Source organism: Salinibacterium sp. dk2585, assembly GCF_008001035.1.
Lineage (GTDB): Bacteria > Actinomycetota > Actinomycetes > Actinomycetales > Microbacteriaceae > Homoserinimonas.
In genome coordinates this window covers 1871889-1928288 of record NZ_CP042856.1, presented here as the reverse complement: position 1 = coordinate 1928288, position 56400 = coordinate 1871889, and the positions used below count along the sequence as shown (strand labels likewise).

Below are 56400 nucleotides of genomic sequence, written 5' to 3'. Positions count from 1 at the left end.
CAAGCTCGACAAGGGCCGTGGTGCTGTCGCGACCGTGCTCATCCAGTCGGGAACGCTCCGTGTGGGAGACCCCATCGTGGCGGGCACGGCCTACGGCCGCGTTCGTGCGATGTTCGACGAGAACGGCGAGACCGTGACGGAGGCCACTCCGGCCCGCCCCGTCGCAGTGCTCGGACTCACGTCGGTGCCCCGCGCCGGTGACACCTTCCTCGTGACGGACGATGACCGCACGGCTCGCCAGATCGCTGAGAAGCGTGAGGCGGTCGAGCGCAACGCGACGCTGGCTCGCAGCCGCAAGCGCCTCAGCCTTGAGGACTTCACGAAGGCCCTCGAGGACGGCAAGGTCGAGTCGCTCAACCTCATCATCAAGGGTGACGTCTCCGGTGCCGTCGAGGCGCTCGAGGAGTCGCTCATGGACATCGAGGTCGACGATTCGGTGCAGTTGCGCATCATCCACCGCGGTGTGGGTGCTGTCACGGAGAGCGACGTCAACCTGGCGACGATCGACAACGCGATCATCATCGGCTTCAACGTGCGCCCCGACCCGAAGGCGCGCGAGCGCGCCGCTCGCGAGGGTGTCGATGTGCGGTTCTACAACGTCATCTACAACGCCCTCGAGGATGTCGAGAGCTCGCTCAAGGGCATGCTCAAGCCTGAGTACGAAGAGGTCCAGTCGGGTGTCGCGGAGATCCGCGAGATCTTCCGCTCCTCGAAGTTCGGCAACATCGCCGGTGTCATCGTGCGGTCGGGAACGATCACGCGAAACGCCAAGGCACGCGTCATCCGCGAGGGTGTCGTCGTGGGCGACAACCTGGCGATCGAGTCGCTGCGTCGTTTCAAGGACGACGTCACCGAGGTCAAGACGGACTTCGAGGCCGGTATCGGTCTCGGCAAGTTCAACGACATCCAGATCGGTGACGAGATCGAGACGATCGAGATGAAGGAGAAGCCGCGGGCATAGGGCCCAGCGGCACGGTGGGTGCCGTCGACGAAGGTCGGCGGCACCCACTCACAGTCTTAGGAGAAGGCAATGGCTGACCCGACACGGGCCGCCCGCATGGCGGACCACATCAAGCAGATCGTGGCTCGACGTCTCGAGCGCGGCCTCCGCGACCCGCGGCTCGGCTTCGTGACGATCACGGATGTGCGTGTGACGGGCGACCTGCAGCACGCGAGCATCTTCTACACGGTCTATGGCTCCGATGAGGAGCGGTCTGATTCGGCCGCCGCCCTCAAGTCGGCGACGGGAATGCTGCGCAGCGAGGTCGGCAAGAACCTGACGTCGCGCCTCACCCCGACGATCGAGTTCATCGCGGATGCCCTCCCTGAGAACGCCAAGCACCTGGATGACCTCCTCGCGGAGGCTCGCCGACGCGATGAGGAGATCGAGCGTCAGAAGGCGACGGCGAAGTATGCGGGTGACGAGGATCCCTACGTCAAGCCGCGCGTCATCAGCGACGACGAGGACGACGACGGGCGGTAGCGTTCACGGCAGCTCGTAGCCGCCGTTGACTTGCACGAGCAGGCCGTCGCGCAGGAGCCCTGCGAGCGCCCGCTCACGCTGCCCGGCATCCGACCACAGCCCAGCGATCTCTGCGGGCGTGACTGGAACGTCTGCCGCGCGCACCTCACGCATGATGAGTCCGCGCACCTGCCGGTCGCTGCCCTCGAATCGTGCCTGCGATCGCCCCTTGGGGCCGTCGTACTCGGGGTAGCCTGCGGCACGCCACGCGCAGTGCGACGCGATCGGGCACGCTTCACAGAGCGGGCGTCGCGCGGTGCAGACGATCGCCCCGAGTTCCATGACGGCCGCATTGGTGGTGCGGGCGGCCGCGTCGTCCTCCGGCAGGAGCGCGTCCATCGCGGCGAGGTCCCTGCGTGTCGAGGGCGGGCCTGCCTGCGCTTGGCCCGCGACGGCGCGGGCGATGACCCTCCGCACGTTGGTGTCGACGACCGGATGCCGGTGGCCGTAGGCGAAGACGGCGACCGCCCGTGCCGTGTAGTCGCCGACGCCTGGCAGGGCGAGGAGTTCATCGACATCCTGGGGCACGACGCCGCCGTGTCGTTCGCTGATTGCGGTGGCGGCGGCGTGGAGGGCGAGCGCGCGGCGCGGGTAGCCGAGCCGGTCCCAGGCGCGCACGGCGTCTCCGGGCGGGGATGCGGCGAGGTGGGCGGGCGTCGGCCAGCGCTCGAGCCATTGGGTGAGGCGGGCAATGACCCGCGCGACCTGGGTCTGCTGCAGCATGATCTCGCTGACGAGGGTTCCCCACGGGGTGAAGCCGGCTTCGCGCCACGGGAGGTCGCGGCCGTGCTCCTCGAACCATTCGTTCACGGCCCGGCTGATCGTCACCGCACAAGCCTAGGCCGCTCGCGACATCCGGTGCTTGACTGGGTGCATGACCAACGCGCTCGCTCGTGCCGCCGCCCGCTACGACCTGGGGGCGCTGCACCGCGAGCTCATGGAGGAGCACGGGGGCGAGGTCGACGACAGTGTGCCGCAGCTGGCCGAGGCCGATCCGAGTGCCTTCGGCATCGCCCTTGCCTTCCCTGACGGCGATGTGCGCTCGGTCGGCAACGCCCGCGACGAGTTCTCGATGCAGTCGGCGGTCAAGCCCTTCGTCTACGCGCTCGCGCTGCGGGACAACTACGACGCGGTGCACGAGGAGGTGGGCACGGAGCCGACGGGGGAGTCCTTCGACGCCGTGCTGCTGGAGGAGGACACCGGTCGGCCTCCGAACCCCATGGTGAACGCGGGGGCGATCTACACGGCAAACCTTGTCGAGGGTTCGGATGCCCGTGCCAAGCGTGACCGCATCCTGGCGGGCCTCTCGGCGTTCGCGGGACGCGAGCTCCGCGTCGACGACGGCGTCGCCGAGGCAGAGCAGGAGAAGGGCGATCGCAACCGGGCGCTCGCATACCTCATGCGCTCGATGGGCACGCTCGACCTCGGGGTGGACGAGGCACTCGAGGTGTACGCCGCGGCCTGCGCCGTCTTGGTCGACACGGAGGTGCTCGCCGTCATGGGGGCAACGCTCGCGTTCGGCGGTCGCAACCCGCGCACGGGTGAGCAGGTCGTCTCCCGACGGGTCGTGACGGATGTGCTGAGTGTCATGGCGACCTGCGGCATGTATGACGGCTCGGGTCGCTGGCTGCGCAAGGTGGGCCTGCCCGCGAAGTCGGGGGTTGCGGGCGGCCTTGTGGCCGCGGTGCAGGGGGTCGCGGGCATCGGCGTCTACAGTCCGCCGCTCGACGACGTCGGCAACAGTGTGCGAGGGGTGCGTGTGTGCGAGCGCCTCTCGGCCGAGCTCGGCCTCCACGTCTTCGACCGGGAGTTCGACCCGTCCTGATCAGACGGCGACCGCGCTGAGGGTCTCCTCCACCGTGAGGAAGCGTCCGCTCGCCTCGACCTCGTGCACGAGCTCGGTCAGCCGTGCATTGATTCGCGCTTCCTCCCCGGTGCGGTGCGCCTCGGCAACGACGGCCCCGTTGAGGTAGTCGATCTCGCTCAGCTGCCCTCGGCGGATGCTCTGCAGCGTCGAGCCGGGGTTCGGCACCTCGCCCAGGTAGTCGGCGATGAAGCGCGGGAGTGCTTCGGATGCTGCCGGCTCGGCATCCGCGATGCCCTCGAGCATCTGGTGCGTGACCCCGTTGACCTCCTCGAAGCGCACGCCGTCGGCGAGGGCGATGCGCACGGCCTCCCGCATGCTGAGCGCCATGATCCGGCGCAGCCCGTCGTGCGCGACGACCTCCTGCACGCTGAGATTCGTGATGGCGGGCAGCGCGTTGACCTGGTTGATCACGAGCTTGGTCCAGCGTGCGCCCGCGAATCCTTCGACAACCGTCACGGGCAGTGCCTCTCCAAGCACGGCGGCCGCGACGTGGGCCGGCGCGGGCTCGCCCTCGAGCATCCCCAGCCAGGTGCCCGCTGGCGCCGTGACGACGACGTCGCCGGGGGAGCGGTAGGTTGCGGCGATGAGGGAGAGGGCGCCGATCACGGGTGAGCTCGGCAGCAGTTGTTGCACGGCTTCGATGCCGCCGAGCCCGTTCTGCCAGACGACGACGGGCACCCCGCGCAGGAGGCCTGCGTTGGCGGCGACGGCGGCCGCGGCATCCATCGCCTTCGTGGCTACGATCGCCAAGTCGGGAACCCGCGTGAGTGCCTCGCCCGCCGCGACTCGGGCGGTGTGCTCGCCCCAGGCGCCACTGAGCCGGATGCCGTGCTCGCGGATCGCGTCGAGCCCGGCGCCGCGGGCGGTCACCTCGAGGTCGTGGCCCGCACGGTCGAGCAGGGCGGCGATGGTTCCCCCCATGGCGCCGGCCCCGAGCACCGCGATCTGCATGCGCCCAAGCCTATTGCCGCCCGGGCCCCGGTGCCGCCGGGTAGCGTGGTCTCCCGTGATGAGCAACGCCCCCGATACTCCGCGCTCCGGAATCCTCCTCGTCGACAAGCCCCAGGGCATCACGAGCCACGACGCGGTCTCGCGCACCCGGCGCCTTGCTGGCACCAAGAAGGTGGGCCACGCGGGCACCCTCGACCCCATGGCGACGGGCCTGCTCATGCTCGGCATCGGCAGCTCGACGCGCCTCCTGACCTACCTTGTTGGTCTCGACAAGGAGTACATCGCGACCATCCGGCTCGGCGTCTCGACAACGACGGACGACGCCGAGGGCGAGACGACCGCGACGGCGGATGCCACGGGGCTCGACCAGGCCGGCATTGCGGAGGGCATCGCCAGGCTCACGGGCCCGATCGCGCAGGTGCCGAGCACGGTCAGCGCGATCAAGGTCAACGGCAAGCGCGCCTACGCGCTCGCTCGGGCCGGCGAGGAGGTTGAGCTCAAGGCGAGGAGCGTCACGATCTCCGCCTTCGAAGTGCTCGGCGAACCCCGCTCGGCGGGCCAGGCGCTCGACCTCGACGTGCGCGTCGTGTGTTCCTCCGGCACGTACATCCGTGCCCTCGCCCGCGACCTGGGCGGCGACCTCGGCGTTGGTGGGCACCTCACGGCCCTGCGTCGCACGCGGGTCGGTCCTTTCTCGGTCGGTGACGCCCTCGTGCTGCCTGAGCGCGGCGTCGAACTCGACATCGCGCCTTTCCTGCGCGAAGCAGCGGATGTCGCGGCCACCCTCTTCCCGACGATCGACGCCGATGCCGACACCGTGCGCGCGCTCGAGAACGGGCAACGGGTCGAGCTGCCGGGCGCCGAGGCATCCGCTGATCCCGTCGCGGTCATCGCGCCCGACGGCCATCTCGTCGGGCTCGTCACGATCAAGGCGGGCCGGGCGCGCGTGCTCGTGAATTTTCCGACGGGTGCCTGACGCCCGGCGTGAGCGCTCGCATCTGCAAGGATTGACGCATGGTTGAGTGGTTCACGGTCGTGCAGGTGGCAGTTGCGGTCGCCGCGGGACTCTTCTGCCTCGTCGCAGGCCTCATGGGCCGGCTGCCGAACGACTTCACGCTCGGCGCGACCGCGGTCGTTCTCGTGTTCCTGCTCGGCCAGGTCGTCGTGGCGCTCATCGCGCCGGTCGTCGGCAATGTGGCATCCGGCAGCCTCCTCGAGTTCTGGACCTACCTCGTCTCCGCCGTGCTGCTGCCCCCACTCGCGGGATTCTGGGCCCTCATCGAGCGCAACCGGTGGAGCAACGTGATTCTCGGTGTCGTGTGCCTCGCCGTGGCGGTCATGGTGTGGCGCATGAACGAGATCTGGTTCGTGCAGGGTGCCTGATTCCATCGCCTAAAGTTGGAGGGATGCCTCCTCACTCCTCTTCGCGCGCGGTCGGCGTCGGCCGCGTCCTCATTGCCGTGTACGGCATCCTCGCCCTCGCGGCGACGGCGCGATCGGCAGTGCAGATCATTGAGCGCTTCGACGAGGCGCCGCTCGCCTACGTGCTCTCCGCCGTCTCCGCCGTCGTCTACATCGCGGCGACCGCCGCGCTACTCGGGCGCGGGCGCACCTGGTATCTCGTGGCCCTCGTCGCCATCATCTTCGAGCTCGTGGGCGTGCTCGCGGTCGGCACCCTGAGCCTCACGATGCCGGAACTCTTCGCGCACCCCTCGGTCTGGTCGTGGTTCGGCGCTGGCTACCTGTTCATCCCTCTCCTGCTGCCGATCCTGGGCCTCGTCTGGCTGGCAAAGCGCCGCGGTGACATCGAGACCTCCGATACCGTCGCGGTGGGCGACACGGTGGGAGGTCGCTGAGGATGGAATGCTTCCGTTCCCTCGATGAGGTGCCGAGCGACTTCGGTCCGAGCGCCGTGACGATCGGCAAGTTCGATGGCGTGCACGCGGGCCACCGCGCCGTCATCGGCGAGTTGCTGACGATGGCGCAGGCGCAGAAGCTCGTGCCGACGGTGGTGACCTTCGATCGGCATCCGCTCGCGCACCTCGACCCGCCGCGCGCTCCCGAAGCGCTCATCAGCACAGAACAGAAGCTCGAGCGGCTCGCAGGTGCTGGCGTGCAGGCCACGCTGATCGTGACCTTCGACGAGGCCTTCGCGGCGCAGACGCCCGAAGAGTTTGTCGAGAACATCCTTGTGGGCGCGCTCGCGGCTCGCCTCGTCTTCGTCGGCAGCGACTTCCGCTACGGCCACCGCGGCGAGGGAACCGTCGAGACGCTCAGGCGGGCAGGCGAGGCGCACGGCTTCGAGGTTCGACTCGTCGACGACGTGCGCGCGGCCGAGGGGCGCCGGGCCTCCTCGACGTGGATCAGAGAGGCACTTGCCGCGGGCAACGTGCGCGAGGCGACCGAGGTGCTCGGCATGCCGCCCACGGTGCGCTCGGTCGTCGTCCCCGGCGAGAAGCGCGGGCGAGAGCTCGGCTTCCCCACGGCAAACCTGCGGCCGCGGCCCGAGGGCTTCATCCCGGCCGATGGTGTCTACGCCGGCTGGCTCACGGTCGACGGCACGACCTACCCGGCGGCGATCTCGATCGGCAACAACCCGACCTTCGAGGGCGTGCCGGAGAGGCAGGTTGAGGCCTACGTGCTCGACGAGGACATGGATCTCTACGGACGCACGGTCGAGCTCACCTTCACGGAACGACTGCGCGGCATGGTGAAGTACACGACGGTCGAGGCGCTCATCGAACAGTTGCGCCATGACGTGGCTGACACACGACGGGTGCTGGGCCTCCCGCGCTCGTGACGGCGCATCCGGCCACACCGCTGCCGCTCTGGGCGGGGCGCACGGCGGCACTCATTGGCATCCTCCTTGTCGCATTCAACGTGCGCACGGCGGTCTCGGCAATCGCTCCCGTCGCGGTCGACATCGCGAAGGATGTGACCCTCGGCTCCATCCAGCTGGGCATCATCGGCACCGTGCCGCCCATCGCCTTCGCGGCGTCGGCCCTCTTCGGTGCCGCGATTGCCCGCCGCTTCGGGGTGGAGCAGCTGCTCGCGGTGGCCATCATCGCGATGGTGCTCGGCCACGTGTTCCGTGCCGTCGCGCCATCGTTCTTGGTCCTGCTCGTCGGCACGATCGTCGCGCTCGCGGGCGCCGGCATCGGCAACGTGCTGCTGCCGCCCCTCGTCAAGCGCTACTTCCCCGACCGCATCGGGCTCGTCACCGCGGTCTACGTGGGCATCGTGTCGGTCAGCGCCGCCGTGCCGTCGTCCATCGCTGCGCCCGTGACGGATGCTGCGGGCTGGCGCACCTCGCTCGCCGTCTGGGGGATCTCGGCGCTCGTGTGCCTGCTGCCGTGGCTCGTAATCCTGCTCCGTCACCGGCGCGCTTCGGCCGCCCAGCGCGATGCACCTGTGCCGCCGGCTCCTCGGATCCCTGCGGGTATCTGGCGTTCCCGGGTCGCCTGGGCCGTCGCCCTCACCTTCTCGCTGTCGTCGGCACACGTCTACTCGGCGTTCGCCTGGTTGCCGCTGCTGCTCGTCGAGAAGGCGGGAGTGGGGGAGGCCGAGGCAGGTGCCATGCTCGGCCTGTATGCGCTCATCGGCCTGCCAGCGGCCCTCGTGATCCCACCCCTCGCAAGTCGCCTGCGCAACGTCGGCGTGCTGCTCTACTGCGGCATCGTGCTCTTCCTGATCGGCTACTCCGGCCTGATCTTCGCGCCTTCCGCTTCACCGTGGCTATGGGTGGTGCTCGCAGGCGCGGGCACCATCACGTTCCCCTTGGCGCTGACTCTCGTGAACCTGCGCACCCGCACGCAGGCCGGCTCGGTCGCCCTGAGCGGCTTCGCGCAGGGGGTCGGTTATGCCGTCGCAGCCCTGGGGCCCTTCCTCTTCGCCCTGCTTCATGATGTGAGCGGGGGATGGGACCTGCCGCTGTATTACCTCATGGCGACGGCACTGCTGACCGCTGTGGTCGGTCGGCAGCTGGGGCGTCCGACCATGCTCGAGGACGAGCTTGAGGCTCGTGCGCCGGGAGGGCCAGCCTCAGGAACAGTGGATGAGCGCCGCGGCACCGATGGGGCCCCTCGCCTGAGAGCGCGGAGGGCGTCACGCGCACCTTCTCGACAAAGCTCCATCCGGCTCGCGGCTGCATCGCTGCCCTGATGTGAGTGAAGAGCTCGGGGGCGACGTGGCTGAAACCGCCGCCGATCGCGACGGCCTCGAGGTCGCAGAGGGCGGTGGCTGAGGCGATCGCGCGGCCGAGTGCCGTGCCGGCACGCTCAACGGCGGCAAGGGCGAGGGGGTCCCCGGCCGCGTGGGCTGCCGCGAGGTCTTCTCCCGTGGCGCCCGCCCAGCCCTGGCGTCGGGCCCACTCGACCGTGTGCGGTCCGGATGCGATGGCCTCGAGGCATCCGGTGCCCCCACAGGCGCATGGCTCGTCGAAGCCGCCGACCTCGAGGTGTCCGATGTGTCCCGCGTTGCCACTCGGGCCCTGGAAGGGTGCGCCGTCGATGATGAGTCCGCCGCCGACGCCGGTGGAGACGATCATGCCCATGCTGGTGCGGGTGCCGCGGGTGGCGCCGATCCAGTTCTCGGCGAGGGCGATGCACAATCCGTCGATTGCAATTCGCACGGGGGTGTCAGGGACGAGGGCCTCGAGCTGTGCGCGGAGGGGGTAGTCGCGCCACGCGGGCACGTTGAGCGGGCTCACGAGGCCGGCAGCTGCGTCGATGGGGCCAGCGCTTCCGATCCCCACCCCGATGATCCCGGCGTCGGCGGCAGTAGCGAGCGCTCGCGCACTCACTGACTCGACCGCATCGACGAGGGCGGCGGAGGTCGCCTCGCGACCGGTTGCGGCCCGGTACCGGCTGCCTGCCAGCACCGTGCCGCGCTCATCGACGAGCGCAGCCTCGACCTTGGTTCCTCCGAAATCGACCGCGAGCGCGAGGGGCATGTGCCAAGGGTAGTGGCCGAGTGCCGCGAGGCGTCTCCGCTCATATGAGCAGCATTGGCTACGGATGTTGCCAAGCGCCCTAGCCGCACCTAGCCTTGGTAGCACCCCAGGTTGAGAGAGGTGGTGCCGCGTGTCCGACGAACTCCTCATGGTGCGCGCCGCCGAGCTCTACTACGAAGACGGCAAGACCCAGGATGAGATCGGCGCACTTCTGCGCACCACCCGCTGGAAGGTTGGTCGCCTACTCGCCAAGGCGCGCGATCGCGGCATCGTGCGCATCGAGATCGTGCACCCGCGAGCCCGTCGTCTCAGCCTCGAGCGCCTTTTGCGCGAGCAGTACGGCCTCGCTGACGCGATCGTCGTGCCGGCTGCCGACGATGCCGATGTGCAGGCGAGCGTGTCGCGCGCTGCGGCCGACTACCTCGCGGCCCTCCGTCCCATCCCGCGCGTGCTCGGCATCAGCTGGGGTCGCACGCTGAGCGCCGTCGCCGACCGTCTCGCGCCCGGGTGGGCCAACGAGGTGCGCGTCGTGCAGATCAACGGCGGCATCTCCCTGAGCAGTGCTCCCAGGGCGGGGGCCGGCAGTGCTGCCTCGACTGCCGCCCTCATCGCGCACAAGGCGGGCGGCCAGGCGATCCTTCTGCCGAGCCCCGCCATCCTCGAACACGCCGCCACGAAGGCGGCGATCGAGTCCGACCGCACGGTTGCGGGAGTGCTCGACCTCGCGAAGACGGCCACCGCGTTCCTCTTCAGCGCGGGCGTGGCCGATGGCAGCAGCGTGCTCGTCGAGAGCGGCTACCTGAGCGCAGCGGATGTCGACGAGCTCGTGCAGAAGGGTGCCGTCGGCGATGTCGTGGGCAGATTCATCAACGCCGACGGCGAAATCGTCGACCCGGCCCTCGACGCACGCACGGTCGGCGTGGGGCACCAGGTGCTTCGCGAAGCCTCGACCTCGGTGCTCGTAATCGCAGGCAGCTCGAAGCATCCCGTGGCCAAGGCCGTCGTCTCAAGCGGCCTGTGCTCCGTCATCGTCACCGACGAGGAGACGGCCAGGGCGCTCACGCAGGATTCGGCGCACGGCGCCTCCCACGGCACAGAACAAGGAGCATCCCATGTCGCCTGACAACACCTCGGTCGCACTCGCGCCCGCCGAGAGGGCCTTGCGTCTCATCGGCTCAGACCTCACGGAGTCGAGCCTCACGCGCTATCTCGACGGCATCCCCGGCATCGACGCGGTGGGCCTCGAAGCGAGGGCTGCCTCGCTCGGCTCGCGCTCGATCAAGACCACCTCAAAGGCCTGGGCGATCGACAAGATCATCTCCCTCATCGACCTGACGACCCTCGAGGGTGCTGACACCCCCGGCAAGGTGAGTTCCCTCGTCGCGAAGGCAATCACGCCCGACCCCGCCGAGCCGAGCACGCCGCGCGTCGCCGCCGTTTGCGTCTACGGCGACATGGTGGCGGATGCCGTCTCTGCGCTCGGCGTCCACCACGGTGACCCCGAGGACGGCGGCATCGCGGTCGCCGCCGTTGCGACGGCGTTCCCCAGCGGTCGCTCCTCGCTCGCGATCAAGCTCGCAGACACGGCGGACGCGGTCGCGGCGGGTGCCGACGAGATCGACATGGTTATCGACCGCGGGGCGTTCCTCTCCGGCCGTTACGGCCTCGTGTTCGACCAGATCGTTGCCGTCAAGGAGGCGTGCCGCAAGCCCGATGGCTCCTACGCCTCGCTCAAGGTGATCCTCGAGACGGGCGAACTCAATACCTACGACAACGTGCGCCGGGCATCCTGGCTCTCGATCCTCGCGGGCGGTGACTTCATCAAGACCAGCACGGGCAAGGTGCAGCCAGCCGCTACGCTGCCCGTCACCGTCAGCATGCTCGAGGTCGTGCGCGACTGGCACCACCTCACGGGCGAGAAGGTCGGTGTCAAGCCGGCCGGCGGCATCAGCACCTCGAAGGACGCCATCAAGTACCTCGTGGCCGTTGCCGAGGTCGTGGGGGAGGAGTGGCTGCAGCCACACCTGTTCCGCTTCGGGGCATCCAGCCTGCTCAACGACGTGCTCATGCAGCGCCAGAAGCTTTCCACCGGCCGCTACTCGGGCCCCGACTACGTCACCGTCGCCTAAGACCCCCCGTGGGTTGAGAGGGCCCGCCAGGGCCGTATCGAGACCCAGGACGAAGGAAAAAACATGTCATTCCTCGAATACGCACCGGCTCCCGAGTCGAAGGCGATCCTCAACCTGCGCGAGTCCTACGGGCTCTTCATCGACGGCGAGTTCGTCGACGGCCGCGGCGAGGGCTTCACCACCATCTCTCCCGCGACGGAGGAGCACATTGCGGCTGTCTCCAACGCCAACGCGGCGGACGTCGACCTCGCGGTCGCTGCGGCACGTCGCGCCTACGAGACGAGCTGGTCGCGCATGAGCGGCTCCGACCGCGGCAAGTACCTCTTCCGCATCGCGCGCCTCGTTCAGGAGCGTGCGCGCGAACTCGCGGTGGCCGAGAGCCTCGACAATGGCAAGCCGATCAAGGAGAGCCGCGACGTCGACGTGCCCCTCGTTGCCGCCTGGTTCTTCTACTACGCGGGCTGGGCCGACAAGCTCGACCACGCGGGCATGGGCCCGAACCCGCGCTCGCTCGGTGTCGCGGCCCAGGTCATCCCGTGGAACTTCCCGCTGCTCATGCTCGCGTGGAAGATCGCCCCCGCGCTCGCTGCGGGCAACACGGTCGTGATCAAGCCGGCCGAGACCACGCCGCTCTCGGCGCTCATCTTTGCCGAGATCCTCCAGCAGGCAGACCTGCCGAAGGGGGTCGTCAACATCATCACCGGTGCGGGGGACACGGGCGCGGCCCTCGTCAACCACCCCGATGTCAACAAGGTGGCCTTCACGGGGTCAACCGCCGTGGGGAGGGCGATTGCTCGTTCGACTGCCGGCACCGGCAAGAAGCTCACGCTCGAACTCGGCGGCAAGGCGGCCAACATCGTCTTCGACGATGCCCCCATCGACGCCGCGATCGAGGGCATCGTCAACGGCATCTTCTTCAACCAGGGCCACGTGTGCTGCGCGGGCTCGCGCCTGCTGGTGCAGGAGAACATCCACGACGACGTCATCGAGCGTCTCAAGCAGCGCCTCTCAACCCTTCGAGTGGGCGACCCGCTCGACAAGAACACGGATGTCGGCGCCATCAACTCCCGCGAGCAGCTCGAGCGCATCCGGGAACTCAGCGCGATCGGCGAGCAGGAGGGCGCCGAGCGCTGGTCGCCCGCGTGCGAGTTGCCGCAGAAGGGCTTCTGGTTTGCTCCGACGATCTTCACGGGCGTCTCGCAGAGCCATCGCATCGCCCGTGACGAGATCTTCGGTCCGGTGCTGTCGGTGCTGACCTTCCGCACGCCCGCAGAGGCGATCGCGAAGGCCAACAACACGCCCTACGGCCTCTCCGCCGGTATCTGGAGCGAGAAGGGCAGCCGCATCCTCGCTGTTGCCGACAAGCTGCGCGCGGGCGTGGTCTGGGCGAACACCTTCAACCGCTTCGACCCCGCGAGCCCCTTCGGTGGCTACAAGGAGTCCGGTTACGGCCGCGAGGGCGGCCGTCACGGCCTCGCCGCATACCTCGAGTCCTCGGGATGGGACGCCTCCGTCGCGTCGCCCGAGCAGGCCCTGTCCGCCACCACGACCAAGAAGGGCGCCAAGTGATGTCTCACCTCACGATCCCCAAGACCTACAAGCTCTACATCGGCGGCAAGTTCCCCCGCAGCGAGTCGGGTCGCACCTATGAGGTCGCCACGGCGAAGGGTGAGTTCCTCGCCAATGCCGCCAAGGCCTCGCGCAAGGATGCCCGTGACGCGGTTGTCGCTGCACGCAAGGCGCTCGATGGCTGGGCCGGCGCATCCGGCTACAACCGTGGCCAGGTGCTCTACCGCATCGCGGAGCTCCTCGAGGGGCGCAGGGCGCAGTTCGTCGACGAGGTCCGCCGCTCCGAGGGCGTGTCGGAGCCGGAGGCGGGCCGCCAGGTCGACGCCGCGATCGACACCTGGGTCCGGTATGCGGGCTGGGCTGACAAGTACGTGCAGGTCGCCGGAAACGGCAACCCCGTCAGCGGCCCCTACTTCAACCTCTCGACACCCGAGCCAACCGGCGTCGTCGCGATCATCGCGCCACAGGAATCCTCGCTCCTGGGGCTCGCCAGCGTCGTCGCCCCCGCGCTCGTAGCTGGGAACACGGTCGTCGTGGTCGCGAGCGAGAAGCATCCGCTCAGTGCCATCACGCTTTCGGAGGTGCTTGCGACGAGTGACGTGCCCGGTGGCGTCGTCAACGTGCTCACGGGCTCCGCGGGCGAGATCGCCCCCTGGCTGGCGGGTCACTCCGACGTCAACGCGATCGACCTCGCAGGCGCGGGCGACCTCGACTGGGTGGACCTCGAGATCGCGGCGGCGGAGACGCTCATGCGCGTGCGTCGCCCCGAAGTCGGCGTGCCCGGCCCGTCGCTCGAGCGCGTCGTGTTCTTCACCGAGACAAAGACGGTCTGGCACACCAAGTCACTCATCTGAGGTCAGGCTCTTTTCGGGTGCCACACAGGGCCTTTGCATGAGCCCCGCGTAGCGTGCTCCCTTGTTTTCGTCTCCGGGGGTACGAGCAGTGGAACTCGCGAATGTCAGCGCGCGCCAGAGTGCCGTAGGGCGCTCGCTCTGGGTGGCCGTCGCGGCGCTCTTCGCGACAGTCTCGGTGCTCGCTGGCTCAAGCCCGGCCACCGCGGCTGATGAGGGAACCATCCACGCCCTCGCCAACCAGAGTCGCGCATCCGCTGGCCTTGGCCCGCTCACGCTCAACGGTTCGCTCAGCCAGGTGGCCCTCGGGTGGGCACAGCACATGGCGGCCACGGGAACGCTCGCGCACAATCCGTCCTACGCTTCGCAGATTCCGCCGGACTGGCGGGCCGCAGGCGAGAACGTGGCGCAGGGCTATCCCAACGCTGCCGCCGTGCACTCGGGGTGGATGAACTCCCCCGGGCACAGGGCAAACATCCTTGGCGACTACACGGACATTGGCATTGCCCACATCGCCGCGGGTGGAACCACCTGGTCGGTGCAGGTGTTCGCGAAGTATCAGGGAGCCGCGTCGGCCGCGCCTGCTCCCGCGCCGGCACCAGCACCCGCTCCCGCTCCCGCGCCAGCGCCGGCACCCGCTCCGGCTCCCGCGCCAGCGCCGGCCCCTGCACCCGCCGAGCCGGACCCAGCTCCTGTCGAGGAGGCGCCCGCCGAGGATGCGCCCGCAACCGAGGCGGACGCCGAGTCGGGGGAGGAGGCCGCGAGCACGGCGGAAAAGGATGAACCGCGCGCGGGGAGCGACGATCGCGCAGGCGGCTCCTCGAACAGTGAGGAGGGCACGGCAGGGAACTCGCCCATGCTCATCACGGGCGGCGTGCTGCTCGCCCTCGTGGTGGCGGGTGCGGTCGGGTGGCTGCGCATCCGTCCCCCGAAGTGGGGTCGGGCCCAAAAGTAACAAAACGGTAACGGACGCGTATATGGTGGGGTCACGCCCCGCAGCCCGCGGGGTCACCCGACCTCAGGAGATCGTCGATGGCGACAGTCCTCCTGCTCGCCCGGAGCAGGCGCGCACTCACCGCATCTGGCATGACGCTGGCCCTCGTGCTGGTGCTCGTGCTCGGCCCTGCGGCCACCAAGACCCAGGCGGCAAGCATGTTCGGCTCCCTGCGTGCGCCGGGAGATCCTGCCTTCATCGCGGGTCACCGTGGCGACCGCGCTGAAGCTCCCGAGAACACCCTTCCTGCCGTGCAGCGCGCCCTTGAGGGGAACATGGTCTTCGTCGAGGTCGACGTGCGGCTCAGCGCTGACGGCGTCCCAGTGCTCATCCACGACGCGACGGTCGACCGCACGACGAACGGCACGGGTCGCGTCGACTCGCTCACGCTGGCCGAACTCCGTCGGCTGGATGCCGGCTCCTGGTACTCGAGCGGGTACGCGGGCGTCACAATCCCGACGCTCGATGACTTTCTCGCGCTGCTCGCGACATCCCGCACCAAGGCGATGATCGAGCTCAAGGGGGTGTGGCCAGCTGAGGGGATCGCGACGGTTGCGGCGCTCATCTCCGAGCACGGCGTCGGCAATCGCACGGTCGCGGCAAGCTTCGAGCCCGAGACGCTCCAGCAACTCCTCAAGGGCGCGCCGGACATCCCGCGGCTCGTCCTCGCGAAGGAACTCCCGAAGGATCCCGTCGCCGAGGTGCACGCGCACCACGCGATCGCCCTCGTGACCAACCGCAAGGCCCTTGCCGTCGCGCCCGAGACGGTGCACCTGTTGCATGACGCGGGGCTCGGCATCCTGCTCTACACGCTCAACGAGCAGGATAGCTGGGCTGAGGCGCTCGCGATGGGCGTCGACGGCATCATCACAGACACGCCCTCCTCGCTCGACGGCTGGCTCGCTGACACCGCACCGGGAACCTAGGGCATCACAGCGCTACGGGCGTCTGGCGTTCTCCCAGCGAGCAGTTGCAAGATGTTCGGGCAGCGGTGAGAGGACAGGTTCATGGGCGAACAGCAGGACCCAAAACGGAGGATCGCCTTCGTCGGCGACAGCATCACCGCGAACGGCGATTGGGATGCATGGTTCCCCGACGTCGAGTCGGTCAACTTTGCGGTCCCCGGCTACACGAGCGATGACGTGCTCGCCCAGATCGATGACATCGTGGCCACGCAGCCCGACGAGATCCTCATGCTGGTGGGCACGAATGACCTGGGCATGCGCCGTTCGGTCGAGCACCTCGTGCGCAATGTCGAGGTGGCGCTCGTGCACCTGCGGAGGGAGCTGCCCGGCGTGCGGCTGCTCCACCAGTCGATCATGCCGAGGACGGCCGAGTTCGCGGCCGCGATCCAGGAGGCCAACATCCACCTGCGGCAGTTCTGCTCGACCGTGCGCGCCCATCACCTCGATCTCTGGCCGAGCATGGCCACGGATGGAGGCGCCTTGCGTTCGGAACTCACGGACGACGGCCTGCACCTCAGCCCGACGGGCTACGAGGTGTGGCTCGATGAACTTCTCCCCGCGGTGGAGCGTCTCCGCGACCTGCCGCCAATGAGCCGGCCGATCCAGGCCATCAGGCTCAACGAGCCCTCATAGCACGTCACAGGCGGGCGACGAGGCGCCGGTAGAACTCGATTCCCCGCAGGAAGGTGTCGACGCGCATCCGCTCGTTCTTAGCGTGCAGGGTGCCCCGCTCCTCCTTCGACATCTCGAAGGGGCTGAAGCGGTAGACATGGTCGCTGATGCGCGTGAAATGCCTGCTGTCGCTCGCGCCGAGCATGACGTAGGGCGTCACGATCGTGCCGGGGTAGGTCTCCTCGATCGAATCCTTGACCGCCAGCCAGGCGGTGCCGCTCGTCGGCGAGACGGGCGACGGTTCGGATGGACCGTGCACCTCGAGGCGCACGAGCGGATCGTTAATGGCGCGCCGTGCGTGCTCCACGGCCTCAGCGACCGAGGAGCCGATCGCGATGCGGACGTTGACGGTCGCCGTGGCGCGCTCCGCGAGCGCATTGGCCGCCATGGCGCCATCGAGTTGTGTGACGACCTGCGTCGTGCGCACGATCGCGGCAGTCTCGTCACTCAGACGCTTGAAGAGCAGCAGGAGCAGGGGCTTCGTGAGCCAGAGCTTGGTGAAGGCGAAGCGGAGGGGATTGCGCGCGTGTGCCCCGAGGGTGCGGATCATCTCAAGGTTCGTGGGCGTGAAGCCCGCGCGGAAAGGTCGCTTGTTGAGTGCGACGATGGCACGCGCCAGGCGAGCTGTCGCGGCGAGACGCGGGGGAATCGAGGCGTGGCCCCCCTGCTGCTCGACCGTCAGCATGAGCGACATGATGCCCTTCTCGGCGACGCCCACGACAGCGATGGGGGCGTCCACTCCCGGAAAGATGCCCTCGACGACGGCGCCGCCCTCGTCGCTCACGAGCCGTGGGCGCACACCGCGGGATTCGAGCAGGTCCACGACCCGCGCGGCACCGTCCCCGGCCGTCTCCTCGTTGTGCCCGAAGCACAGGTAGATGTCGTGGAGCGGCCGGAAGCCCTCGGCGAGTGCCCCCTCGACCGCCTCCAGGATGGCGACCATGCTGCCCTTGTCATCGAGGGTTCCGCGGCCCCAGATGAGCCGCTCGCCACCCTCCTCGACAATCTCTCCAGAGAACGGCGGATGCCGCCACCCCTCGTCGCTCGCGGCGACGACGTCGTAGTGGGCCATGAGCACGGATGGAGCGCCGTCCCCGCGCCCGGCCCAGCGGTACAGCATCGAGTGGCCTGCGACCAGCTCGCGCTCGAGGTGCTCGTGCACGAGCGGGTACATCCCCGGAAGGGCATCGATCAGGCGGCGGAACTGTGCCCAATCGACCTCCGCCTCATCGAGGCGCGACACGGTGGGGATGCGGATGAGTGACTGCAGGCGGGAGACGGCGGCCGCGGCATCCGGTGCGGTGTAGGTGCTCACGAGCCGACTCTATTGGGGCCGCCAGCAGTCCCAGTGAAGGCGGAGCGTGTCGTGCTAAGCCTGCAAGAGACGGCAGAGGCGCACGGTTCGAGGAGGCAGCATGCGATCGATTTGGATGGACGAGACCCGGTCGACCACGTCACCCCACACGACGCCGCTCCCCGACGGGGCGCACTATGACGTCGCCGTCATCGGGGCGGGCCTCACGGGGCTCACGACCGCACTCCTGCTCGCCCGCGCCGGCCTCGCGGTCGGCGTGCTCGAGGCGCGTCACGTGGGCGCAGTGACGACGGGCAACACGACCGCCAAGCTCTCCCTCCTGCAGGGCAGCCGGCTCTCGACCGTGCTGAAGCACCGCACGAGGCAGCAGGCGGAGGCCTATGTCGCAGCGAACCGTGAGGGGCGCGAATGGCTCCTGCGCTACTGCGAGGCACACGACGTGCCGGTGCAGGTCAGGGACGCCGTGACCTATGCGACGACCGCGAAGGGCGCCAGGAAGGTGCGCGAGGAGTTCAGGGCGGCGCTTAGCCTCGGCCTGCCGGTGACTCCAGACGGGGGAGAGGAGCTGCCGTTCGACACGACCGCCGTCATGCGGCTCGCCGACCAGGTGCAGTTCGACCCCATGGACGTGCTCGACGAACTCGCGGCCGACACGGTCGCCCACGGCGGCGTCATTCACGAGGGCGTGCGCGTGACCTCGATGTCGGCGGACACCTCCGTGCGCTTGAGCACTTCGGCGGGGGAGGTCACGGCGGGGCGCATCGTCGTCGCGACCGGATTCCCGATCTTCGACCGCGGCCTCCACTTCGCCAAGCTCAAGCCGCAGCGCTCCTATGCCCTCGCCTACCGCGTGCCCGGTGACACCCCCAAGGCCATGTATCTCTCGCTCGACAGCTCGACCCGCTCGCTGCGCACGACCCCGGTCGGAGGAGAGGAGCGCCTCCTCGTGGGAGGCAACGGCCATGCGGTGGGTCGCACTCGCTCGGAGCAGGCGGCTGTCGACGGGCTTGAGGAGTGGACGCAGCGCTACTTTCCGGGGGCTGAGCGCACCCACACGTGGGCGGCGCAGGACTACGAGCCTGTGAGCGGCGTTCCCTACGTGGGCCCCATGCCGGGCGGCCACGGCCGTGTGTCTTCGTCGCGACCGGCTACGACAAGTGCATGACGAATGCCGTCGGCGCTGTCCCCTCGCGCTCTCTCCTGCTGGGTGGCAACATGCCCTGGGCGCAGCAGCTCTATCGTCACGGGGTCAGCCTCGCCGATGTCGGCTCCGTCATCGGTGCCGGTGCGGCGGAAGGTGTCTACGCCATCAAGGGCTGGGCGCAGGCACTCCTGCAGCGACCCGGGAGCCGGCGAAGGGCAGGGCGTGGTCGGGCGTGGGCCGAGGCTCGCGCCCGTGGGAACGTGTCGAGTCGCGGGAGAGCTCACACGGGTGGGCGTCGTCTGCCCGCACATGGGCGGCGTGCTCAAGTGGAACGATGCCGAGTTGAGCTGGGACTGCCCCCTCCACGGCTCACGATTCGCCGCCGATGGCACCCGACTTGAAGGTCCAGCGGTGCGCGATCTGCGTCGCGTGCACTAAACTGAAGAGTGCGCTGACGATTCCGTTCACCGTCTCGACCGTGTTCTCACGTTGCTCGAGTCTGGAATCGCTGCCCCGAGGGCGACGCTGATCCCGCTTCGCAGCGACTCGAAGGGCGCACCACACGGTGCGGTGCAGCCGGGTTCGACCTTTCTCGGCGTGAATACCTCGGCATCCGCCGATTCAGGAGGAACATGGCCCGCTCCGGCCGTTCGGAAGGCAACACCATCAACGGAAAGTCACGCACCCCCTCCAAGGGAGGCCGCCGCACGGCCCAGCGTCGCGTGCGCCCGGGCGACGACGCCGGCATCATCCCCGTGCTGGCCCGTGCCGTACGCGAAATCGAGAACGCGGCAGAGCGGGGCAAGGTCTCGCCCGCCAACCGCACCAAGTTCCAGGTCATCGCCCTCCTGATGCGCGAGGAACGCGCGCGGGCCAAGAGCGACACCGAGGTCTCGGATGCCGACCGCGCCGAACTGCTCAAGCGCCTCGACGGGGTCGCGACGATCCTCGCCAAGGCTGCGGCACGCGACACCTCCCTCATCGCCCTCCTCGCGGAGGACGCGCCCATCTCGGATGCCGCGCGCAAGCTGCGTCGCGACATGCTCATGGCGTCCGGAGCCGAGCTCAGCCCAGATGAGCTGATCATCGCGGCGGAAGCAACCGCGCCCGCCCCCGAGGCGGAGAAGCAGGTCGTGCCGCGCTCCGTCATCTCCCGCCAGCTCAGCAACCCCTTCCTCGCACCCGACTTCTCGGCAGTGCCGAAGGCGGTGCCGCAGACGCGTCGCCTCGCCAACTGGGAGCTCCTCGACCCCCTCTTCAGGGCGTTCGAGTATGGTTCCGGCGGCAACGTGGCCAGCATGGAGCTTCCCGAACCCACGCCTGCCGACCGGCGCGTGCCAGGCGGGCTCGAACTCTTCCACCACCAGGCCGAGTTCGTCGCGAGTGCGCGGGAGGGGCACCGCACCTACCTGCTCGCCGACGAGCCGGGCCTCGGCAAGACGGCGCAGGCGCTGCTCGCGGCATCCGCCACCAATTCCTACCCACTGCTCGTCGTCGTGCCCAATGTCGTAAAGATGAACTGGGCGCGAGAGGTCGAGCGCTGGACCCCCAACCGCAGGGCGACCGTCATCCACGGTGACGGCGACGACCTGGATGCCTACGCCGACGTCGTGATCGTCAACTATGACGTGCTCGACAGGCATGTGGGGTGGCTGCGCACGCTCGGCTTCCGGGGCATGGTCGTCGATGAGGCGCACTTCATCAAGAACAGGGAGTCCCAGCGCTCCCGCCACGTGCTCTCGCTCGCCGAGAGCATCCGCTCGCTGCGGCCGCGCGCCCTCATGATCGCCCTCACGGGCACGCCGCTCATCAACACGATCGAGGACTTCAGGGCTATCTGGCAGTTCCTCGGCTGGATCGACGGCGAGAAGCCGACGCTCGAGCTCATGGCGAAGCTGGAGGAGACTGGGCTCACGCCGGCGGACTTCGGATTCTTCGCGCAGGCGAGGCAGGCCGTCATCGACATGGGCATCGTGCGGCGCAAGAAGCTCGACGTTGCCTCCAACCTTCCATCGAAGCGCATCGCCGACCTCCCGGTCGAGCTGGATGACGACCTCGGCCGAGGTATCAAGGAGGCGGAGCGCGAGCTCGGCCAACGGCTCAAGAACCGGTACCTCTCGCTCGTCTCCTCTCGCGACGGCAGCGACACCCCGAGCCACGAGCTCATGCGCATGGTCGCGCGTGCCGAGCTCGAGGAGTCGAAGTCGTCCGCGACGGGTGAAAACGTCTTCAGCATGGTTCGTCGCATCGGCCAGGCGAAGGCCGTGCTCGCTGCCGACTACACGGCACAGCTCGCACGCTCCGTCGGCAAGGTCGTGTTCTTCGCTAAGCACATCGACGTCATGGATGCCGCCGAGGAGACCCTCGCGCGCCGCGGGCTCAAGACGGTGTCGATCCGTGGCGACCAGACTGCGACGCAGCGCCAGGCGGAGGTCGACGCCTTCAACAACGATCCAGAGGTCTCGGTCGTCGTCGCGTCGCTCACAGCGGCCGGCGTGGGGCTCAACCTGCAGGCCGCCTCCAACGTCGTGTTGGCAGAACTCAGCTGGACCTCGGCGGAGCAGACCCAGGCCATTGACCGTGTGCACCGCATCGGCCAGGAGGAGCCCGTCACGGCGTGGCGAGTCATCGCGGCCCAGACGATCGACTCCAAGATCGCCGAGCTGATCGACAGCAAGGCGGGCCTCGCGGCCCGTGCCCTCGACGGCAGCGACGAGGAGGTCGTCGACGCCTCGGAGATCCAGGTCGAGGCGCTCGTGGCACTCCTCCGGGCGGCGATCGGGGAGTGACGTCGAGGCGACCGTGACCGCGAAACCCCCGGTCAGCGTGTCCTCCTTAATGCGGACACCCATCAGGGGGCACCCCGAAATGGGGGCATACCACGTGGTCGGATTCTTCTAGTGTTGCAGCAACGCAACACGGGGCAACCCGGATAGCGGGGCCGGTGTCGGCCGGTCGCGGAATACGGGGGTATTGACCGCGACTGTCAGGCCGACACCAACGAGGCCCCCTATCCGGCCCTCGTGAGCAGTGCAGTAGGGAAAGAGGCCCGAAATCCCTCAGGGATTCTGCACGGGGGATTGCGAATTCGTCGAGCGGTGATCGCGTGGTGTCTGCACCACGTGCTCACCGCTTACGGGTATGTCCGCGTCGCCCTCCCGCTCAGGTGAACTTGCGCTTCCTCCGCGAGGGGGAGATGTTCTTGCGCGGCCGTGTCGCCGCCGGTACCCAGAAGGGGCCGCATCCCTGTGGATGCGGCCCCTTCTGGCGGTGTGGGTGCAGACTAGCCGAGTGCGCCCGACTTCCAGATCTGCGAGTCGACGCGCCAGTCGATCCAGCCGTTGCTGCGCTGGAGGCTGACGGCGATCTCGACCTGGTTTCCGGTCTCGGTCGTGCCGACACAGGTGAACTGCACGCCGATCTGCACAGCCGGGTTCGGGCACTCGACGTCGAGGGTCGTGCCGACGATCGCCGCATCGTTCGCGATGGACTGCTCGACCTCGGCCTTGAAGACCTCGGGCAGGGCCGAGATAACGATGCCTGGAACCGCGAGCACGGAGAGCATCTGGATGACGAGGAGCGAGCTCCAGACGACGATCGGCGTCATGCCCTTGCCGAACTCCCTGTTGGTTGCGACGGAGCGTGCCACCAGATAGACGGGCGCGGTCATGATTGCGAGTGCCCAGTGGGCGGGCGCACGGTGGCCGGCTGCGAGGAGCGAGCGGCGGTCGAAGAACGCCAGCACGATTGCCGCCGCGTAGGCCGCGCCGTAGATCGCGAGGGTCACGACGGGCGGCACCGCCTGGGCGCCGGACGACACCACGAGCAGGATCACGACCATGACCATGAGCGGCAGCATCGCGAGGGCCCAGACGGAAGGTGTGTAGATGACCTGCGAGCGGTCGAGGCGTCGCTGCGCCGAACGGGAGTAGGCGTAGGGGTCCTCGGGCCGCGCGTACTGCGCCTGCGCTGCCGGGTCAACGTAGGGCTGGCCCGGACCATGCGGCTGCGGGAAGCTCGGCGCGTCGCTGTAGTTCACCGAGGAGCGCGCGGACCGCGGTTCCTCGGGTGCCTGCACGAAGTCGGCGAAGGGATCGCCGACGGGTGCTGACTGGTACGCCTGCTGGCCGAAGCCCGGCTGCTGCGGGTAGCCCTGCTGTGGGAACCCCGGCTGCTGCGGGAACCCCGGCTGCTGCGGGTGGCCCGGCTGCTGCTGTCCGAATCCGGGCTGCTGGAAGGCCTGCTGCTGCTCGTATGCCTGCTGCTGTTCGTACGCCTGCTGGGCGGCGCGCTGCTGTGCTGCCTGCTGCTCGGCGGCCCGGCGCTGGGCGGCCTCCTGCTCGGCGGCGCGCTGCTGCGCTTCGCGCTGTTCTGCCTCGCGGCGTGCAGCATCTTCGGCCGCCTGGTCGTCGGAGAAGTTGGGGGCCGGTTGGTTGCGTTCGATCTGCTGCGGCTTGGGCGGCTCGAGTTCCTTGAGCGTCGACATGAGTTCGGCCTTGGACATCGGCTGCTGCCGGGCGCCATCGGCCGCCGTGCGCTGCTCGCGCTGGGAGCGCCGCGAGGGAAGGTCGTCGTCGGCATAGGCGAGCCGCGGCTCGTCCTGCACGATCAGCGGAGTGCGCGCGGCAGACGTGAACTCGGTCCACGAGTGGTTGTCCCACCAGCGAAGTTGTGGGAGTCCCATCGGGTCCGGGTACCACCCGGCGGGTACGGTCACAACGTCATCATCTAGCAAGGCGTTAACCCTCTCTATGCAGCTCGCTCCGATTGGAGCGGGCCCTGTCCCCCAGGAAAACTGCTGTCGTGCATTGGATTCCCGCTCCCCAGGCTCGCTAGAGAGTGAGAAAGACTAATCAATTGGTGCGTTCCGAGAATAGTAGCGGCAAGGATGCCCCCTGCGACATGGCCAATTTCGGGCTACTTCCCCGTCGTTCCGGGCATCCGTGGCCCCCGGACGGGGCAAATGCGGCCGCGTTGGGCCGCGGATGCGCGCCCGTGACCCCGGCGCGGCACGGACCGCCAAGTCGCCCTTGCTGCCCGGATTGCTAGGCTTTCAAGCGCCATGTGGCCATCCCAACCGGGCGTGAGAGAGAAGACGATGACGATTCCTTCAGACGGCACTGAAAAGCCCACGGTGACGGCACCTGTCACCATTATTGGGGGCGACGTCGAAGACGAGATCGCGGGCCCCACGCGCATTGATCGGGATTCGCTCGGCACGCGCGACATCCCGGCTGACGTCTACTGGGGCATCCACACCGCCCGCGCACTCGAGAACTTTCCCATCACGAGGCGCCCCATCTACGTGTACCCCGATCTCGTCACTGCCCTCGCGCGCGTCAAGCAGGCAGCGGCGCGGGCCAACCGGGAGATCGGTGCCCTCGAGCGGGAGAAGGCCGACATCATCGAGCGCGTCTGCGAGGAGATCGTCGGGGGAGCGCTGCACGACCAGTTCGTCGTGGGCGTCATCCAGGGTGGCGCGGGAACCTCGACGAACATGAACGCGAACGAGGTCATCGCCAACCGCGGCCTCGAACTCATGGGCTATGAGCGCGGCGACTACCAGCACCTGCACCCCCTCGACGACGTCAACCGCAGCCAGAGCACCAATGACGTCTACCCGACCGCCGTCAAGCTCTCGCTCGTCTTCGGCATCCGGAGGCTGCTCGAGGAACACCGGATGCTCGCCGACTCCTTCGCGCGCAAGGGCGCGGAGTTTGCGGGCATCGTCAAGGTGGGCCGCACCCAGCTGCAGGACGCCGTCCCCATGACCCTCGGCCAGGAGTTCACGGGCTTCTCTCACACCCTGGTGGAAGACCACGACAGGCTGCGCGAGACGATCCCGCTGCTGAGCGAGATCAATATGGGCGCGACAGCGATCGGCACGGGCATCACCTCGCCGCCCCACTACACCGAGGCGGTCTGCCGCCACCTGGCCGAGGTCTCGGGGATCGACACCGTGACGGCGATGGACCTCATCGAGGCCACGAGCGACACGGGTGTCTTCATGACGGTCAGCGGCACGCTCAAGCGTGCGGCGGTCAAGCTCTCCAAGATCTGCAACGACCTGCGGCTCCTCAGCTCGGGCCCGCAGTCCGGGCTCGGCGAGATCTTCCTTCCCGCCAAGCAGGCCGGGTCGTCGATCATGCCCGGCAAGGTCAACCCGGTCATCCCCGAGGTCGTCAACCAGATCGCCTTCAGCATCATCGGCGCCGACGCGACCGTCACGGCGGCGGCCGAGGCCGGCCAGCTGCAGCTCAATGCCTTCGAGCCGGTCATCGCCCACAGCATCCTGCAGTCCCTTGCCTGGTTGACCAACGGATGCCGCACCCTCCGCATCAACTGCATCGATGGCATCACGCCCAATGTGCAGCGCCTCGCCTCCGAGGTCGAGACCTCGGTCAGCGTCGTGACGGCCCTCACTCCGTACATCGGGTACGCGGCATCCGCGACCCTGGCCCACGCGGCGCTGACGACCAATGCGTCGATTGCGGACCTCGTGGTGCAGAACGGCTACATGTCGGAGGAGGAGGTGCGGCGCGTACTGAGCCCCGAGCGGCTGAGTGGCATCGTGCCGACCACGTCGGCGATCCCGATCATTCCCCGCGCTGACCTCGACGGCCAGGCAGGGCAAACCAGAGGATGACGACGACGGCGACGCCCACGAGGGTCGCCTTGACGAGACGGTCCGCCCACTGTGCCACGCGCAGTTCCTGCAACAACTCCGACCAGTTGCGATCGAGCCATATGCGCGCAGTCGCATGTGTGGTGCCGACAATCGGCCGGGCCGGTGTGCCCGCTCGACTTGCCCGCGCGCAGCGGGTAGTTTCGACGAAATGAACTTCTGGTGGGATGCCACGCTCTGGCTGCTCGTGCTGTGGCTCAGCGCCCTCGTGTTCCAGGTCGCTGATGTCGGCACGGCCTGGTACGACGTGCGTTCCGCACGCACGCGCAATGTGCAGTTCGCGCGGCGTCGGGCCCATGAGATCTTCTGGGTCGTTCCCGCTGCCGCACTCTCGGCGCTCATCCCGGCCTTCGGCATCGCGGTCGGCGCCGGACTCGTGCTCGACCAGGAATGGCAGCTGGCCGCAGGGGTGCTCCTCGCGCTCGCCGTCATCCTCGTCGTCGCCGTCGGCCTGGTCTTCGGGCTCGTGCGCCTGCTCACCCGCGATGCGCAGGGCTACGGCGTGCTGCGGATGCGCGTCAAGGATGCGAAGGCCCGCAAGGTCACAAAGGATGACATCGCGCGCTGGCGTGCCGAGCTCGAGGTGATCGACGCGCGCGAGTCGGTGCGTCACGAGGACATCGCCAGGTGGCTGAGGCTCATCCCCATCGTCTTCGGCGTGCTGTCGCTCGCCGCCGTGTGGGTCGCGATCGGGCAGGACCTTCGGGCCGACGGCAGCTCCGTCACGGCATGGCCCCTCCTGGGCCTCGCCGCACTCATTCCACCCGCCGTGAGCGCTGTGCTCGCGGCACGCGGCGCGCGTCTCTCGCTCAGGGCCCGCGCTGCCTGGGGCGTCGTGAACGGGCGACAGCGCGAGCAACTCGTCCAGGCCATTGAGGTGCTCGAGCGTCGCGCAAACCGCGGCGTCGCAGGGCTCAGCGATCGCGTGAATCGCGCCCTCAGCATCCTGCGCGAGCAACAGCTGTGACCTTCGGCTCGCAGGCGAGCGAGCACCCTGCCGCCAATCCTGAGCCGGTGCTGCACTCGACGCGGCCCGTGCTCGCTGGCCGTCCGCGCGGCGACAACACCGTGCTTGTCTGGGCGATCGTCGGCTACGCGGTGCTCTCGCTCATCGCGCTGATGGTCACGGTCTACCTGCTTGCGTTCCTGGGGGCGACCGCGTTCGTCGTAGCGGGCATCCTGGCGCTCATCCCCCTCGCGATCGTGCTGATGGGCATCTCGTGGATCGACCGCTGGGAGCCCGAGCCGCGCGGAGCACTCACCTTCGCCTTCCTTTGGGGTGCCGCAGCCTCGGTCGCAATCGCCCTCCTCTTCGACCTCGGCGTGCAACTCGTGGCGGCGGTCGTGGGCATCGGCGACGGGTTCTGGTCGCTCTTCCTGGGCCTCGTTGTGCAGGCGCCCATCGTCGAAGAGGTGGGCAAGGCGCTCGGCCTGCTCATCCTCTTCTGGGTCGTCCGTCGCCAGTTCGACGGCCCCGTCGACGGCATCGTCTACGGTGCGATGATCGCGGTGGGTTTCGCCTTCACCGAGAACGTCCAGTACTTCGGCCTCGCGATCGGTGAGGCACAGAGCTTCGGCGAAGTGGGAGAGATCTTTGTCATGCGCGGGCTCATGTCGCCCTTTGCGCACGTCATGTTCACGGCGTGCACGGGCGTGATCATGGGCTTCGCCTCGCGCAGGGCCACGCCGTTCGGCATGGTCGGCTGGGCGGCGCTGGGGCTTGTGCCGGCGATTCTCCTGCACGCCTTCTGGAACGGTTCGGCGCTCTTCGTCACCGACTTCTACGCCTACTACTTCACGGTGCAGGTGCCGCTGTTCGTTATCGGTTTCGTGATCGTCTACTTCCTGCGGAGGCAGGAGCGGGGCCTCACGAGGATGCACCTGCAGGAGTATGCGGCCGCAGGATGGTTCACTGCACAGGAGGTCGGGATGCTCTCGACCGGCCAGGGGCGTCGGGCCGCGGCGGCGTGGGCGCGCAGCCACGGCATCGGCGACGCCTTCGAGCAGTTCGCGCGCAGCGCCACCCGGCTTGCTTTCGCGCGGCACCGGATCGTGCTCGGCAGAGACCGCGCCGCCGCGCACTATGACGAGTCGGTCATGCTCGACCGCATCGTTGATGCGAGGCGACGAATGGAGGGGTCAGCGAGCGTCTGAGTCTCCCACCCGCAGTGGCCTAGACTTGAGGGCCGGAAATTTCTGAGGGGCTGCGGAGTGATCGAAGACGGGCTGGACCACGAGCGCGACTACGTGTCGGGGCTCTATGCGCGCCTCGACGAACTGAGGGCGGAGGCGGAGCGCCAGCTCGTGGCTGTGCGTGCGCAGGGCGGGGGAGGCACCCACCAGGGGCGCTCGGAGCGCGACACCTTCGCACGGCTCTACGAGGACCGCATCGCGCAGCTGCGCGACGTGACCGAGCGTCTCGCCTTTGGGCGGCTGCAGCTCGAAGCATCCGGTGATGCGGATGACCCAGCGGACCGTTACATCGGTCGCATCGGCCTGCGCGACGAGGAGCAGCGCCCCATTCTGCTCGACTGGCGTGTGCCGCAGGCGAGCGCGTTCTACCAGGCGACTGCGGCGACCCCGCTTGGGGCGCGGGCGCGACGCCACCTCATCTCCCGGGGCCGCGAGGTCGTGCGCATTGAGGACGAGATCTTCGACTCCGAACTCCTGAGCGAGGGCGGTGGGCACCAGGGGGAGGGCGCCCTGCTCGCGGCGCTCGGCGCCGAACGCACGGGCCGCATGAACGACATCGTCGCGACCATCCAGGCGGAACAGGACCGCATCATCCGCTCCGACCTCGCCGGTGTGCTGGTCGTGCAGGGTGGCCCCGGCACAGGAAAGACGGCCGTGGCCCTGCATCGGGCCGCCTACCTCCTCTATACCCACCGCAAGCGCCTCGGCAACTCCGGTGTGCTCATCGTCGGGCCCTCGGCCTCGTTCCTCCACTACATCGAGTCTGTGCTGCCCTCGCTCGGCGAGACGGGCGTCGTGCTCGCGAGCCTCGGCGGCCTCATGCCCGGCATCCAGGCGACGACGAACGATGAACCCGCTGTCGCCGCGCTGAAGGGCCGCGGAGCGATGGCGGAGCTCATCGCGCGTGCCGTGCGCTCCCGCCAGCGGGTGCCGGCGGCCCCCGTGCCCATGGTCGTGAATGGCGACACCGTCATGCTCGACCCGTCAACGGTCGAGCGTGCGATCGCTCGCGCGCGGGACACGCGCAAGCCATACAACGAGGCCAGGGTCACCTTTGTGAAGACCGCCCTCGGGGAGCTCACGAAGCAGTGGGCCGCGCAGCTGCGAGCGCAGGGCAACACGATCGACGGTTCCGACCTGCCGATGCTGCAGGAAGACCTGCGCACGGCGCACGACGTGCGGGTCGCCCTCAACACGGCATGGTTGCCCCTGACGCCCCAGAAGCTGCTCCAGGACCTCTACGCGCGGCCACAGTGGCTCGCCGAGCTGACCCCCAACTGGTCGGATGCCCAGCGCGCGCTCCTTCGCAGGCACCGCGACGCTCCCTTCACGGTTGAGGACGTGCCGCTCCTTGACGAGGCCGCGGAGCTGCTGGGCGAGTTCGACGCCGTGGACGCCGCCCGCAAACGGGAGGAGAAGCAGCAGCGCAAGCGCGACATCGAGAACGCCGAGCAGGCGATCGAGAACATGCAGGTCGCAGGGATGATCGACGCGAAGTCGCTCGCGGCGAACTTCGCCGAGACGGGCATCCGCGTGACCACCTCGGAGCGGGCCGGAAGCGACCGCTCGTGGACCTACGGCCACATCGTCGTCGATGAGGCGCAGGAACTGTCACCCATGCAGTGGCGCGTGCTGCTGCGGCGCTGCCCGTTGCGCTCCTTCACGATCGTGGGGGATATCGCGCAGGGCTCAGCCGCGAGTGCGGCACCGACCTGGCGGCAGGCGCTTCGCCCGCTCGTGGGCCGCAGTGCGGAGGCGTCGCGCTGGCGCCTCGAGGAGTTGACGGTCAACTACCGCACCCCGAGCCAGATCGCCTCGGTCGCTGAGCAGTTCGCGATCGACCACGGCCTGCCCGTGACGCCATCGAAGGCCGTGCGCAGCACGCCGTGGCCGGTCGAGTTCACGGGCGACGTCGTGACGGCGGTCGAGACGATGCGTTCGGAGTCGACCGCGGGAACCATGGCAGTCATCGTCATGGAGGGCGCGCTCGAGTCGGTGCTTGCGACCCTCACCGCACGCTTCGGCGACCTTGTCTCGCGTGGCTCCGAGAGCCTCCTGACCCCGATCGTCGTGATCTCGCCGCAGGACTCGAAGGGCCTCGAGTTCGACTCGGTCGTCGTCGTCGACCCCTCAGGCATCGCTGCTGCTCCCCGGGGCGTCAACGCCCTCTACGTGGCGATGACGCGGGCAACGCAGCGCCTCACGATCGTGGGAGAGTTGCCCGCGCCGGGCGAGCAAGCACGCTAGCGCAGCATCCCAATCACGCTCTGCGCGACGATGAAGAGCACGAGTCCACCCAAGAGCAGGTAGGTGCTGTTCACCCGCCTGCGCAGGCGCTGGCCTCGTGGGGCGACGAGGTCGACAGCGCTGTCGGCCGGCGTGGGATGCTGGGAGGGTGAGTATCCTGCCTCCGAAGCTGCTCGAGACCATCCGTGCGCGGGCGGACAAGCACGACCGGGAGAACTCCTTCCCGCACGATGACCTCCGCGATCTCGCCGAGCTCGGGTACCTGCGCATGCTGGTGCCTAGGAGCTTCGGCGGGCTGGGGATGTCTCTCCCGGAGGCGACGCGCGAGCAGGCTCGGCTCGCCGGCGCGGCCCCGGCAACGGCGCTCGCCGTCAATATGCACCTCGTGTGGACCGGGGTTGCCAGGCTTTTGCACGAGCGGGGCGACACGACGCTCGACTTCGTGCTGCGGGAGGCGGCTGAGGGCGAGATCTTCGGGTTCGGAATCAGCGAACCGGGCAACGACCTCGTGCTGTTCGGCAGCATGACCACGGCGGAACCGTCCGCCGACGGCGGCTACCGCTTCACGGGCACGAAGGTGTTCACGAGCCTGTCGCCCGTGTGGACCAGGCTCGGCATCTTCGGCAGGGACGATTCCGGCGCGGAACCCCAGCTTGTGCACGCCTTCGTGGAGCGCGGATGCGAGGGCGTCGAGATCCTCGACGACTGGGACACGATCGGCATGCGCGCCAGCCAGAGCAACACGACGCGGCTCGTGGGCGCCTACGCGCCGGCTGACCGCGTGTTCGGGCAGCGTCCGCTGGGTCCGTCGGCGCATCCGCTCGTCTTTGCGATCTTCGCCAACTTCCTGCTGCTGCTCGCCTCGGTCTACGCGGGGATCGCGCAGCGCGCCCTCGAGCTCGGGGTCGAGGCTGCGAAGTCGCGTCGCTCGCAGCGCACGGGGCTGACGGCCGACCAGAGCCCCGACACGCGCTGGAAGCTCGCGGATGCCGCGCTCGCACTCGACGGCTTCATGCCGCAGCTCGAGGCGGTCGCTCGCGATGTCGATGAGGGGACCGACCACGGCGACCAGTGGTTCCGCGCCCTGACAGGGGTCAGGCTTCGGGCGACAGAGACAGCCAAGTTCGTTGTAGAGCAGGCCGTGCGTGTGTCGGGAGGACGGTCGTATCGCAATGGCGACGAACTGGGCCGCCTGCTGCGCGATGTGCTCGCGGGTGCCTTCCACCCGAGCAATGAGGATGCGGTTCACTCGACCGTGGCCACGGCACTGCTGGGGCCGCTCGAGCAGAACTCGACAGGAGAGGATGACTGATGTCAGAAACGCTTGAGGTCGACGATTCGCTCGTCGTGTGGTCGGAACCGAAGGAATCGCTCGGGGAGCGCCCACTTGTGGTGTTGTTGCACGGTCGCGGCTCGCACGAGCATGACCTGATGCAGCTCGCCCCCGTGCTCTTGCCGGGCGTCGTCTATGCGGCCCTGCGTGCACCCCTGCCGTTCTTCGGTGGCGGATTCACGTGGTTCCCTCCCGCGCAGCCGGGCCTGCCGTCCGCCGAGGGCGTTGCGACGGCGACGCGGGGCATCCTGGCCTGGCTTGACCGCCTTGCGCCTGCTGGCCCGGTCGCCGTGCTCGGATTCAGCCAGGGTGGTGCCCTCGCGACGCACCTCATGCGCTTCGCGCCCGAGCGTTTTGCCGCCTTCGTCAATCTCTCTGGTTTCGTCGTGCCGGGGGAGTGCCCCGCCGATGAGCGTCTCGCCGAACTGCGTCCCCCGCTCTTCTGGGGGCGTGACGTGGCTGACCCCGTCATCCCGACGGAGGCGACGGATGCCACGGAACGTTGGTTGCCGGCACACTGCACCCTGACGCGGCGCCGCTACGAGGGGATCGGGCACGGCATCTCGATGGAGGAGGTCGAGGACGTGCGGGAGTTCTTGCGCGAGCGCGTGTTCACGGCTCCCGGGTCCACGGACGCCCAGGCCGCAAAGGCCGATACAGCACGCACCGAGACCACGCGCGACTGATCCGCGCGGTGGCCCCGGCCGCATGCTGCATCCGCCACGAGGGAGCGGATCAGCGGAGGAACGATACGCCGAGCGACGCGAACACGCCGAAGGCGACACCCCAGATGATGATCGAGATGATCTGCCACAGGATGACCGCGTTCCTGGATGCTCCGAAGGAGACCATTGCCGCGGAGGTGATCTGGCTCGGCAGGATCGTCTGGCCGAGCAGGCTCACTCCCGCCACTCCGTAACGGTCGAATGCTCGCCGCAGCTTCTGGCGCCGAGGGGACGCCTCCCTCTGGTCCTTGCCTGCCACCACCCGTGATCGCAGCTGGTGCGCAGAGACCACGACGATCACCATCGAGATCACATTGCCGACGATTGCGGCGATGATGGCCACGGCGGGAGTGATGCCTGCGAGCACCCCGATGGCTGACCCGAAGTAGGACTCGACGAAGGGAATCGCCGCAACGAGGGCAACTCCGATCCACTGCATGATGGTCGGGAGACTTGCGACGAAGTCCTGGAGTGCGTCGTACATTTGGTGCCTTTCCGTTGGGGTCGACTCCATCCTTTCCGGGAGCACAGAGACCCTGTAGTGCCCACGTGTCATGAGCTCCATGGGTCGAATCGCTCGGGCGGCCGTGACATTTGTCACTGCCATACGCTGGGGGCCATGCGATCAGCGGAATCACCTCCAGCCAGGAGTGTCCACACCACCTGGCTCTACACCCTGGGCTCGATCGTGTTCTTCTTCGTCATCCTGCAGGGCGACGTCATCGTCGTCAGCCTGCAGGCCGTGGGGACGGCGCGCACCGCGGGAGACCTCCCCTGGCTGCTGCTGTCCATCGGCGTCATGGCGCTCGCGCTGGTCTCGGCCGGCATGCAGATCCGCTACTCCTGGTTCCTCCGCGCCGGCCTGGCGGGCGGACTGCCGCGACCTCCTCGCACGATGCTGCTCTGGGTACCACCAGCGCTCATCTGGCCCCTTGGGCTATTCCTGCCCGAGCTCACCCTTCACGCCGCGCTGCCCCTGTGGATGAGCGTCAACCTCGTGGCGCCGCTCCTGCGCCCACTCGAGCGTTGGGCGCTCATCGGGGGTGGAGCCTTGCTCACGGTCGCGCATCCGGTTCTCGCCTGGCTCGTCTTCGGCCACTCGTTCGCGCTCGCGGAGGGGCCGGGCTCCTTCCTGATCTTCAGCTACGGTGCCCTGCTTCCCGTCATGGTGCTCACCGCGCTCTGGTGGTGGCAGGTTGTCGTCGAGCTCGACCGCCATCGCCGCGCAAGCGCCGAGCTCGCTGTCGCGAGGGAACGCCTGCGGTTCGCATCCGACCTCCACGACATCCAGGGGCATCACCTGCAGGTGATCGCGCTGAAGGCCGAGCTGGCCGAGCGGCTGCTCGACGCGGAGCCGGAGACGGCGCGCGAGCACATCCATGAGACACGGATGATTGCCAGGCGAGCACTCGAGGACACTCGGTCCCTCGTGTACGGCTATCGGGATGTCGCCCTCACCGTCGAGCTTGAGAACGCCCGCGAGGTGTTGACGGCGTCTGGCGCCCAGTGCGACCTCGACGTGGGGGCGCAGCCTCTCGACCCCGAGGCCCAGCGGGCCCTTGCGATGGTCGTGCGCGAGGCCACCACCAACATCCTGCGTCACTCCTCGGCAAGCACGGTGTGGATCCGGCTGCGTGATGTTGCCGGTGGCACCGAGCTGCTGATCGGCAATAACGGTGCGGATGCGGCGGCATCAGGGCAGGGGAACGGACTCACGGGCCTGCGCGAACGGCTCGCCGCGGTCGGTGGCCAGCTGGACGTCGATGCCCGCCCGGCGGCGGGGGAATTCGAGCTCCGTGCGTTGGTCCGCGCAATGGAGATGGCCGAGTGATGGACCAGTTGCGCGACGCTTCCGAACCGAAGCGAATCCGGCTGCTGCTTGCCGACGACGAGCATCTGATCCGCGGTGCGCTGGAGGCCTTGCTCGGCCTTGAGCCTGATCTTGAGATCGTGGCGAGTTGCGACAACGGCCTGACGGCGGTCGAGCGTGCGATCGAGACGAGGCCGGATGTCTGCCTTCTCGACCTGGAGATGCCCCACGCCGACGGGGTCGAGGCGGCGGCTCGCATCCTGACCACCGTCGCGACGAGGGTGGTCATCGTCACCCGTCACGCGCGACCGGGGGTCCTGCGACGAGCGCTCGCGGCGCGGGTGTCTGGTTTCGTGCCGAAGTCGACTCCCGCATCCGAACTCGCCGACGTGATCCGCAGCGTTGCGGCGGGTGGACGATACATAGACCCGGAGATCGCAGCCACCGCGTTGACTGCCGAGCGCTGCCCCTTGACTGACCGGGAGCTCGACGTGCTGCGCCACAGCCGGTCGACGATGAGTGTGCAGCAGATCGCCGACGCCCTGCATCTCGCGCCGGGCACGGTGCGCAACTACCTCTCGACCGCGATGGCGAAGCTCGACGCCCGATCGCGCCATGATGCGGCGGAGAGGGCGTGGGAGCAGGGCTGGATCTAGCGAGCTGCATCGCCGTTAACGGACTCATCGCCCGGTGCGGCACTTGGTGCGGCTCTTCCGGGCGATGAGTTGTTCTGCATCAAGCTTGCGCCTCCCAGCAGGGGGAATCAAGCCTTTCCCGCAATAACTTTCCTCACCCCGAGGTGCCGGGTGTCGTCCCCCGTCAAGGGGATACCGCAAACCCCCGGCTCGGGCGATGCTGTTGGCACGGGTCCCGTGTGGTCCCGTGCCGGGCGACCCGACGCGCGGGGCGAGCACTCCACCATCGGTTTGAGACGGGTCCATGACTGACGACGACACAGCGGCTGCCGTGCGTGCCGACTGCGGTGCCATCCGGAGCTTTCTCGAGGCACAGTCGACGGTTGCGTCTCGCGGCTGGCTGGCCCGTCTCCTTGGACGGAGCCCCCTGAGCGTCGAGAGCCGCTCGTGGTTCTGGGCCGCGGCAGGCGAATTCGAGGTGTGCCGCAGCCTCTCGGGCCTGCACACCCCTTACCTCGTGCTGCATTCGGTGTCGGCCAGCTTCGAGGGGCACCCGATCGACCACGTCGTCGTCGGCCCCGGCGGAGCCTTCGCCGTTCACGGGCTGTACGCGGCAGGGGAGGAGGTCGTGGTGTCGGCGCTCGGCCTCCGCGTCGCCGGGCATCCCCTGCCCGAGCTGCGTCGTGCTCGGCACTCCGTCGGGGCCGTCGAGCGCTGCCTCGCGGAGGAGGCAGGCGGCGAGGTACGCGTCACGGGCGTGCTGGCCCTGATCGATGCGGGGGCCGTGACCATGACGGAGCGCCCGCTCGACGTGGCGGTCGTGGACGCCGGGGCACTCTCGAGGTGGATCCAGCGGCAACCACGCACGCTCTCAGACGAGCGGCTGGCCGAACTCGTGCAGGCCGCGTCGCGGCCTGCGACGTGGGCGCGCGAGGGGACTCCCGGATGTGTCGACCCGGCAGACACGGCGACATTCACGCGGGCGCGCACCGAGGTCCTCGCCGCACGCCTGACCCGGCAGCTGTGGATCCTCGCATGTGCTGCGATTGTGGGGTTCGCGATCGTCGCCCTCGTCCTGGCGCGGATCCTCTCGGGCGCGTGAGCGCGGCTGGGCCCCTCAGCGACGCGGCTTGAGCGCGCCCGCCGCCACGAGGCGATCGGGGAGGAGGCGTGACGCGGCGACGATGAGCTTGTAGCGCATGCTCGGCACGACGACGGCGCGGCCGCGGCGCGCCCCGGCGAGCGCTGCGCGCACGACGCGGGGCGGGTGCAGCCACAGGGGCGAGGGGATTGTGTCGGTGCGCACGCGCATCCGTTCATGGAACTCGGTGCGCACGAACCCGGGGGCGACGGCCGAGACGGTGACGCCGTCGCGGCGGTATTCGAGGTTGGCCCAGCGGGTGAAGCTCAGGACCCACGACTTCGCGGCCCCGTAGCTTCCGCGCGGCGAGTATGCGGCGACGCTCGCGACCGTGATGATGGTGCCCTCGTGCCGCGCCCGCATGCTGCGCAGGGCCGCATGAGCGAGTCGAAGTGGGGCGGTCACGAGCACATCGAGATGCCTCTGCTCCTCCTCGATGTCGTTGGCGTGGAATGGCCGCGTGAGGCCGAATCCCGCGTTGTTGACCAGCATCGAGATGGGGGAGGCCTCATCTGCGAGGCGCTCCGCGACGCGGTCCACCTGCGAGCGCACGGAGAGGTCGGCGGGCAGCACCTCGACGTGCACGCCATGCTCGGCCGCGAGCGCCTCGGCCGTCTCGCGGAGCCGAGCCGCGTCGCGGGCGACGAGCACGAGGTCGTGGCCGCTCGCGGCCAGCTGCCGGGCGAATTCGAGACCCAGCCCGGCGGTCGCGCCCGTGATGAGGGCGCGACGGGCAGTGGTGGCTGCGTCGTGGAGTCTCGGGCACATGATGGGTTCACGCTACTGCGGATGCGCCGCCCCGGGGCCGGGGCGCGCCACTCGCCGTGACGACGCTACGCTTCGGGCATGAAGATCGCCCCGCGGAACCGCGTTCTGCTCGCTTTCGCGCCCTATGCCGTCGTCGGCGCCGTGCACCTGGCGGCGCTCGCCGCTGTCGCGGGGGGTGCGGATGCCGCTGCGCTCGTCGCCGTGACCAAGCCGCTCCTCATGCCGCTCCTGCTCCTCGCGTTCCTCCTCAACGCTGCTGGCGCGCGGCGGTCCGTCATCCTGCTGGGCGCGGCGGCGATCACGCTGTCCTGGGTCGGCGATGTCGCCCTCATGCTTCCCGGCGAGGGTTGGTTCCTCGCCGGGCTCTGCGGGTTCCTGGTGGCCCATGTCTTCTACGTGCTCCTCATCGTGCGCCACCTGACCGTCCGGAGGCTGCCGCTCGTCTCTCTCGCCTACGTGGGCTGGTGGATTGCGCTCGTCGCACTCCTTGCACCGCATGTGGGCTGGCTCGTCTGGCCGCTCGCCGGGTATGGGATCGTCCTCGGGCTCATGGCGGTGTCGGCGACGCGCGCGATCGTGCCGGTGGGGCTCGGCGGCTTTCTGTTTCTCTTCTCCGACACGGTGCTCGCGGTCGCCCGCTTCATGCCGAGCGTCGAGCTGTGGCAGCCGGGCTTCACTGTCATGCTCACCTACATCGCGGGGCAGGGACTCATCATCGCCGGCGCGGTGCGGCACCTGCGTGCCGAGCGCGGGGCGGCTCGCGAGCCTGTGTCTGCGGTCTTGCCCGTCATCCGGGTCGACAGCCTCGGCTGAGCGCAGCGAAGTTCACCTCTCGCGTGACTCGCGTTCGAGCCGGCGCCGGTGGTCGCGTTCGGCATCCGCTCGGGCGGCCTCGTCCGGCGTGGGCGCCGTGCCACCGCGTTCGCGGGGCTGCCACCACTGCCCCTCGCCCGAGTCGGGGTAGCTGTCCTGCGCCTGGGTGACGAGCCGCCGCAGTTCCTCCCGCAGCGCCTCGGTGCCGCTCTTCGCGTCATCGGCCGGCGACGGATGCATCGCTCTCCCGATGGCAAACGACACGGGCACGCCGAAGCGATCTCTCGTGCGGATGCGACGGTTCTTCGTGAGCAGGCGGTGGCCGCCCCAGACGGCGACGGGCACGAGGGGCACCCCGGCCTCGGCTGCGAGGCGCACGGCGCCCGTCTTGAGCTCCCGCACGGTGAACGATGCGCTGACTCCGGCCTCGGGGAAGACCCCGATGAGTTCACCCCGGCGCAGCGCCGCAACCGCATCGGCGTAGGCATTGGCACCCGCCTCCATGTCGACTGGAATGTGGCGCATTCCCCGCATGAGCCAGCCGACGACGGGCTTCGAGAACACGGATTTCTTGGCCATGAACCGGATGCGCCGCCTGTTGTGGCGCCAAGTCGCCCACTCGACGAGGGCGAAGTCGAGGTAGCCGAAGTGGGTCATGGCGATGACAGCGCCTCCCGTGTCCGGGAGGTTCTGCGCACCCGTCACGAGCGGCTTCAGCCGGAGGGTCGAGAACAGGGCGCGCCCCGCCGTGATCGCCGTCGTGTAGATGGGTTCTCTGCTCTTCACCCGGCCCACGCTATGCCAGCGCGATCCGAGTGGGCTGGGGCGCGGGCGGAAGGCAGCGGTGGTAGACTTGCGCAGTTGCCGTTAGAACGGCCGCGGATAAAGAGAGCCGGCACATCCTGTGACCGGCACCGCGCAACGAGAGGAAGGGGATCCCATCTATGGCTCTTGAATCAGACGTCAAGAAGGCGATCATCGAAGAGTACGCGACCCACCCGGGTGACACGGGTTCCCCCGAGGTCCAGGTTGCAATGCTGACGCAGCGCATCAAGGACCTCACGGAGCACCTCAAGGAGCACAAGCACGACCACCACTCGCGTCGTGGCCTGCTCCTCCTGGTCGGCCAGCGTCGTCGACTCCTCGGCTACCTGCAGGACATCGACATCAACCGTTACCGCTCGCTCATCGAGCGCCTCGGCCTGCGCCGATAGGTACACGTCGATAGCCTCTGGAGTCGCGAGTCGGTCTCCCCTTGGGAGTCTCCGATGACACCGCGATCTTCTTGGACGGGCCGTCACCTTCGGGTGGCGGCCCGTTTCTCGTCTCCGTTGCCGTCCCCCTCGGCGCGCACTCGCTCGAGCAGGTCCTGCCATGGCCCTGTGAACTGGCCTTCCGGCACCTCGCACTGCCAGTAGGGGCGCTCGGCCGTGGGTGGCTCGCAGGTCACCTGGTAGACGAAACGATCGCGCTGGCCGGTGTCGCTCGCCACCTCGTCGCGCGGGATGCGGGTGAGCAGGTCCTCCCATTCAGGCTCCTGCGGGTCGATGACGGCACTCCAGCGCCGGGTGAGCCCGGCGAAGCCGCCGCTCCGCACGATTGTGAGCTTGACCTCGTGGTCGTTCACAGGGGCACCCCCACGGTGTTCCAGCCTTCCCGCACCGCGCGAGTCTCGGGGGAGTCTGCTCCGTATCGCGCGCCGGCTGCGTCCACGGTCGCGGTCGCGAAGACGGGAAAGGTGACGGTGCGGCTGAGTCGTCCTGAGGTGAGGGTGTCGTACCAGACCTGGCCGGCCCGTTCCCAGGCGTTGCCGCCGATTGCGATGGCCGCGAGCGCGAATGCGCGGTTGGGGATCCCCGAGTTGAGGTGCACCCCGCCGTTGTCGTCGTTCGTGACGATGTAGTCCCGCATATGCGCGGGTTGCGGGTCGCGGCCGATGACATCGTCGTCGAAGGCGGTTCCCGGCTCGAGCATCGACCGCAGGGCGCGGCCCTGCACGAGCGGGGTGAAGAGGCCCGCCCCGATGAGCCAGCTGGCCTCATCGCTGCCTTGGCCGAGCGCATACTGCTCGACGAGCGCGCCGAAGACGTCGGAGACCGACTCGGCCAGCGCTCCACTCTGGCCCTGGTACTCGAGCCCCGCTGCATGCTGCGTGACGCCGTGCGCGAGCTCGTGGCCGATCACGGTGAGCGAGCGGGTGAAACTCTCGAAAACCTGGCCGTCGCCATCGCCGAAGACCATACGGCTGCCGTCCCAGAAGGCGTTGTCGTAGCGATCGCCGTAGTGCACGACGGCGTCGAGTCGCATGTTGTGGTCGTCGATGGATGCGCGCCCGAAGGCGTCAAGGAACATCCGGTGGGTGTGCCCGAGGCCTTCGTGCGCCTCGTCGACGGCGGCATCACCGCTCGGCGGGTCGCCCTCCTCCCGCACAACGCGACCCGGCAGAGTCGTGGTGCGCTCGGCGTCGTAGATGGTGCGGCGCGGGGCCGCGATGCCGTGCATCCCGGGGGAGGGTGCCTGCGTGTCTGTCGAGGCCGGCACTTCACAGCGCTGGCGGCGCACGGGTCCATCGACCAGGAGCGAACGGCGCGCGGATTCCGAGGCGGCCGCATAGCGAGGGTCATCGCTCTTCGCGATACGGGCCAGGAGGTAGGGAGGTACGACGGGGCAGCGCATGCCCCGATACTCGCACCCGCCCCTGTCATTGAGAAGGTTCGCGACGTGGGAATATCTGGGGCATCCGAGCGTTGGCACTACTACATGCAAACGTATCGAAGCAAGGAGCAGGCCATGGGGCAGATGCAGTTCGGCATCTTCAGTGTCGGCGACATCACGACCGACCCGACGACGGGCCACACACCCACGGATGCCTCGCGCATCAAGGACATCGTGCGCATAGCGCAGCACGCAGAAGAGGTGGGCCTCGACGTCTTCGCGATGGGGGAGCACCACAACCCGCCGTTCTTCCCTTCGAGCCCCGTCGCGATCAACAGCTGGCTTGCCGCGAAGACCGAGAAACTCATCCTCTCGACGGCCACGACACTGATCACGACCAACGACCCCGTGCGGCTCGCGGAGGACTACGCGATGCTCCAGCACCTCTCCGACGGGCGCATGGACCTCACGCTCGGCCGCGGAAACACGGGCCCCGTCTACCCGTGGTTCGGCGAGGATATCCGGCAGGGCATCCCGCTCGCACTCGAGAAGTACGCCCTCCTCCGCCGACTCTGGCGCGAGGACTTCGTCGACTGGAGCGGCCAGTTCCGCACCCCGCTGCAGGGCTTCCAATCCACGCCGCGCCCGCTCGACGGTGTGCCGCCCTTCGTCTGGCACGGCAGCATCCGTAGCCCTGAGATCGCCGAGCAGGCGGCCTACTACGGAGATGGCTTCTTCGCGAACCACATCTTCTGGCCCGGCTCGCACACGGCGAAGATGGTGAACTTCTACCGCCAGCGCTTCGAGCACCACGGTCACGGCAGCGCCGCGCAGGCGATCGTCGGCCTCGGCGGGCAGGTCTTCATGCGAACGAACTCCCAGGACGCCGTCAAGGAGTTCCGCCCCTACTTTGACAACGCGCCCGTCTACGGCCACGGCCCGAGCCTCGAGGAGTTCACGTCGCAGACGCCGCTCACGGTCGGCAGCCCACAGGAGGTCATCGACCGCACGCTCGGTTTCCGCGACTACGTGGGCGACTACCAGCGCCAGCTCTGGCTCATGGACCACGCGGGGCTTCCCCTCAAGACGGTGCTTGAGCAACTCGACCTCCTGGGCGGCGAGGTGGTGCCGGTGCTTCGCGAGGAATTCGCCAAGAACCGTCCGGCCCACGTTCCGGATGCCCCGACGCACGACGCCCGCACGGCGGAGTCCGCCGTGCGTGAGGCCGAGGAGAAGGCGGAGGCCGCATCATGACCGTCACACGCCGTCTCGCCGTCGTCTCCGGCGGGCTCAGCCAGCCCTCGTCGACGCGCATGCTCGCGGACCGGCTCACCAACGCCACCGTCGAGGAGCTGAGGGCGCGCGGCACCGAGGTCGATCTCACGAGCGTCGAGCTGCGCGACCATGCGCGCGACCTCACGAGCATGATGCTCACGGGCTTCGCCTCACCGGCGCTTGAGGCCACGATCGACGCCGTCACGGGCGCCGATGGCCTCATCGCCGTCAGCCCCGTCTTCAGTGCCTCCTACAGCGGTCTCTTCAAGTCGTTCTTCGACGTGATCGACCCGGCATCACTGGAGCGGATGCCCGTGCTGTTGGGGGCCACGGCCGGCACCCAGCGCCACTCGCTCGTGATCGAGCACGCCATGCGCCCGCTCTTCGCCTACCTGCGCGCCGAACCGGTCGCGACGGGTGTCTTCGCGGCGACTGACGACTGGGGTTCTGGGGCTGGCGGCGAGCTCGCCGCCCGCATCGAGCGAGCCGCACGCCAGCTGGCCGACCGTATGGAGGCGAAGGGCCGCACAGGACTCAACGCCGATCCCTGGGGTTTCGGCGCTGCCGCGAGCGTGCTCGACGACGTTCAGCGCAGCTGACCTGCCCGCTTGCCGGGCCTGGCCGCCCTGCACGCCGAAACGGCGCGGCGGGAGGGGCGGCGCCTAGCCGATGAGGCTCGGCTCCAGGTCGGCCAGGGTGCGCACACGCGTCATTCGGGTGACGCCGAGGGCTGCTACAGCGAAGGCGACCAACAGCCAGGCGGAGATGACGAGAGCGTCCAGGACCGCTTCGCCCATGTCTCCTCCGTACATCAACTGTCGCAAGCCGTCCACCGTGTACGACATGGGGAGCAGGTGGTGAATGAAGGCGAGGGGTGGTGGCAGGGTCTGCCAAGGGAAGGTTCCGCCGGCCGTTACCAGCTGGAGCACCATCATGACGAGGCCGATGAATTGCCCTACGCTGCTCAACCAGATATTCAGGGCCAGGATGATGGCAGCGAAGGTTGCGGACGACAGCGCCATCAAGCCATAGGCGCCCCATGGGTTCTCGACTCGGAATCCCAGGACGACGGCGACAATGATGAACAGGCCGACCATCTGGAGCGCACCGATGAGGGTCGGTGTGAGCCACCCGGCGATGGTGATCTTCACGGGCGAATGCAGCGCCGTGACTGCGCGCTGAGACACGGGCTTCACAATGAGGAACAGGGCGTAGATCCCTATCCAGGCCGCCAGCCCCACAAAGAACGGCGCGAGTCCCGCCCCGTAGGTTCCCGCCTCCGCAACGGCCGAGGTCTTGACCGTCACGGGGTCCGCAATATTGGCCGCCTGCGCAGACCGCTGCTGCGAGGTTGACTCCGGGATGCGCTCCACCCCCTCGGCCAGTCCGGACTGGAGCGTGCGCACCCCCGAGACGACCTGTGGCAGCCCCGCCGAGAGTTGGGTTGCCCCTGCGTTCACCTGTTCCGCGCCCGACGCCAGTTCGGTCGAGCCGTTGGCAGCCGAGCGGATGCCGCCCACGAGGCTCGGGGCAGCGTCCGCAAGCTGCCGGGCGCCGGCGGCAACCTCGACAGAGCCCGCCGCTAGCGTGCCCAGCTGGGTGGCGGCATCCTGCACTCGCGCGTCACCGGTTCGCACTGCCGTGCCGAGCTCATCCAGAACCGTAAGCACCTCTGCGATTTGCTCGGGGGTCAGCCCCGACGATTGAAGCCGCCGCTCGATCTCGTTTCTGGTCGGATCGAGTCGCGTCACGACATCGCGGGAAACGGCTGCGACTTCTCCGCCCAGGGCGGAAAGGCGCTCGTTGCCCGCCGCCACTTCACCGGCGCCGGTCGCAAGCTGCTCGCTTTGTGCGGGAAGAGAAGACGTGGCGGCGAGCAGTTCGTTCAGGCCGCCGCGAAGTGAAACAGAACCGACCGCGAGCTGCGTGGTGCCCGCCGCCAGTTCATCCGCGCCGCGTGCGGCTGTCTGGGTGCCCTCCAGGAGTTCGTCTACGCCCTCCGTGGCAGTGACAAGGCTCGTGCGGATCGTGGCAAGCCCGCCGAGGAATCGTGCTGCGGCCTCCTTATTGATCTCCTGCACGATCTCGTCCCTGACCGTCTTCACCGCCTGTTGCCCGATCGTCGTGCCCAGGTAGCTGTTCGCGTCATTGGTCGTCAGGAGGACCTCCGCTTTGCGGGGGGCGTCAGTTTCCGATGAAGCCACGCTCTCTGAGAAGTCGGAGGGAATGGTCACCACGAAGTCAAAGTCCTCCGCTCGCACGCCGCGGTCGGCCTCCTCAGCCGATACGCGGTGCCAGTCGAAGGTTCCCGCATCGAGAATCCGCACGGCGATCTGGTCGCCGTAGTTGGTCTCTGTTCCGCCGGAATCCACTCCCTCGTCCTCGACGACCAGTGCAACGGGGATCTCGGCGAGCCTGCCGTAGGGGTTCTGATTCGCCCAGAGGTACATGCCGCCGTAGAGAAGGGGGACTATGCCGAGGGCCAGCAGAGCGAGAAACGCCATCGGCTTGCGCACGAGTCGGCGAAACTCGGCAGCGATCATGGCGGGGATTTTCATGGCGAGACCTCCGGCTCCTCGGACACAGTGAGTAGATGTCGCCGCGAGGGCGGGGGCGCAGCCGCTGGCGCAGCCTGAACGACGTCGCCCGCGCCCGCCGACATGCCGAGGGCGCTCGCCGAGGCCACGCCGGCGATCACCAGGACGGCATAACCGCGCGACGCCAGTTCGTTTGCCCGATCCCACCAGGCGGCTGGGTCGCCACCGTGTCGATCCGGTGCCGTGAGGACGATGCCCTCGACGTCCTCCCTCATGACGGCAAGCTCGGTGAGCAGACGGATCCGAACTATCGGGGGCACTGTGCCGATGGTCCAGGATCGCCACTGTTCCACCCCGAGTGGGCCGAGTGCGCGCCGTGTTGCGCGGGGCCCAGCCGGGAGCCCCGCGAACATGAGTTCTTCCGCTACCACCGTGTATACGCTGACCTCCGGCGAGGGGTCGTTGACATCGGGGGCGTCGACGAGAGCGACTCGCGCGCGCAGCGAGTGGGCGTCCTGGGCGTAATCGATCGTGACGTGTCCGGTGTCGGGTCGCATCCGTCCGGATGCAATCAAGCCCAAGACGCTCGGCCGCTGTGCAGTCTCGGCGAGCGCGAGAGTGGCACGTCCGCTCTGGAACTCAACCGAGATCTTGGGCAGCGCGGATTCGTTCCTGCCCTTGCTTACCTCGTTCACCGCGATGAACATGCAACCTCCCGGAGCCGTGTCCCTCAACCTGGTCGGGGGCAGGGTCAGTGTAGGTCTGCGAAATCCGCGCGGGTAGGGTCCTAGTTCCGCCGGGTGTTACTCCTGCCCGCGCGGCACCTCGAAGCGCAGGAGCGCCGCGATTCCGGTCTTGCCGGGCAGCTCGCTCTTTCGCACGGCGCGCACTCTTCCGCCAGTGCGCAAAACCCGGATCGCAATCTCATCGAAGAGCCCGACGGTGGTGCCTCCTGCAGATGGGGCGGGGGTCACCGTGCCCTCCTCCGAGATGAAGCCCTCGCTGTCGTCGCCCACGTCGAAGAGCATCTCCTCAACGGCACCGGCACTTGCCGCCCGCGCGATCTCGTTGAGCTTGACGCTCGCCCGACCGTGATTGAGGCGAGTGCCGAACGTCTCCCGCCACTCCGCGAGCTGTCGGTCGTTGTCTCTCGCCAGCACCGCCCGAGCGGCCGCGTCGAGTTCTTCGAGGGTCAGGGACGAAGGGTTGATGTCAAGCCCCTCCTCCAGCAGCCGCGGGTAGGTGTTGGCCTCCCGATAGGCAGCGGCAACATCGTTAGCGGCAGCCAGCACGACTGGCGCCTCCCGCCCCTTGATGGCCTCGGCGACGGCGTCTTGCACTATGCGGCAGTATTTGCGGAGCTCGATCTTGTCGCCCGTTGCGCCCCGCGCTCGCGTGCGGTCTGCGTCACCGTCGTTCTCGGAGTGCTGCAGCACACTGTGGATGTCGTCGGGCAGGCCCAGCGTGACCTCGCTTGCGGCGACATCCGCCGAGATGGCGACGAGGCGCGCTGATCCCTCCGTTACGGCTACGGCGTACCCCTTCCTGGCCAGCGTGAGTGACCGAAGAAGCGGTCCCACATCGAATCGCTCGCCCACGCAGACTCGCGGTGGAACAGTGGTCCGTACGCGAAACTCGCGGGCGAACTCCGGCGAGGCGAAGACGACGGCGCCCTGGGCGAGATGGGTCCAGAAGTCGCCCTCCACCACGTCGTCGAGGTTGCGGCGCACGGCGGCACGGGCATCCGTGCCCACGCCGGCGGCCTCAAGTTGCCGCTCGGCCTCGCGGACCGAGTTCTTGTAGTCGAGCCGCAACCGTTCGACCTCCGAGGCGACAGGAGACGTCGGCATCGAGATCATGACGCTCGCAATCGAGCGACGGTCGGCCAGTTCTGTGATGTCTTCGAGTGTCGGTGTGGCCATCATGCCTCCACGGTAGGCGCGGCCTGCCCGCCCGTCCTGTGATGCTCATGTGATTCAGAGGGATGCCGCGCGCCCCTGTCCCGTTGAGGGAGTCGCTGATAGACTCCCCAAGGTTGCAGTCATGCGACCAGAGCAAGAAAACAAACGGAGCAGGCCGGCACGAGGCTGGTCACCGGTGGTGAGTTCCCGTTCCCCGCACAGGGGCACGGTGGTTTTCTACTGTTGGCCAGAGCCCGGCGCCCGCGCAAACGCGTGTGCCCCTGACTGCCCGCTCCTGCTCCGATGTATGAGTCGCGCCCACACGGGGGGCGACGTAAAACAAAGGAGAAGCCCTTAATGGAGGGTCCAGAGATCAAGTTCGCCGAGGCCGTTCTCGACAACGGCAAGTTCGGCAAGCGCACCATCCGTTTCGAGACCGGTCGTCTCGCGCAGCAGGCACAGGGTGCCGTTGCTGCATACCTCGATGAAGACACCATGCTGCTGAGCGCGACGAGCGCCGGCAAGCAGCCGCGCGAAGGCTTCGACTTCTTCCCGCTCACGGTCGACGTCGAGGAGCGTTCCTACGCCGCGGGCAAGATTCCCGGCTCGTTCTTCCGCCGTGAGGGTCGCCCCTCGACCGAGGCCATCCTCGTCTGCCGCCTGATCGACCGGCCGCTGCGCCCGTCCTTCGTCGACGGCCTCCGCAACGAGGTCCAGATCGTCATCACCGTCCTGAGCATCGCTCCGGGCGAGTTCTACGACGCCCTCGCGATCAACGCCGCTTCGGCGTCGACGCAGATCTCGGGCCTGCCCTTCAGCGGCCCGATCGGTGGCATCCGTCTCGCGCTGATCGACGGCCAGTGGGTTGCATTCCCGACCGTTGAGCAGCTTGAGGGCGCGGTCTTCGACCTCACAGTCGCCGGCCGTCGCGTCGTCGACGCGCAGGGCAACGAAGACATCGCCATCATGATGGTCGAGGCCGAGGCCACGGAGGGTTCGTGGAACCTCATCCAGGGCGGTGCCATCAAGCCCGACGAGACCGTCGTGGCACAGGGCCTCGAGGCGGCCAAGCCGTTCCTCATGCAGCTGGTCAAGGCCCAGTCCGAGCTCGCCGCGCAGTCGGCCAAGGAGATCCAGGACTACCCGGTCTTCACCGCCTACGACCGGGTCACCTACGACGCGGTCGCTGAGCTCGCGCAGGAGCGCCTCGCCTCGATCTACCAGATCGCCGGCAAGGTCGAGCGCCAGGACGCGGATGACGCGCTCAAGGCCGAGGTCAAGCAGGCCATCGCCGCCAAGGTCGAGGCAGGGGAACTTCCCGCCGAGGCCAACGGCCAGGTGTCTGCCGCCTACAAGTCGGTCACGAAGAAGATCGTGCGCGACCGCATCCTCACCGAGGGCGTGCGCATGGACGGCCGCGGCCTCGCCGACATCCGCCCGCTCGACGCCGAGGTGCAGGTCATCCCGCGCGTGCACGGCTCCGCGATCTTCCAGCGCGGCGAGACGCAGATCATGGGCGTCACGACGCTCAACATGCTCAAGATGGAGCAGCAGATCGACTCGCTGAGCCCGGTCACCAAGAAGCGCTACATGCACCACTACAACTTCCCGCCCTACTCGACCGGTGAGACCGGCCGCGTTGGTTCGCCGAAGCGTCGCGAGATCGGGCACGGCTTCCTCGCCGAGCGCGCCCTCGTGCCGGTGCTGCCGAGCCGCGAGGAGTTCCCCTACGCGATCCGCCAGGTGTCCGAGGCTCTCGGGTCCAACGGTTCGACCTCGATGGGTTCCGTCTGTGCATCGACCCTGTCGCTCCTCAACGCGGGTGTGCCGCTGCGCGCTCCCGTCGCGGGCATCGCGATGGGCCTCGTCTCCGACGAGGTCGATGGCGAGACGCGCTACGCGGCGCTGACCGACATCCTGGGCGCTGAAGACGCGCTCGGCGACATGGACTTCAAGGTCGCCGGCACGAGCGAGTTCATCACGGCCATCCAGCTCGACACCAAGCTCGACGGCATCCCGTCGTCGGTGCTCGACGGTGCGCTCAAGCAGGCGAAGGAGGCCCGCACGGCCATCCTCAACGTGCTTAACTCGGCGATCGACACCCCCGACGAGATGGCGCCCACCGCGCCTCGCGTCATCTCGGTGCAGATCCCCGTCGACAAGATCGGTGAGCTGATCGGCCCGAAGGGCAAGACGATCAACCAGATCCAGGACGACACGGGCGCCGACATCTCAATCGAGGACGACGGCACCGTATACATCGGCGCGGTCGACGGTCCCTCGGCCGAGGCGGCACGCATGGCGGTCAACGCCATCGCGAACCCGCTCAACCCTGAGGTTGGCGAGCGCTTCCTGGGCACGGTCGTGAAGATCGCCACCTTCGGCGCCTTCGTCTCGCTCATGCCTGGCCGCGACGGTCTCCTCCACATCTCGGAGGTGCGCAAGCTCGCCGGTGGCAAGCGTGTCGAGAACGTCGAAGATGTGCTCGGCGTCGGCCAGAAGATCCAGGTCGAGATCACCAAGATCGATGACCGCGGAAAGCTCTCCCTCGCGCCCGTCATCGACGAGGCCGAGCCTGCAGAGGCAGCGGAGGGCGAGTCGCAGGAAGGCTAGTTCTCCAGCGCAGCCCAGCGGATGCCCGTCTCGCGTTCCCCAGGAACGCGCGGCGGGCATCCGTCGTCTGCGCCTGTCCCTTCGTGTGTGCCTGCCCCGCTGGCGCGCTGTCGTGCCTCCGCTTAGGCCGAGAGGATCGTCATCCACGACACGACGCCGAAGATGATCACGATGACGATCGTGAGCACGGCGAGCAGTCCGAGCCGCCAGCGCAGGTGGTTCACGCCGAAGCGGATGGCGACCATCGCGAGATAGGCGATGACGATGGCGACCATTCCCGCCGTCGCTGCGCCCAGCGGCGGCATCTCGCGCATGAACCAGAGCATGACGAGACAGAGTGCGGCGATCACGCCGGCGACGATGAGCCAGGTGCGTCCAGAGTCGCTCGTCAGCGCCTCCTGCCGGGTGACCTTCTGTGATTCAGACATGGTGACCTCCACCTCCCAGCTTGCCACCGAAGCGTGCGGGGCGCTCGGGGGAGTTCAACATCGCCCCTTCGCGCCCGGTAGGGGTGTATGGAACCGTATATCGCCAATAGGTTTGGTCTCATGCGAGCGATCACCGGCACGGGTCTGTCGGTCGCACCCATCGGCGTCGATGGAGGAGTCTTCGGTTGGGTCTCGGGGCAGAAGGAGACCGCTTCGATGCTGGACGCCTTCCGTGACGCGGGCGGCAATCTCGTCTACACCGCCGACCACTTCGCGGGTGGGCGCAGCGAGGTCATGATCGGCTCGTGGCTGCGCTCCCGTGGCTCGGCAGGCATGGTCGTTGCGACCACGATCGGGCGACATCCGGATGCCCGTGGCCTCGCCCCCCGCATCGTCGCCCGGGCGACCGAGGCCTCCCTGCGCCGCCTCGGCGTCGACCGCATCGACCTCCTCACGCTCGACGGAGACGATCCGACGGTGCCGCTGGATGACACGCTCGAGGCACTCGACATGCTCTGCCGTGCCGGCAAGGTAGGGCACGTCGCGGTCCTTGACCATGCGGCCGCCCGCATCCGGGCGATGGATACGCGCTCTGAGGAGGCGAGGTACCCGCGAGTCGCAGCGATTTTCAACGAGTACTCGCTCGTCATGAGGGGCGCGTTTGAGCGGGAGCTGGCACCGTATGTCGCGACGACCGGCACGGCGTTCTTTGCTCGTCGTCCGCTTGCGAACGGGTTCCTCACGGGCCTGTACCGCGACAAGGGCGCCGCTGTCGATTCACCGATCTGGTCGAAAGCGCTCGCTCACATCGATCGCCGCGGCCTCCGTGTGCTCGACAGGCTCGAGGTTGTCGCGAAGGAGCATGACGCGTCTCCCGCCCGTGTCGCGGCCGCCTGGGCGATTTCGAAGCCGGGCGTGACTGCCGCTATCGTCGCGGCGCACTCGACCGAGGAGCTCCTCGACGTCATGCACGCGCGGCAGATGGCGCTGACTCGCCAGCAGGTCGCGGCGCTCGACGCCGCTTCGGACTGATCCGCTTCTGTCAGAAACCCAGGAGGCAGTGGTCGCCGAGCCGGGAGAGGGCGGCAGTCGTGGCGACGGAATCGCCGACATACCCACCGATCATCGCTCCGTCGCGCACGAGAATGAACTCATCCGCTGCGTCGCCGGGCAGCGGATGCGCCGCGAGGCGGAACTGCTCCGAGATGAAGGCCGTGTACCAGTCGCGATGGGTCGTGACGATCATGCGCACGGGGTGCGCGGGATCGGGGAACTCGCTTGCCGCGTTGATGAAGGGGCAGCCGCGGAAGTCGTCGCGCTGCGCGTCGTGTTGCAGGTTCGCGACCAGCGCGCGCAGGGTCGAGGCGCCATCTCCCGCCTCGGCTGCGAGCGCATTGACGGTTGCGACGGCCTCTTCGTGCGCGCACTGCATGTAGGTGAGGATGAGGGCGTCCTTCGAACCGAAGTGCTTGTAGAAGGTCGCCTTTGTCACGCTGGATTCGGCGATGAGCCGATCGATCCCGACCGAGCGGATGCCCTCGTAGTAGAAGAGGCGCATCGCCGTCGCGAGGATGCGTCCCCGGGCTCCCGGGCCCGAGGCAAAGACCGGCGCGGTCGCGTCGGAGGGGATGCTCAGTCCTTGCGGTGGAGTGTCAGTTGAAAGGGCACTCGAGGAGCCGCGCTGCACTGCGCCGCCCGCTTCGTCTATAGCCACAGCGTGACTCCCTCGGGGTTTGGCTAGATGTTCACTGGTGCGAGAGCGGGCTCCGGCGGAATTTCGGGTCTTCCGCCGGAGCACGTCGCGATTCGGGTTCGCGGGTGTGATTCTCGACTATTGCAGGCCCTGGTGCAGGCCCTCCACCTCGGGTTTGGTGAAGCCGGTCCCCGGGGGCGTGCCCCGTGTTCCTAGTGAGTTCAGGCTAGCAACAACAACGGGGACAGACAGCTCTGTATGTCGGCTTTCCGGGGTACATTTCCGGGTTTCCGGGGGGCATTTGCTCGCGTCTGGCCGATCACGAAGGCGGGGTCGGGGCGGCGGGGTCGTGCACGGTGAGTGCCGTAGGCTCAAAGTGATGAACGGCGCGATGCAGCTACCCCTCTCGGCGGGTGATCAGACCTTCGAGGCGGCAGGTGGCTGCCTCGTCAGGCGCAGCGTGCTGCCGTCCGGCCTGCGCATCCTCACGGAGCGGGTCCCGTCCGCCCGAAGCGCCACAGTGGGGTTCTGGGTCGCGGTCGGCTCGCGCGACGAGGAACCGCCCGCGCTCGGCTCGACGCATTTCCTGGAGCACCTCCTCTTCAAGGGGACCGGATCACGCAGCGCGCTCGACATCGCCGTCGCGTTCGACGAGGTCGGCGGCGAGCACAATGCCGCGACGGCCAAGGAATACACCTGCTACTACGCGAAGGTGCGCGACACCGACCTGCCGATGGCGATCGAGGTGCTTGCCGACATGATCACCTCGTCCCGGCTTGACCCCGTCGAGTTCGAGACCGAGCGCGGCGTCATCCTCGAAGAGCTCGCAATGGCCGATGACGACAACGGCGACTACGCCGGGGAGCGCTTCTACGAGGCCATCTTCGGCGAGCATCCGCTTGCCCGGCCCATCGGTGGTAACCCCGAGGCGATTGCCGCCGTCCTGCGTGATGCCGTGCACGCGCATTACCGCGCGCACTATGCGCCCCACGACCTCGTCGTGACGGTCGCGGGAGCGGTCGACCATGACGAGCTGGTGGCGGCAGTCGAGCGCCACCTGGTGTCGGGCGGGTGGGACCTGGGCGTCGAGCGCGCGCCGGCCTCCAGGCGCCCGCTTGCCGCGGGCGCATGGGTTCCGCAGGCGCGGAGTCTCGTCGTCGAGCGCCCGAGCGAACAGGTCAACCTCTACCTCGGTGTGCCGGGGCTGCCGGCAGGCGATGACCGCCGCAGCGTGCTCACGGTGCTCAACTCGGTGCTCGGCGGCAGCATGTCGTCTCGCCTGTTCCAGCAGGTGCGCGAGCGGCGGGGCCTTGCCTACGCCGTGCACTCCTTCGCCTCGAGTTATTCCGATGCAGGTGTGTTCGGCCTGTTCGCTGCCTGCTCTCCCGCCAAGGCCGGCACGGTCGCCGAGCTCATGCTGGAGGAGTTCCGCGGTGTCGCGAGCGGTGGCATCAGCCAGGGCGAACTCGACCGTGCCCTCGGCCAGCTTGCAGGAGCATCCGCTCTCGCCCTTGAGGACTCAGACACGCGGATGTCGCGGCTCGGCCGGGCAGAGATCACGCTCGGCGAGTTCCTCGACCTCGATGAGGCGCTGCGTCGCCTCTCCCTCGTCACGACGGATGCCGTGGCCGCGCTCGCCGAGGAGCTCTCGCGCGGACCCGTCGCCCTCGCGGCCGTGGGCCGGGTCGACGACGCCACCTTCGAGGGCATCCACACTCGAACCCAGCCGCAGTTCACCGCAATCGAAGGAGAGTGAGACGACGATGTCCCACTTCATCTACCTCGTCCGTCACGGCGAGCAACAGGACGCCGAGCACGGCCTTCCCGACGGGCCGCTCTCGGCGCGTGGCCGGCGTCAGGCGACGCTCATCGCCGACCGCTTGAGCGGGGTGCCGTTCACGAGCGTCTACCACTCCCCGCTGCAGCGGGCGGCCGACACGGCAAACACCATCACGGAGCGGCTCCCCGGCATCACCTCTGAGCCCTCGGCGCTTCTCTTCGACTGTGTGCCCTCGGGGCCGGGCGCGGACATGCCGACCGCCTTCGAGCCGTTCTTCGGCTCCGTGACGGAGGCCCAGATCGAGGCTGGCGAGGCGCAGATGGCTGACGCGATCAGCGAGTGGATGACCCCGTCGCTCGAAGACCGTCACACCCTCCTGATCACGCACAACTTCGTGATCGCGAATTTCGTGCGCGAGGTCTTCTCTGCCTCCTCGTGGCGATGGATGGGCATCAACCAGGCGAACTGCGGGCTCACGATCATCAGGGTCCGCACCGTCAAGGCGCCCGAGCTCATTACGCACAACGACCTGGGGCACCTCCCGCCGGAACTGCGCACGGGACTGCCCGTCGACCAGCCCTACTGAGCGGCGTCGCGCACGACCTTCCCGTACCAGTTGTTGGCGTTGGGGTTGTCGTTGTAGGGCTCGATTGTCTGGTAGCCGGCCTTGCTGTAGAGGCGAGCGGCTGACTCGAGGCTCGCGTTCGTGTCGAGCACCACCTCGTCGGCGCCGAGTTCGACGGCGCGCCGCTCAAGTTCGGCGAGGAGGGCTCCTCCCAGCCCGCTGCCGCGCGTGTGCGGCTGCACGTAGAGGTGCTTGACCTCGAAGCGGGCCGCGCCCGTTTCAGAGGGCGAGATGCGACGGATGCCACCGCATCCGACATCCGCAGCATCCCCTGCGAGGTCCTCACCCTCGACGATCAAGAAGACGCCTCGCGGCGGCACGAAGTCGTCGGGGGAGGGGAAGACCGTGCGGTACGCCTCAGGCCCGGCGGGGAATGACTCTGCGCGGGCGGAGAAGTACTCGGTCAGGAGGGCGAGGGCGTCGTCATCGGCGACGCCCGCTTCGCGGAAGACGGGCATGCCTCCAGCTTAGGAGCCGGGATCGGCGCCGGCCGGTCCTTGGTAGATTTGCCCCATGGCATCAAAGGTCGCCGTCGTCGGCGCGAACGGCAGGATGGGCTCACTCATCTCACGCATCGTCGAGCAGGAGCCCGGCTTCGAGCTGGTGGCGTCCATGAACTCGTCCTCATCGCTTGAGGAGATGCTTGCGGCCGACCTCGTCGTCGACGTCACGCGCCCGGATGTGAGTGCCGACGTCGTCGAGTTCGCGGTGCAGCACGGGCGAAAGGTGCTCGTCGGCACCTCGGGCTGGTCGGCAGAGCGCATCCAGGGCCTCAGCGGCGCGCTCGCGGCGACGCCCGGGTCGGGCGTCATCATCATCCCCAACTTCTCGCTGGGCTCCGTGCTGGCAACCAGGCTCGCGATGGTCGCATCCCGCTTCTACGACTCGATCGAGATCCTCGAGGCCCACCACGCTGGCAAGGTCGACTCTCCCTCTGGCACGGCCGTGCGCACCGCCGAACTCATGGCGAAGGCGCGCAGGTCGCGGGGGCCCGTCGAGGCGCCGCACATCGACCAGCTCGCGCGCGGCCAGCAGGTGGCGGGTATCCCCGTGCACAGCCTGCGCCTGCACGGGGTCGTTGCCCGCCAGGAGGTCATCTTCGGCGGCACGGGAGAGCTCCTGAGTGTCGTGCACGACACGATCTCGCCCGCCGCCTACGAGCAGGGCATCCGGCTCGCGCTCGCAGCGCTGCCCGATGCGGTCGGTGTGACCGTCGGGCTCGAGCACCTGCTCGACCTCGGTGCGCTCACGGCTGACGAGGCCTGATCCCGTGGTCAAGAAGCTCGGCGTCGTCGTCATGGCGGCCCTCCTCGTGCTCTACATCTGGGCGGTCGGTCGGCTCGCGGTCACCCTCATCCTCAGCGGCGATGCCATCGCGGCCGTGATGGGGGTGGCCCTCGCAGTGCTGCCACTGATCGCCGTGTGGGGGCTCGTGAGTGAGGTGCTCTTCGGGGTGCGCAGCGAACGTCTCCTGGCAAGCTTGGAGCAACAGGGCCGACTGCCCGAGCACTCGGTGCCGGTCCGCGCGAGCGGCCGCCCGATCCGCGAAGCAGCGGATGCCGCGTTCCCCACCTACAAGGCCGAGGTCGAGGCCACTCCCGAGTCATGGCAGTCCTGGTTGCGTCTCGGCCTGGCCTATGACGCGTGCGGCGACCGCCGACGTGCACGCCAGGCGGTGCGAAAGGCCATCGCCCTCGCTCGCAACGATCGCGAGAGGTAGCATCAAGCCGATGAGCGCGACGATCCCCACCCCCTACGAAGACCTCCTCCGCGATGTCCTTGACAACGGCATCCATAAATCCGATCGAACGGGAACGGGCACGCGCAGCGTGTTCGGCCGACAGATCCGTTTCGACCTGGCCGAGGGCTTTCCCCTCATTACGACCAAGCGGGTGCATTTCAAGTCGATCGCTCTCGAGCTGCTCTGGTTCCTTCGGGGCGAGAGCAACGTCGGGTGGCTGCAGGAGCGCGGCGTGACGATCTGGGACGAATGGGCGGATGCCGCGGGCGAACTCGGTCCCGTCTACGGCGTGCAGTGGCGCTCCTGGCCGACGCCGAGCGGTGAGCAGATCGACCAGGTCAGCGAGGTGATCGAGCAGATCCGCAGCAATCCCGATTCGCGACGCCTCATCGTGTCGGCCTGGAACCCTGCCGACGTTCCCTCGATGGCGCTCGCGCCCTGCCACGCGCTCTTCCAGTTCTATGTCGCCGACGGCAAGCTCTCGTGCCAGCTCTACCAGCGCAGCGCCGATATGTTCCTCGGCGTGCCATTCAATATCGCCAGCTACGCGCTGCTGACGCATATGGTCGCGGCGCAGACGGGCCTCGAACTCGGTGATTTCGTATGGACGGGCGGGGACTGCCATATCTATGACAACCACGTCGAGCAGGTGACCGAGCAGCTCACCCGTGAGCCGTATCCCTACCCGACGCTCCGCATTGCGGCGCAGCGGGAGAGCATCTTCGACTACGAATACGAGGACTTCACGGTGGAGAACTACCGTCACCACCCGGCAATTAAGGCGGTGGTCGCGGTATGACGAATCCGAGGATCGGGCTCATCTGGGCCGAGGCAGAGGGCGGCATTATCGGCCGCAACGGCATCATGCCGTGGAATGTCCCCGAAGACCTCGCGCGCTTCAAGCGCGTGACGCTTGGCGGACCGGTCATCATGGGCCGCAAGACCTGGGACTCCCTCCCGCCGCGGTTCCGCCCGCTGCCGGGCCGACGCAACATCGTCGTGACGCGCCAGAGCCGATGGGCCGAGCATGGAGCAGAGGCGGCCCCCTCGGTCGCGAACGCGCTCGTCATGGCCGCTGAGGACCTTGGTCCGGATGAGACGGCGTGGGTCATCGGCGGCGGCGAGATCTACGCGGCCGTGATCGACGAGGCCGAGCGGCTTGAGGTCACCGAGATCCGCGCCGGCTTCGAGGGCGACGCGAAGGCTCCCGTGATCGGGCCGGAGTGGACGGTTGTGCGCTCGGACCCTGAGGAGGGCTGGCACGAATCCCGTTCGGGGCTCTCGTACCGCTTCGTCAGTTACGAGCGCGCCTGAGGCACCGCTTTGGACCGGTGAAACTGCCCCGGGTGTCATCTCGATGACTCGGATGCCGCGTGTGAGCGGTAATCTCGGTGTGTGAGTTCTCTCGACAATCCCTTCGGCCAGGTACTGGTAGCCCTCGTCACGCCGTTCACGGCAGACGGTGAGGTCGCGTGGGATGACGTCGAGAAGCACATCGACGACGTCGTGAGCGGGGGAGCAGACGGCATCGTCGTCACTGGCACGACCGGTGAGACGAGCACGCTCACCGACCCCGAGAAGATCCGACTCGTCGAGGTTGCGAAGGCCGTCGCTGGCGATCGCGCCAAGATCATCACGGGTGGCGGGTCCAACGAGACCGCCCACGCGATCGAGCTCTACAAGGCGAGCGAGAAGGCGGGCGCCGACGGCGTCATGATCGTCACGCCGTACTACAACAAGCCGACGCAGGCGGGCATCCTCACGCACTTCCGCATGATCGCGGATGCGACCGACCTGCCGGTCATCCTCTACGACATCCCGGGCCGCACGGGCGTGCCCATCCGCTACGAGACGATCCTGCGCGCCGCGAAG

At 68.4% G+C, this 56400-nt stretch carries 54 protein-coding genes and 2 pseudogenes (2 of these 56 running past the window's edge); 40 read left to right on the top strand and 16 right to left on the bottom strand.

Annotated features, from left to right (window positions below; genetic code table 11):
• Both infB and rbfA read left to right on the top strand, forming a co-directional pair.
• Positions 1-961, top strand: the 3' portion of a protein-coding gene (gene infB / locus FVA74_RS09080) for a translation initiation factor IF-2 (RefSeq protein WP_147721760.1). 1739 nt of this gene lie to the left of the window's left edge; 961 of the gene's 2700 nt are visible here — the last part of the coding sequence; its start codon lies off the left edge, out of view; it ends in the stop codon at positions 959-961.
• 69 nt (positions 962-1030) lie between these two features.
• Positions 1031-1483 carry a 30S ribosome-binding factor RbfA gene (rbfA, locus tag FVA74_RS09075; RefSeq protein WP_147721758.1) on the top strand — a complete coding sequence of 151 codons (453 nt, stop codon included), beginning with the start codon at positions 1031-1033 and terminating at the stop codon, positions 1481-1483.
• A 3-nt stretch (positions 1484-1486) separates the two neighbouring features.
• Here the strand turns inward: rbfA and FVA74_RS09070 are convergent, their stop codons facing one another.
• The gene (locus FVA74_RS09070) at positions 1487-2350 is read right to left on the bottom strand and encodes an A/G-specific adenine glycosylase (RefSeq protein ID WP_187266479.1); all 864 of its coding nucleotides are present in this window, start codon (positions 2348-2350) and stop codon (positions 1487-1489) included.
• Positions 2351-2396: 46 nt separating this feature from the next.
• On the opposite strand from FVA74_RS09070, the gene glsA reads away from it, so the two are divergent.
• Positions 2397-3347 (top strand): glutaminase A, encoded by a 951-nt coding sequence (gene glsA, locus FVA74_RS09065; protein WP_147721756.1) that lies wholly within the window; start codon positions 2397-2399, stop codon positions 3345-3347.
• Here glsA and FVA74_RS09060 read toward each other — a convergent pair whose 3' ends face one another.
• Positions 3348-4340, bottom strand: coding sequence for a ketopantoate reductase family protein (locus tag FVA74_RS09060; protein WP_147721754.1), 993 nt, complete (start codon positions 4338-4340; stop codon positions 3348-3350).
• Between the two features lie 58 nt (positions 4341-4398).
• On the opposite strand from FVA74_RS09060, the gene truB reads away from it, so the two are divergent.
• Genes truB through FVA74_RS09035 form a run of 5 tightly spaced genes read left to right on the top strand, consistent with a single transcriptional unit; the run spans position 4399 to position 8501 of the window.
• Positions 4399-5316: a tRNA pseudouridine(55) synthase TruB gene (gene truB / locus FVA74_RS09055; RefSeq protein ID WP_147721752.1), complete on the top strand. Its 918-nt coding sequence runs from the start codon at positions 4399-4401 to the stop codon at positions 5314-5316.
• Between the two features lie 38 nt (positions 5317-5354).
• Positions 5355-5723, top strand: coding sequence for a hypothetical protein (locus tag FVA74_RS09050; RefSeq protein WP_147721751.1), 369 nt, complete (start codon positions 5355-5357; stop codon positions 5721-5723).
• Between the two features lie 23 nt (positions 5724-5746).
• The gene (locus tag FVA74_RS09045) at positions 5747-6196 is read left to right on the top strand and encodes a hypothetical protein (RefSeq protein ID WP_147721749.1); all 450 of its coding nucleotides are present in this window, start codon (positions 5747-5749) and stop codon (positions 6194-6196) included.
• Positions 6197-6198: 2 nt separating this feature from the next.
• Positions 6199-7140: a bifunctional riboflavin kinase/FAD synthetase gene (locus tag FVA74_RS09040; protein WP_147721747.1), complete on the top strand. Its 942-nt coding sequence runs from the start codon at positions 6199-6201 to the stop codon at positions 7138-7140.
• A complete protein-coding gene (locus tag FVA74_RS09035; RefSeq protein ID WP_240792184.1) occupies positions 7137-8501 on the top strand; it encodes an MFS transporter in 1365 nt (454 codons plus the stop codon). Before FVA74_RS09040 ends, FVA74_RS09035 begins: the two co-directional genes overlap by 4 nt.
• Here FVA74_RS09035 and FVA74_RS09030 read toward each other — a convergent pair.
• Positions 8500-9291 (bottom strand): annotated as a pseudogene (locus tag FVA74_RS09030) (ROK family protein); the annotation flags it as partial. The gene FVA74_RS09035 and the pseudogene FVA74_RS09030 sit on opposite strands and share 2 nt — an antisense overlap.
• A gap of 130 nt (positions 9292-9421) precedes the next feature.
• On the opposite strand from FVA74_RS09030, the gene FVA74_RS09025 reads away from it, so the two are divergent.
• The 7 genes from FVA74_RS09025 (at position 9422) to FVA74_RS08995 (ending at position 16432) form a co-directional block, all read left to right on the top strand.
• Positions 9422-10414: a sugar-binding transcriptional regulator gene (locus FVA74_RS09025; RefSeq protein WP_240792183.1), complete on the top strand. Its 993-nt coding sequence runs from the start codon at positions 9422-9424 to the stop codon at positions 10412-10414.
• Entirely contained in the window at positions 10404-11420 is a 1017-nt protein-coding gene (gene deoC / locus FVA74_RS09020; RefSeq protein WP_147721745.1) for a deoxyribose-phosphate aldolase, read from the top strand. The genes FVA74_RS09025 and deoC overlap by 11 nt, the downstream gene beginning before the upstream one ends.
• Before the next feature lie 63 nt (positions 11421-11483).
• On the top strand, positions 11484-12989 hold the full coding sequence (locus FVA74_RS09015; RefSeq protein ID WP_147721743.1) for an aldehyde dehydrogenase family protein: 1506 nt from the start codon (positions 11484-11486) through the stop codon (positions 12987-12989).
• The gene (locus tag FVA74_RS09010) at positions 12989-13843 is read left to right on the top strand and encodes an aldehyde dehydrogenase (protein WP_147721741.1); all 855 of its coding nucleotides are present in this window, start codon (positions 12989-12991) and stop codon (positions 13841-13843) included. Before FVA74_RS09015 ends, FVA74_RS09010 begins: the two co-directional genes overlap by 1 nt.
• Positions 13844-13931: 88 nt before the next feature.
• Positions 13932-14795, top strand: coding sequence for a CAP domain-containing protein (locus FVA74_RS09005; protein WP_187266480.1), 864 nt, complete (start codon positions 13932-13934; stop codon positions 14793-14795).
• Positions 14796-14872: 77 nt separating this feature from the next.
• A complete protein-coding gene (locus FVA74_RS09000) occupies positions 14873-15760 on the top strand; it encodes a glycerophosphodiester phosphodiesterase family protein (protein WP_147721739.1) in 888 nt (295 codons plus the stop codon).
• 81 nt (positions 15761-15841) lie between these two features.
• A complete protein-coding gene (locus FVA74_RS08995) occupies positions 15842-16432 on the top strand; it encodes a GDSL-type esterase/lipase family protein (protein ID WP_147721737.1) in 591 nt (196 codons plus the stop codon).
• 4 nt (positions 16433-16436) lie between these two features.
• Here the strand turns inward: FVA74_RS08995 and FVA74_RS08990 are convergent, their stop codons facing one another.
• Positions 16437-17786 carry a M20/M25/M40 family metallo-hydrolase gene (locus FVA74_RS08990; RefSeq protein ID WP_147721735.1) on the bottom strand — a complete coding sequence of 450 codons (1350 nt, stop codon included), beginning with the start codon at positions 17784-17786 and terminating at the stop codon, positions 16437-16439.
• Between the two features lie 100 nt (positions 17787-17886).
• Between FVA74_RS08990 and FVA74_RS08985 the strand changes: the two genes are divergently transcribed.
• From FVA74_RS08985 to FVA74_RS08980, 3 genes and pseudogenes are all read left to right on the top strand, one after another.
• Positions 17887-18951 carry an FAD-binding oxidoreductase gene (locus tag FVA74_RS08985; protein WP_240792182.1) on the top strand — a complete coding sequence of 355 codons (1065 nt, stop codon included), beginning with the start codon at positions 17887-17889 and terminating at the stop codon, positions 18949-18951.
• Between the two features lie 3 nt (positions 18952-18954).
• A pseudogene (locus tag FVA74_RS13905) lies at positions 18955-19296 on the top strand (hypothetical protein); the annotation flags it as partial.
• 266 nt (positions 19297-19562) lie between these two features.
• A complete protein-coding gene (locus tag FVA74_RS08980) occupies positions 19563-21719 on the top strand; it encodes a DEAD/DEAH box helicase (RefSeq protein ID WP_147721733.1) in 2157 nt (718 codons plus the stop codon).
• 494 nt (positions 21720-22213) lie between these two features.
• On the opposite strand, the gene FVA74_RS13680 is transcribed toward FVA74_RS08980, so the two are convergent.
• Complete coding sequence (locus FVA74_RS13680; RefSeq protein WP_255471446.1) at positions 22214-23647, bottom strand: DUF2510 domain-containing protein; 1434 nt, start codon at positions 23645-23647, stop codon at positions 22214-22216.
• Between the two features lie 381 nt (positions 23648-24028).
• On the opposite strand from FVA74_RS13680, the gene FVA74_RS08970 reads away from it, so the two are divergent.
• From FVA74_RS08970 to FVA74_RS08945, 6 genes are all read left to right on the top strand, one after another.
• A complete protein-coding gene (locus tag FVA74_RS08970; RefSeq protein ID WP_147721731.1) occupies positions 24029-25576 on the top strand; it encodes an aspartate ammonia-lyase in 1548 nt (515 codons plus the stop codon).
• Positions 25577-25766: 190 nt separating this feature from the next.
• Positions 25767-26582, top strand: coding sequence for a hypothetical protein (locus FVA74_RS08965; protein WP_147721729.1), 816 nt, complete (start codon positions 25767-25769; stop codon positions 26580-26582).
• The gene (locus tag FVA74_RS08960) at positions 26579-27769 is read left to right on the top strand and encodes a PrsW family intramembrane metalloprotease (RefSeq protein ID WP_147721727.1); all 1191 of its coding nucleotides are present in this window, start codon (positions 26579-26581) and stop codon (positions 27767-27769) included. Before FVA74_RS08965 ends, FVA74_RS08960 begins: the two co-directional genes overlap by 4 nt.
• Positions 27770-27826: 57 nt before the next feature.
• Entirely contained in the window at positions 27827-30055 is a 2229-nt protein-coding gene (locus tag FVA74_RS08955; RefSeq protein WP_147721725.1) for a UvrD-helicase domain-containing protein, read from the top strand.
• A 148-nt stretch (positions 30056-30203) separates the two neighbouring features.
• The gene (locus FVA74_RS08950; protein WP_147721723.1) at positions 30204-31367 is read left to right on the top strand and encodes an acyl-CoA dehydrogenase family protein; all 1164 of its coding nucleotides are present in this window, start codon (positions 30204-30206) and stop codon (positions 31365-31367) included.
• Positions 31367-32074: an alpha/beta hydrolase gene (locus tag FVA74_RS08945; RefSeq protein WP_147721721.1), complete on the top strand. Its 708-nt coding sequence runs from the start codon at positions 31367-31369 to the stop codon at positions 32072-32074. Before FVA74_RS08950 ends, FVA74_RS08945 begins: the two co-directional genes overlap by 1 nt.
• A gap of 49 nt (positions 32075-32123) precedes the next feature.
• On the opposite strand, the gene FVA74_RS08940 is transcribed toward FVA74_RS08945, so the two are convergent.
• Complete coding sequence (locus tag FVA74_RS08940; RefSeq protein WP_147721719.1) at positions 32124-32597, bottom strand: hypothetical protein; 474 nt, start codon at positions 32595-32597, stop codon at positions 32124-32126.
• Between the two features lie 135 nt (positions 32598-32732).
• Between FVA74_RS08940 and FVA74_RS08935 the strand changes: the two genes are divergently transcribed.
• The 3 genes from FVA74_RS08935 (at position 32733) to FVA74_RS08925 (ending at position 35660) form a co-directional block, all read left to right on the top strand.
• Positions 32733-33944 (top strand): sensor histidine kinase, encoded by a 1212-nt coding sequence (locus FVA74_RS08935; RefSeq protein WP_147721717.1) that lies wholly within the window; start codon positions 32733-32735, stop codon positions 33942-33944.
• A complete protein-coding gene (locus tag FVA74_RS08930; protein ID WP_147721715.1) occupies positions 33944-34579 on the top strand; it encodes a DNA-binding response regulator in 636 nt (211 codons plus the stop codon). The genes FVA74_RS08935 and FVA74_RS08930 overlap by 1 nt, the downstream gene beginning before the upstream one ends.
• Positions 34580-34862: 283 nt before the next feature.
• Positions 34863-35660 carry a nuclease-related domain-containing protein gene (locus FVA74_RS08925; protein ID WP_147721713.1) on the top strand — a complete coding sequence of 266 codons (798 nt, stop codon included), beginning with the start codon at positions 34863-34865 and terminating at the stop codon, positions 35658-35660.
• Between the two features lie 15 nt (positions 35661-35675).
• Here the strand turns inward: FVA74_RS08925 and FVA74_RS08920 are convergent, their stop codons facing one another.
• On the bottom strand, positions 35676-36467 hold the full coding sequence (locus FVA74_RS08920; protein WP_147721711.1) for an SDR family oxidoreductase: 792 nt from the start codon (positions 36465-36467) through the stop codon (positions 35676-35678).
• 78 nt (positions 36468-36545) lie between these two features.
• Between FVA74_RS08920 and FVA74_RS08915 the strand changes: the two genes are divergently transcribed.
• Complete coding sequence (locus tag FVA74_RS08915) at positions 36546-37280, top strand: lysoplasmalogenase (protein ID WP_147721709.1); 735 nt, start codon at positions 36546-36548, stop codon at positions 37278-37280.
• A gap of 12 nt (positions 37281-37292) precedes the next feature.
• Here the strand turns inward: FVA74_RS08915 and FVA74_RS08910 are convergent, their stop codons facing one another.
• Positions 37293-38066 (bottom strand): 1-acyl-sn-glycerol-3-phosphate acyltransferase, encoded by a 774-nt coding sequence (locus tag FVA74_RS08910; RefSeq protein ID WP_147721707.1) that lies wholly within the window; start codon positions 38064-38066, stop codon positions 37293-37295.
• A gap of 158 nt (positions 38067-38224) precedes the next feature.
• On the opposite strand from FVA74_RS08910, the gene rpsO reads away from it, so the two are divergent.
• On the top strand, positions 38225-38494 hold the full coding sequence (rpsO, locus tag FVA74_RS08905; RefSeq protein ID WP_147721705.1) for a 30S ribosomal protein S15: 270 nt from the start codon (positions 38225-38227) through the stop codon (positions 38492-38494).
• An 83-nt stretch (positions 38495-38577) separates the two neighbouring features.
• Here rpsO and FVA74_RS08900 read toward each other — a convergent pair whose 3' ends face one another.
• Together FVA74_RS08900 and FVA74_RS08895 are read right to left on the bottom strand one after the other, a co-directional pair.
• Positions 38578-38907 (bottom strand): protealysin inhibitor emfourin, encoded by a 330-nt coding sequence (locus FVA74_RS08900; RefSeq protein ID WP_147721703.1) that lies wholly within the window; start codon positions 38905-38907, stop codon positions 38578-38580.
• Positions 38904-39956: a M4 family metallopeptidase gene (locus FVA74_RS08895; protein ID WP_147721701.1), complete on the bottom strand. Its 1053-nt coding sequence runs from the start codon at positions 39954-39956 to the stop codon at positions 38904-38906. The genes FVA74_RS08900 and FVA74_RS08895 overlap by 4 nt, the downstream gene beginning before the upstream one ends.
• A 123-nt stretch (positions 39957-40079) precedes the next feature.
• Here FVA74_RS08895 and FVA74_RS08890 point away from each other — a divergent pair, with 123 nt between their 5' ends.
• Entirely contained in the window at positions 40080-41189 is a 1110-nt protein-coding gene (locus FVA74_RS08890; protein WP_147723144.1) for an LLM class flavin-dependent oxidoreductase, read from the top strand.
• The gene (locus FVA74_RS08885) at positions 41186-41809 is read left to right on the top strand and encodes an FMN reductase (RefSeq protein ID WP_147721699.1); all 624 of its coding nucleotides are present in this window, start codon (positions 41186-41188) and stop codon (positions 41807-41809) included. Before FVA74_RS08890 ends, FVA74_RS08885 begins: the two co-directional genes overlap by 4 nt.
• A gap of 63 nt (positions 41810-41872) precedes the next feature.
• On the opposite strand, the gene FVA74_RS08880 is transcribed toward FVA74_RS08885, so the two are convergent.
• The 3 genes from FVA74_RS08880 to FVA74_RS08870 all read right to left on the bottom strand — a co-directional run bounded on the left by FVA74_RS08880 (position 41873) and on the right by FVA74_RS08870 (position 45672).
• A complete protein-coding gene (locus FVA74_RS08880; protein WP_147721697.1) occupies positions 41873-43768 on the bottom strand; it encodes a YhgE/Pip domain-containing protein in 1896 nt (631 codons plus the stop codon).
• Positions 43765-44454 (bottom strand): hypothetical protein, encoded by a 690-nt coding sequence (locus FVA74_RS08875; RefSeq protein WP_187266481.1) that lies wholly within the window; start codon positions 44452-44454, stop codon positions 43765-43767. Before FVA74_RS08875 ends, FVA74_RS08880 begins: the two co-directional genes overlap by 4 nt.
• A 96-nt stretch (positions 44455-44550) precedes the next feature.
• Positions 44551-45672, bottom strand: coding sequence for a hypothetical protein (locus tag FVA74_RS08870; protein ID WP_168220098.1), 1122 nt, complete (start codon positions 45670-45672; stop codon positions 44551-44553).
• A 333-nt stretch (positions 45673-46005) separates the two neighbouring features.
• Between FVA74_RS08870 and FVA74_RS08860 the strand changes: the two genes are divergently transcribed.
• Positions 46006-48261: a polyribonucleotide nucleotidyltransferase gene (locus tag FVA74_RS08860; RefSeq protein WP_147721691.1), complete on the top strand. Its 2256-nt coding sequence runs from the start codon at positions 46006-46008 to the stop codon at positions 48259-48261.
• 122 nt (positions 48262-48383) lie between these two features.
• On the opposite strand, the gene FVA74_RS08855 is transcribed toward FVA74_RS08860, so the two are convergent.
• Positions 48384-48689: a hypothetical protein gene (locus tag FVA74_RS08855; RefSeq protein ID WP_147721689.1), complete on the bottom strand. Its 306-nt coding sequence runs from the start codon at positions 48687-48689 to the stop codon at positions 48384-48386.
• Positions 48690-48809: 120 nt separating this feature from the next.
• Here FVA74_RS08855 and FVA74_RS08850 point away from each other — a divergent pair, with 120 nt between their 5' ends.
• A complete protein-coding gene (locus tag FVA74_RS08850) occupies positions 48810-49721 on the top strand; it encodes an aldo/keto reductase (protein WP_168220097.1) in 912 nt (303 codons plus the stop codon).
• A 10-nt stretch (positions 49722-49731) separates the two neighbouring features.
• On the opposite strand, the gene FVA74_RS08845 is transcribed toward FVA74_RS08850, so the two are convergent.
• Positions 49732-50403, bottom strand: a complete 672-nt coding sequence (locus tag FVA74_RS08845; RefSeq protein WP_240792181.1) for a TetR/AcrR family transcriptional regulator — start codon at positions 50401-50403, stop codon at positions 49732-49734.
• A gap of 358 nt (positions 50404-50761) precedes the next feature.
• On the opposite strand from FVA74_RS08845, the gene FVA74_RS08840 reads away from it, so the two are divergent.
• On the top strand, positions 50762-52138 hold the full coding sequence (locus FVA74_RS08840; protein ID WP_147721685.1) for a pitrilysin family protein: 1377 nt from the start codon (positions 50762-50764) through the stop codon (positions 52136-52138).
• 7 nt (positions 52139-52145) lie between these two features.
• On the top strand, positions 52146-52748 hold the full coding sequence (locus FVA74_RS08835; RefSeq protein WP_147721683.1) for a histidine phosphatase family protein: 603 nt from the start codon (positions 52146-52148) through the stop codon (positions 52746-52748).
• Here the strand turns inward: FVA74_RS08835 and FVA74_RS08830 are convergent.
• Positions 52742-53245 (bottom strand): GNAT family N-acetyltransferase, encoded by a 504-nt coding sequence (locus FVA74_RS08830; protein WP_147721681.1) that lies wholly within the window; start codon positions 53243-53245, stop codon positions 52742-52744. The genes FVA74_RS08835 and FVA74_RS08830 overlap by 7 nt on opposite strands.
• 55 nt (positions 53246-53300) lie before the next feature.
• On the opposite strand from FVA74_RS08830, the gene dapB reads away from it, so the two are divergent.
• The 5 genes from dapB to dapA all read left to right on the top strand — a co-directional run.
• On the top strand, positions 53301-54053 hold the full coding sequence (dapB, locus tag FVA74_RS08825) for a 4-hydroxy-tetrahydrodipicolinate reductase (RefSeq protein ID WP_147721679.1): 753 nt from the start codon (positions 53301-53303) through the stop codon (positions 54051-54053).
• A gap of 4 nt (positions 54054-54057) precedes the next feature.
• Positions 54058-54507 carry a tetratricopeptide repeat protein gene (locus FVA74_RS08820; RefSeq protein ID WP_147721677.1) on the top strand — a complete coding sequence of 150 codons (450 nt, stop codon included), beginning with the start codon at positions 54058-54060 and terminating at the stop codon, positions 54505-54507.
• 10 nt (positions 54508-54517) lie between these two features.
• A complete protein-coding gene (locus tag FVA74_RS08815) occupies positions 54518-55327 on the top strand; it encodes a thymidylate synthase (RefSeq protein WP_147721675.1) in 810 nt (269 codons plus the stop codon).
• A complete protein-coding gene (locus tag FVA74_RS08810; RefSeq protein WP_147721672.1) occupies positions 55324-55842 on the top strand; it encodes a dihydrofolate reductase in 519 nt (172 codons plus the stop codon). Before FVA74_RS08815 ends, FVA74_RS08810 begins: the two co-directional genes overlap by 4 nt.
• Positions 55843-55923: 81 nt before the next feature.
• On the top strand, positions 55924-56400 hold the beginning of the coding sequence (gene dapA, locus FVA74_RS08805; RefSeq protein WP_147721670.1) for a 4-hydroxy-tetrahydrodipicolinate synthase. 501 nt of this gene lie beyond the right edge of the window; only the first 477 of its 978 coding nucleotides appear in the window; the start codon lies at positions 55924-55926; the stop codon falls past the right edge of the window.

Coding starts and splice junctions, on each gene's coding strand:
- FVA74_RS08945 (WP_147721721.1), top strand. CDS start 31,367: ATGTCAGAAACGCTTGAGGTCGACGATTCGCTCGTCGTGTGGTCGGAA.
- FVA74_RS09050 (WP_147721751.1), top strand. CDS start 5,355: ATGGTTGAGTGGTTCACGGTCGTGCAGGTGGCAGTTGCGGTCGCCGCG.
- FVA74_RS08930 (WP_147721715.1), top strand. CDS start 33,944: ATGGACCAGTTGCGCGACGCTTCCGAACCGAAGCGAATCCGGCTGCTG.
- FVA74_RS08835 (WP_147721683.1), top strand. CDS start 52,146: ATGTCCCACTTCATCTACCTCGTCCGTCACGGCGAGCAACAGGACGCC.
- FVA74_RS08890 (WP_147723144.1), top strand. CDS start 40,080: ATGCAGTTCGGCATCTTCAGTGTCGGCGACATCACGACCGACCCGACG.
- FVA74_RS08855 (WP_147721689.1), bottom strand. CDS start 48,689: ATGTCTGAATCACAGAAGGTCACCCGGCAGGAGGCGCTGACGAGCGAC.
- FVA74_RS08935 (WP_147721717.1), top strand. CDS start 32,733: ATGCGATCAGCGGAATCACCTCCAGCCAGGAGTGTCCACACCACCTGG.
- truB (WP_147721752.1), top strand. CDS start 4,399: ATGAGCAACGCCCCCGATACTCCGCGCTCCGGAATCCTCCTCGTCGAC.
- rpsO (WP_147721705.1), top strand. CDS start 38,225: ATGGCTCTTGAATCAGACGTCAAGAAGGCGATCATCGAAGAGTACGCG.
- dapB (WP_147721679.1), top strand. CDS start 53,301: ATGGCATCAAAGGTCGCCGTCGTCGGCGCGAACGGCAGGATGGGCTCA.
- FVA74_RS08870 (WP_168220098.1), bottom strand. CDS start 45,672: ATGATGGCCACACCGACACTCGAAGACATCACAGAACTGGCCGACCGT.
- FVA74_RS09000 (WP_147721739.1), top strand. CDS start 14,873: ATGGCGACAGTCCTCCTGCTCGCCCGGAGCAGGCGCGCACTCACCGCA.
- deoC (WP_147721745.1), top strand. CDS start 10,404: ATGTCGCCTGACAACACCTCGGTCGCACTCGCGCCCGCCGAGAGGGCC.
- FVA74_RS09010 (WP_147721741.1), top strand. CDS start 12,989: ATGTCTCACCTCACGATCCCCAAGACCTACAAGCTCTACATCGGCGGC.
- FVA74_RS08860 (WP_147721691.1), top strand. CDS start 46,006: ATGGAGGGTCCAGAGATCAAGTTCGCCGAGGCCGTTCTCGACAACGGC.
- FVA74_RS09015 (WP_147721743.1), top strand. CDS start 11,484: ATGTCATTCCTCGAATACGCACCGGCTCCCGAGTCGAAGGCGATCCTC.
- FVA74_RS08965 (WP_147721729.1), top strand. CDS start 25,767: ATGAACTTCTGGTGGGATGCCACGCTCTGGCTGCTCGTGCTGTGGCTC.
- FVA74_RS08885 (WP_147721699.1), top strand. CDS start 41,186: ATGACCGTCACACGCCGTCTCGCCGTCGTCTCCGGCGGGCTCAGCCAG.
- FVA74_RS08920 (WP_147721711.1), bottom strand. CDS start 36,467: ATGTGCCCGAGACTCCACGACGCAGCCACCACTGCCCGTCGCGCCCTC.
- FVA74_RS09060 (WP_147721754.1), bottom strand. CDS start 4,340: ATGCAGATCGCGGTGCTCGGGGCCGGCGCCATGGGGGGAACCATCGCC.
- FVA74_RS08925 (WP_147721713.1), top strand. CDS start 34,863: ATGACTGACGACGACACAGCGGCTGCCGTGCGTGCCGACTGCGGTGCC.
- FVA74_RS09040 (WP_147721747.1), top strand. CDS start 6,199: ATGGAATGCTTCCGTTCCCTCGATGAGGTGCCGAGCGACTTCGGTCCG.
- FVA74_RS08940 (WP_147721719.1), bottom strand. CDS start 32,597: ATGTACGACGCACTCCAGGACTTCGTCGCAAGTCTCCCGACCATCATG.
- FVA74_RS08970 (WP_147721731.1), top strand. CDS start 24,029: ATGACGATTCCTTCAGACGGCACTGAAAAGCCCACGGTGACGGCACCT.
- FVA74_RS08850 (WP_168220097.1), top strand. CDS start 48,810: ATGCGAGCGATCACCGGCACGGGTCTGTCGGTCGCACCCATCGGCGTC.
- FVA74_RS08980 (WP_147721733.1), top strand. CDS start 19,563: ATGGCCCGCTCCGGCCGTTCGGAAGGCAACACCATCAACGGAAAGTCA.
- rbfA (WP_147721758.1), top strand. CDS start 1,031: ATGGCTGACCCGACACGGGCCGCCCGCATGGCGGACCACATCAAGCAG.
- FVA74_RS08995 (WP_147721737.1), top strand. CDS start 15,842: ATGGGCGAACAGCAGGACCCAAAACGGAGGATCGCCTTCGTCGGCGAC.
- FVA74_RS08810 (WP_147721672.1), top strand. CDS start 55,324: ATGACGAATCCGAGGATCGGGCTCATCTGGGCCGAGGCAGAGGGCGGC.
- FVA74_RS08815 (WP_147721675.1), top strand. CDS start 54,518: ATGAGCGCGACGATCCCCACCCCCTACGAAGACCTCCTCCGCGATGTC.
- glsA (WP_147721756.1), top strand. CDS start 2,397: ATGACCAACGCGCTCGCTCGTGCCGCCGCCCGCTACGACCTGGGGGCG.
- FVA74_RS08915 (WP_147721709.1), top strand. CDS start 36,546: ATGAAGATCGCCCCGCGGAACCGCGTTCTGCTCGCTTTCGCGCCCTAT.
- FVA74_RS08880 (WP_147721697.1), bottom strand. CDS start 43,768: ATGAAAATCCCCGCCATGATCGCTGCCGAGTTTCGCCGACTCGTGCGC.
- FVA74_RS08895 (WP_147721701.1), bottom strand. CDS start 39,956: ATGCGCTGCCCCGTCGTACCTCCCTACCTCCTGGCCCGTATCGCGAAG.
- FVA74_RS08985 (WP_240792182.1), top strand. CDS start 17,887: ATGCGATCGATTTGGATGGACGAGACCCGGTCGACCACGTCACCCCAC.
- FVA74_RS08840 (WP_147721685.1), top strand. CDS start 50,762: ATGAACGGCGCGATGCAGCTACCCCTCTCGGCGGGTGATCAGACCTTC.
- FVA74_RS09045 (WP_147721749.1), top strand. CDS start 5,747: ATGCCTCCTCACTCCTCTTCGCGCGCGGTCGGCGTCGGCCGCGTCCTC.
- FVA74_RS08875 (WP_187266481.1), bottom strand. CDS start 44,454: ATGTTCATCGCGGTGAACGAGGTAAGCAAGGGCAGGAACGAATCCGCG.
- FVA74_RS08830 (WP_147721681.1), bottom strand. CDS start 53,245: ATGCCCGTCTTCCGCGAAGCGGGCGTCGCCGATGACGACGCCCTCGCC.